The following is a 56,616-nucleotide window of genomic DNA, read 5'->3' as shown; positions in this document are numbered from 1 at the left end:
GCGTGGTCGAGGAGGTCGGCGCGAACGTCGAGAATGTTCGGACCGGCGACTTCGTGATCGCGCCGTTCCACATCTGCGACAACACCTGCATCAACTGCCGTAACGGCTGGAGCGTCCACTGCCTCCACGGCGGGTTCTGGGGCAGCGACCCCCGGACCGGGGGCTCCGCGGACGCCGGCCAGGGCGAGCGCGTACGCGTCCCACTCGCCGACGGCACGCTCGTCGTCGTCCCCGGACGGCCCGACCTCTCGATCATCCCGGGCCTGCTGACGCTGTCCGATGTCATGCCCACCGGCCACCACGCCGCCGTCTCGGGCGGCGTGAGCGAGGGCTCAACCGTCGCCGTGGTCGGCGACGGCGCGGTCGGACTCTGCGCCGTCATCGCGGCCAAACGCCTCGGGGCATCGCGCATCGTCGCCATGTCACGCCACACTGACCGGCAGGAACTCGCACGCCAATTCGGCGCGACCGACATCGTCCCCGAGCGTGGCGACGCGGGTATCGCCGAACTCAAGGAGATGTTCGACGGAATCGGTCCGGACGCCGTTCTCGAATGCGTCGGCACGAAGGAGTCGATGGACCAGGCGCTGCGCTCGGCGCGGCCCGGCGGTCAAGTCGGCTTCGTCGGCGTGCCCTACGGCGGCCCCCTGGAGGTCGGCACGATGTTCAGCTCCAACGTCGGCGTGCGCGGCGGCGTCGCGCCCGTTCGCAGCTACCTCGACGAGCTCCTGCCCGACGTCCTGGACGGCACCATCCAGCCGGGACGCGTGTTCGACGCGGAGATGCCCCTGTCCGACATCACCGCCGCTTACGCCGCGATGGACGAACGCCGCGCGATCAAGGTGCTTCTCCACCCGTAGAGCCGCGCTCGACCTGACTACTTCGCGGCTGGGCGGAGAGGGCGGAAGAACGTTGTGAGCTCCTCCTGCATCAGCGCAGGCTCCTCCAGGGCCAGGAAATGGCCACCGCGGCCGGGTTCGCTCCAGTGGCGCAGGTCGGTGCAGGCGCGTTCGGCGATCGAGCGGGGGATGCCGGACAGGACCGGTTCGTGGCTGAGGGTGATGGCTGTCGGCACCGTGATGGGCGGGCGGGGGGTGTTGTGGGCCCAGTCGTAGTACTGCCTGAACGACGTGCCGATCGAGCCGGTCGCCCAGTACAGCGTCAGGATCGTGAGCAGGGTGTCGCGGTCGAAGCGGGACTCCAGGTCGCCGTGGCAGTCGCTCCAATCCCGGTATTTGTCGACTATCCAGGCGGCGAGTCCGGCGGGTGAGTCGATCAGGGCGGCTGCGATGGTGTCGGGCCGGGTTCCCATGATGGCGCTGTAGCCGCCGTCGAGCTCGTCGTACGCCTCCTCGGCCGCCACGAACGCCTGCTCCTCCGCCGACATCGGCGGGTCGCCGAACGACGCGGGGAACGGGGGATGGATCAGGTGGATGCCGATCACCTTCTCCGGGTAAAGCGTGGCCAGCCATTGGGTGGCCGCCCCGCCGATGTCGCCGCCGAAGGCGGCGTACCGGTCGTACCCCAGGGTGTCGGTCATCAGCGTGTGCAGCATTCGCGCCATCGCGGCCCGGGTGAGCGGCTCCGACGGCAGCTCGGAGTAGAGGAAGCCCGGCATGGACGGGATGACGACGTCGAACGCGTCGGCCGGGTCGCCGCCGTGGCGGGCGGGATCGGCGAGGCGGGCCGCCAGGGGGAGCATCTCCAGGAAGCTGCTCGGCCATCCGTGGCAGAGGAGGATGGGCATGGGTGCGGGACCGACTCCGGCGATCCGGACGAAATGCAGGCCCCGCTCGCGGTGGTGCGGCAGCGCGTTGAGCTCGGCCTCCCGGGCGCGGTAGTCGAACTCCTCCGCCCAGTACGTCACCAGTTCCCGCAGGTACGTGGGGTCGGCTCCGGCCTGCCAGGCATTGGCGCCGGTGCGGTCCATGAACCTGGTCGCGCGCAGTCGAGCTCGCAGGTCGTCCAGCGCGTCGCCGGGTACCTCGATGCGGAACGGCGAAAGAGTCACGCATATCTCCGATCAGCTGAAATATCCACTGGCCTACCACCGGTCGGCGATCCGGATCAACCGGATTATCGGCTCAGTGGAGTGAGTCAGGTGAGGGCGGGTTCGTGGATGATGCCGTCGTTGATCTCCAGGACCCGGTCGGCCAGCGTGATCAAGCTGGGATCGTGGGTGGCGACCAGGGCCGTGACCCCCTCACTCCGTACGACTGCCCGCAGCAGCTCCATGATCTGCCGCCCGGTCTGCGAGTCCAGCTGCCCCGTGGGCTCGTCGGCCACCAGCAGCCGGGGCCGGTTCGCCAGGGACCTGGCGATGGCCACCCGCTGCCGCTGCCCCCCGGACAGCTCGTACGGCCGCTGGTTGGCGTGCTGCTCCAACCCCACCAACGCCAGCAGAAGACGTACGCGAGCCTCGCGCTCCTCCGTCGGTGTCCGGAGCAGCCGCATCGGCACCCCCACGTTCTCCGCCGCGGACAGCACCGGGATCAGCCCGAACGACTGGAACACGAATCCCACCACGTCGCGGCGCAGGGCCAGCAGGTCGTCCTCGGACATGGCGGTGACCTCGTGCCCGGCGACGACCACCCGTCCGGCGTCCGGTTTGTCCAGGCCGCCGATCTGGTTGAGCAGGGTCGTCTTCCCGGACCCCGACCGCCCGCGGACCGCGACGAGCTCGCCCGGGAACACCGAGAACGACACCTCCCGCAGCGCCACGACCTCCTTGGGCCCGGTCCGGTAGACCTTGCGCAGCCCTTCCACCACGACCAGGGGCGAGTCAGTCATCAGAGGGCTCCTCCCGGGCGGGCCACACGCCGATGTGGTCGGATTCGAGCTCGAGGCGCACCCGCCGCTCCATCTCGAGCGCGTTCATGAAGTCGCGCGGCAGCTGCAGCCGCCCGACCCGGTCCAGCACGGCGTACTCCTCGGCGACGATCTGCCCCTCGGCGCCCTCGCGCCGCAGCGTCTCGCTGCTGGTACGCCCGTCGCGAATGCCCACCGTACGGTCCACCTGCTCCGACACCAGCGGGTCGTGCGTCACGACGACCACGGTCACCCCCAGCTCCCTGTTGGCCTTGCGCAGCGCGTCGAACACCTGCTCAGACGTCTCGCTGTCCAGCTCGCCGGTGGGTTCGTCGGCGAGGATGAGCTGCGGGGAGTTGGCGAGCGCGACGGCGATGGCGACCCGCTGCTGCTCGCCGCCCGACATTTCGGGAATCCTGCGGTCTGCGCAGTACCCAACCCCCAGCAACTCCAGCAGCTCCAGCGCGCGGCCCCCGCGGCGACCGGCCAGCTTCATCGGCAGCTCAACGTTCTCCCTGGCGGAGAGGTACGGCAGCAGGTTCCGCGCGGTCTGCTGCCAGATGAAGCCCACCACGGACCGCCGGTACCGCAGCCGGTCGCGGGCGTTCATCGACAGCAGGTCCGTCCCCGCCACCCTGGCCACCCCGGCCGTCGGCACGTCCAGCCCGGACAGCACATTGAGCAGGGTCGACTTGCCCGACCCCGAGGCGCCCACGATGGCCACCAGCTCGCCCTTGTCGATCACCAGGTCGAGCCCCTGCAGCGCGACGACCTCCACGCCCTCGGTCTTGTAGATGCGTACGAGGTTGTCGCACACGATGTGCGCGTCGCCGCCGAACGCGGCCTTCTCCCGCGTGGCCCTGGCTTCCAGCTCGGACAGGGTCGGGTTCATGAGAGATCCCCCACTCGAAGGACGGCGCCGAGGTTGCGGCGGCGGCTGATGGCGGTGTGCGCGTACGCGCCGAGCACGGCGACGGCGGTGAGCCCGCCCGCCAGCAGCACAGGAACGAACAGGTCGAGCGAGTAGTCGCCGACCGGCAGGTCCCCGGCGTACGACGACAGGTCCACGCCGGCCCCGAGCGCGTACGGCAGACCGAGGCCCAGGCCGAGCCCGACCAGGGCGGTGATGAGGATCATGGGCAGGATCTCCAGCACGGTCAGCCGCTGCGCCTGCCGGTCCGACAGTCCGAGCGTGCGCAGGAACGACACCGCGCTGGCGCGCTCGGCGGCGCCGATGACGAGCGCCAGCACGACGGCGACGAGCGCGTACGAGCCGAGCGCCACCGTCACCACGACCAGCGTCCAGCGCACGGTGCTGGTGAGCGGGTCGTCCTGGATGGCGCTCAGCGCCCCCTCCTGCGACTCCACGGTCGCGGACGGGACCAGCCGCGCCAGCACGTCAGGGGAGACGTCGCCCTTGATCAGCAGGGTGTTCGGGGCGGGCCGAGTCAGCACGCCCAGCGGCACGACCATGAACTTCCCCGAGGTGAAGAAACTGGGCACCGACTCGACCACGCCCCGCGTGGCGAGCTTCACCCTCGACTGCCACCCGATCTCGAACGTCCCCCGTCCCCGCAGCTCCGGGGAGACCAGCGCGCCATCGGACAGCGGGGGCACGCTGATCGGGGCGCCGTCCAGGATCCGGCGCCACTGCGCCACGTCCACGGCGAGCGCCTCGGCCCGCTCCGCGCCGTACCCGACCTGCACCCGCCCGGTCTGCGCGATCAGCACCTGCTCGACCCCGGGCGTCGCCCGCACGCGGTCGATCGAGGCGGCGGGGATCTCGAAGTCCGACGTCACCTTGATCGGCGCGCCCACCTGCTGCCAGGACGCCAGCCGCTGCGTGTCCGCGATCCCGCCGGAGATCACCGCGGCGAACACCGACACGCCCAGCGCGGGCAGCAGGATCAGCACGGGCAGCACGCCGGCGGAGCGCGCCCTGGCCGCCCTGGTCAGCCCCAGGAACGGCACGGCCGCCCGCCCGCGCGCGGCCAGCCGTACGAACAGCCGCAAGGGGTATGGATAGCAGCGCAAGGTGATCAACGCCGCCGCCAGCGTCAGACCGACGGGCACCAGGAGCAGGAACGGATCCTGCGAGGCGCCACGGGCCCGCAGCAGGTACGCGCCGACCAGCGCGAGCACCACGACCAGCACCTCCAGCGTGACCCGCCGGGCGGAGGGCCGACCGGCGGACACGTCGTCGCGGCGCTCGTGCAGCGGCGTCCGATGGGCCAGGGCCAGCCGTACCCCGGCGAACCCGACGGCCGCCACGACCACGACCAAGGGCCCCAGGTGCACGATGGGCAGCGCGGGCCCGGGCACCAGGAACGACAGCCCGTACCCGGCCAGCGCGGCGGGCAGCACCGCGACGCCGGTCAGCAGCGCCCCGGTCCCGGCCACCTGCCGCAGCGACCCGCCCCGCGCCCGCGCCAGGGACAGCGTGTGATCGAGCCGGTTGCCCAGCAGCAGCACGACCAGCGCGATCACGCCGAGCGCCACCGCCAGCAGCCCGCCGAGCACCAGGTACATCACGGTCTGCGCGGTGGCCACCTCGGCGAGGAAGTCGCCGAGCAGCTTGGAGAGCCCGGTGTCCAGGTGGTACGGGCTGGCCGTCGACTGGAGCGCGGCCACCCGCCCGAACTCGGCGACCGCCGCCTGGAGGTCGGGCGCGGCCAGCGCGCTCGCGCCACGGGCGTCGATCGGCAGGACCCAGTGGTAGGACAGGTTGCGTCCCTCGCCGCTGAGCGCGGTCAGCCCCTCGTCGGGGATCAGCGTCGTGACGTGCTTCTCGAACTCGTCGCTGCCCGGCGTCTCCGTCTTGAGGACCTGCAGGAGGTCGACATTGTGGGACCAGTAGCGGTCACGGGGGTCCTTGGCCTTGAAAGCGCCGACGATCTTCAGGGCGGCGTAGTCGTTCTCGCCGACCATCTTGGTCTGGCCCACCTGGTAGCCCAGCTCGGGCAGGGCCTCCGCGACGATCCCCACCTCGAAGACCGGGATCGTCGCGCCCTCGTACCGCATGGTCGAGGGCTTGCCGGGCGCCCGTCCCTGGACCCAGTCCACGCGCCGGTCCGCGTCGGAGAGCCAGCCCAGGTTCATGTGGGTATGGCCACGGGTCCCGGTCACGGGCGTCAAGGTGGTCTTGGCGCTCATGTGGCCCGCGCCGGTCGCCAGCGGGCGCAGCGCCGGCGGCAGGATCTGGCGCCAGCGGCGGTCGCGGGCGTCGAACTGGCCGCGTTCGTGCAGGTCCTCCTCGGACGAACGCGACTCCACGGACACCGTCAGGTCGGCCTGCACCGCGGGGGCGGCGACCAGCGAGCGGCGCAGCGCCTCGTCGAACGACGCCTGCATCGCCCTGGGCAGCCCCGCGACCAGTAGGCAGGCGCTCAGCGCCAGCACGAAGAGCACGGCCATCGCGCCCAGGTGCACGCGGGCGAGCAGGGCGATCCTCACCGTTCCTCCACGAGTTGCCCGTTTTGCCCGCGCAGGCGGCGGGCCAGCCCGGCCACGATGGCGATCAGCACCGCGGCCACCAGCGCCAGCATCGCCGCGGTGGCCGCCCACGGGATGTCGAGCACCACGCCGGGGGTGACGGCCGAGGCCTGCCCGGTCAGGACGATGTGCGGCACGACCAGCGCGCCGACGACCACGGCGAGTCCGGTGCCCGCGACGAGCGACAGCCCGATGACGAAGGCCTGCTCGACCGCCAGCACCCCGAACACCTGCCGGGAGCTCACCCCGAGCGCCCGCAGGATCGCGAACTCGCCCATGCGCTCCCGGGCCGCGACGGTCGCGTTCACCAGGAAACCGAGCGTCGCGAAGACCAGCGCCGCCGCGAACCCGAGCATCAGCGCCCCCTGCAATCCGCTGGCCAGGGGGTCGTCCCGCAGCTCGGCCGCGAGCCTGCGCTGGTCGAGCGCGGTCACGTCCCATTCGGGCCGCGTCTGGAGCGCCTTCACCGCGGGCGCGGTGTCACCGGCCGCGAGCCACCATTCGGTGGCGGGCCTGGGCAACTGCGCCGCGGCCAGCTCGTACGTCTGCAGCGTCCCCCAGTCGGCGAGCACGGCCTTCTGCCCCGCGGGGGTGGTCGGCATGCTGTCCACGACGCCCACCACCTTCACCTGGAGCACCCTGCGGTCGATGCTGGCCGGCCCGACCTGGCCGACGGCCAGCTTGAGCGAGGCGGCCAGGTCGGCGGTGAGCACCACCGGCAGCGGTCCGGGCTTCGGCAGCGGCGCGAGGCCGGCGACCGCAGGCCGCGTCACCTTCATGGACACCGGCGGCGTCGCCACCTCGCGGCCGTCGGCGCTGAGGCCGGTCAGGGTCAGGTTCGCGGGGGTCTGGGGGGTGCCCGCGACGAGGCCGCGCAGCGACAGCGGGTACGTGATCTTCCCGGTACGCCCGGCCAGCGCCCGGAGGTCGACGTCGATCCGGTTCTCACCCTTGCGCAGCACACCGAGCGACACGTCGCGCCACACGCCGAGCGCGTCGGAGAGCACCAGCCGCAGCGGCAGCTCGCCGTCCGCCTCCGCCCGCAGCGTGAGCGCCGACGGCTGCCCGGGAAGGTCCAGCTTGCCCGCCAGGCCTCCCACCAGCGCCCGTGACATCTCCCCGACCGGTTGCTCGGACAGGTCGGCACGCAGGTGGAACAGTTCGCCGAGCTTGCCCGCGTCCAGGCCGAGCAGCAGCGCGCTCTCGCCGCTCACCTCGGTCTGCCCGCGAAATCCCGGCGAGTACGCCGTGACCCCGGGCAGCGCGGTGAACGCCGTCCCGCGCCCGAGCGCCCCCAGCTCCGGCCCGTCAGGGGGACCGGACAGCCGCAGGTCGGCCCCGGCCTGGTGGCGGGCCTGGTCGACCTGCGAGGCCCGCCAGGTGGACGCGGTGGCCATGGACACGATGCCGATCGAGATGGCCATGGTCAGCAGCAGCGCCGGGCCCGCGTACTTGAGCGGCCGCCTGCTCACCTGCCAGGCCCCGAGCGCCGGGGCGAGCGCCGGCCGCCTGGACGTCACCCGCTCGGCCAGCTTCGAGACGCGCGGCACCAGCCGCAGCCCCAGCATGCCGCCCGTGAGCAGGGCCAGGGCCGGCCCGGAGATGATCAGCGGGTCGATGCCGAGCCCGCCCGCGGCCGTCGCGGTCACCGGCGCGCCGTAGCGCTGGAGCTGCCAGATCGCCAGCCCGGCCACGACCAGCAGCGCCAGGTCGGCGCCCGCCCGCTCGATCAGCCCGCGCCCGCCGCCGCGCCCGCGCGCCGCCTGCTCCTCCACGTACGTGCGCCGCGCGCCCGCCAGCGCCGGCAGCACCAGCAGGACGGCCGCGGCCAGGGCCACGCCGAACGACACGAGGAACGTGCCCAGATCGGCCGAGGGCGCCAGCCGTACCCCTGAGGCCCTGATCCAGGGCAGCAGGTTGACCAGCGCGAGCAGCGGCGGGCCCAGGAACGGCGCGACCACCGCGCACGGCACCGCCACCAGCAGCGCCTCGCCGCCCGCCAGCGCGGCCAGTCGCGCCGTGCCCGCGCCGCGCGAGCGCAGCAGCGCCACCTCCATGCGGCGGTGGTCGGCGAGCAGGCGGGCGGTGAGCATCAGCGCGTACGCGGCCAGCAGCAGCAGCTGCAGCACCGGGATCAGCATCGTGGAGCGCGCCACCAGGGACGCGGTGTCGAGCTGGGTCAGGATCTCGGGCAGGCGGCTGGCGGCCGCGCAACTGCCGCAGCCGTCCGCCTTCAGCCGCTCGCCCAGCCGGTCGATCGCTCCGGCCAGCGGGCGCAGCTGGGCGGGCGTGAGCGTGCGCAGGTCGGGTACGGCGGTCCAGGTCGCGTTCACGCTGGTGGCGAAGCGGGCGACGAACGTCTCGCGCGGCACCATCAGCGGCCCGTACGTGGTGAACTCGCCGCGCTCCACACCCCGGCTGAGCAGCTGCTCACCCGCCCACCGCTCGCCGAACGGGTCGTTGAGCTGGAACACGCCCACGATGCGGACCGTGACCGGCCGCGGGTCGAGGCGGCCCTTCGTGGTGAACTCCTGCCCCGCCTTGAGCCCGGTCGCCGAGGCCGCCGACAGCGAGATCGCGGCCTCCACCCGGTCCCCGCCGGCGCGCGGCCAGGAGCCCGAAACGAGCCTGGCGTGCTGGTCGAGCCCGTCGTAACTGCCGAACCTGAGCAGCTCGGGCCGTTCCTGGGCGTCCTGGCCCGGCATGACGTAGGAGTCGGAGCGGAAGCTGGTGGTGACGGCGGGCGGGCGTGCGTAGGCCTTGGCGAACTCGGCGCGTACCGACCGGTCGAACTTCGGGAACGTCTCGGCCGTCACGGGGGCGCTGACGGTGGCGGCGGTCTGGCGGTACGAGGCCGTCTCCATCGTCCTGCGGACACCGGCGTCCGCGATGGAGGAGGCGTACATGGTCAGCGCGACCAGCGTGGTCGTGGCCAGGAGGATCGAGCCGAAGGCGGCCAGGAGGAGCAGCGGCTCGCTGAGCGCACGTTTGACGACCAACGGCCCCCGCATGTGTCCCCCTTCGCCCGTTTTAGTGCACCTTCGGGCAGGTTCGGGCAGCGGGGCAAGGCGATCTTTGGAACGGTGACGCACCCGATACGGGCGTGTGATATCGAAACTGTGACAAAAGCGTGCGAAAACGAGAACGCCGCACCCCCGGAGGGAGTGCGGCGTTTCCTGTGCCAGGCGTTCTGCCTGGCGGCCGACTTACTTGGCGGCGGCCAGCGCCGCGGCCTGCTTGGCGATCGCGGACTTGCGGTTGGCGGCCTGGTTCCTGTGGATGACGCCCTTGCTGACGGCCTTGTCGAGCTGGCGGGCGGCGGCCCGCTGCAGCACGGCGGCCTGCTCGGTGTCGCCCTGCTCGGCGGCCTCGCGGAACTTGCGGACGGCCGTCTTCAGAGAGGACTTGACCGCCTTGTTGCGCAGGCGAGCCTTCTCGTTCTGCTTGTTGCGCTTGATCTGGGATTTGATGTTCGCCACGAAGAAGCCTCGGTGAAAGTCTGAGTGATGGATGGGGCGCGCGGGCTCGAGAGAGGGCGCGCCACACGCAGTTGAACAGGATACCAATAACTCAGGTCGGCTCTCAAATCAACGCGTACTTGAGCATCGGCGTTTCGGATGCTCGGCGCTCGCTCGGCGCGGGAACCCTACGTTAGCCGATCATCCACCGTGTGGCGTACTCGTGCCAGTCCTCCTCCGTGGCGGCGAAGTCCACGTAGAGGGCCAGGCCGAAGCGCTCGCGGCGGCCGTGCTCCGACAGCGCGAGCCGGGCGCCCTCGGCGGCCATGGCGACGCTCTCGGCGTTGTCGAGCCAGGGCACGCCGTGGTCGTGGTAGGCCGGGGCGCCGATGTAGAGGGCCTTGGCGGCGGGCACCAGGTCCAGGGCCAGCCCGGCCTGGCGGGCGACGTAGCCGCCGTAGAGGGACTGCAGGGGGGTGAAGGAGTCGTACGTCATGACGGCGACCTGGTCCACGCGGTCCACGACCTGCTTGAAGTAGCCCTGGGACCAGTACTTGTCGTGCGACAGCAGGGCCCTGGCGGTCAGGCGCAGGCCAGGGTACGGCTCGATCTGCGGGGTGGAGGTGGACAGCAGGCCGGTGTGCCGGCGGGTGCGCTCCAGCAGGTCGAGGAACTCGGTGTCGCCGTCGCCGATCGGCTCGAAGTTGTAGTGGATGCCGTCGTAGCCCTGTTTCATGATGGCGGCGACGCCGGACAGGACGTTCTCGCGGGACTTGGGGTCGTCGAGGTCGAGGCCGTTCTTGACGGACTGGCCGAGCCAGGCGGAGATGCGGACCGCGGGGAGGCGCTCGCGTAACCACTTCACGAAATTTCCGGCGTTGGGGTATTTGTCTGGGCTTAAGGTGCCGTCCCAGTTGAAAGGGCCGGAGTGGACGTACACGTCCTTGATCCCCGTGGCGCGCAGCCGTACCGCCAACTGCTCGACGTCACGCTCCGTGCGGCGGCCGTCCACCCACGCGTGGCCCAGCCAGAGCGCGTCGTTGCCCGTGCTCTTCGCCCAGGCCGCCGGTGCACCGGTAAACTGGAGTCGAAGCGCGGCGGCGAGGAGGCCGACCAGCGCGACCACGATGGCCAAGGCAAGCGCGAGCAGGCGCAGGCCGCGGCGGATGACGGTTCGGGCATTCACCCGGGCATGTCACCATGAAAGACTGCTCGACCTCAACCCTGTCGAAACGGACTTCGGTGCGCACTCAGCCTGGCCAGACCGACCCCGCGTTGATCCGCAACTTCTGCATCATCGCGCACATCGACCATGGCAAGTCAACCCTTGCCGACCGGATGCTGCAGATCACCGGCGTGGTCGACGAGCGCTCCATGCGTGCCCAGTACCTCGACAGGATGGACATCGAGCGCGAACGGGGCATCACGATCAAGTCGCAGGCCGTGCGGCTTCCGTGGGACGGCCACGTGCTCAACATGATCGACACGCCTGGCCATGTCGACTTCACCTACGAGGTGTCCAGGTCGCTGCAGGCGTGCGAGGGCGCGGTCCTGCTGGTCGACGCGGCCCAGGGCATCGAGGCGCAGACGCTGGCCAACCTCTACCTGGCCATGAACGCCGACCTGCACATCATCCCCGTCCTCAACAAGATCGACCTGCCGGCGGCGCAGCCGGAGAAGTTCGCCGAGGAGCTGGCGGGGCTGATCGGCTGCGACCCGTCCGACGTGCTCCGGGTGTCCGGCAAGACCGGCGAGGGCGTCCGCGAGCTGCTCGACCACGTGGTCCGGGAGATTCCCGCCCCCGTGGGCAACGCCGACGCGGCGGCCCGGGCGCTGATCTTCGACTCCGTCTACGACACCTACCGCGGCGTCGTCACGTACGTGCGGGTCGTGGACGGCCACCTGAGCAAGCGCGAGCGCATCCTCATGATGTCCACCGCCGCCACCCACGAGACGCTCGAGATCGGCGTCATCTCGCCCGAGCCCAAGGTCTCCGAGCGGGGGCTGGGCGTCGGCGAGGTGGGCTACCTGATCACCGGCGTCAAGGACGTGCGCCAGTCGCGCGTGGGTGACACGGTCACCTCGTCGGTCAAGCCGGCCCAGGAGATGCTGGCGGGCTACGAGCACCCCAAGCCGATGGTGTTCTCGGGGCTCTATCCGATCGACGGCGACGAATACCCCGAGCTGCGCGAGGCCCTCGACAAGCTGCAGCTCAACGACGCGGCGCTGGTCTACGAGCCGGAGACGTCGGCGGCGCTCGGGTTCGGGTTCCGGGTCGGGTTCCTGGGGCTGCTGCACATGGAGATCGTGCGGGAGCGGCTGGAGCGCGAGTTCGGCCTGTCGCTGATCTCCACGGCCCCCAACGTGGTCTACCGCGTGGTCATGGAGGACGGCAAGGAGCTCACCGTCACCAACCCGTCGGAGTTCCCCACGGGTGGGAAGATCGCGCAGGTCTTCGAGCCGGTCACCAAGTCGACGATCCTGGCGCCGTCCGAGTTCATCGGGGCGATCATGGAGATCTGCCAGGGGCGGCGCGGCCAGCTCCTCGGCATGGACTACCTGTCGGAGGACCGCGTCGAGATCCGCTACACGCTGCCGCTGGGCGAGATCATCTTCGACTTCTTCGACCAGCTCAAGTCGCGCACCCGCGGCTACGCCTCGCTCGACTACGAGCCCGCCGGCGAGCAGGAGGCCGAGCTGGTCAAGGTGGACATCCTGCTGCAGGGTGAGCCGGTGGACGCGTTCAGCGCCATCGTCCACAAGGACAAGGCCTACACCTACGGCGTCGACATGGCGAAGAAGCTGCGCGAGCTGATCCCCAGGCAGCAGTTCGAGGTGCCGATCCAGGCCGCCATCGGGGCCCGGGTCATCGCCCGCGAGAACATCCGCGCCATCCGCAAGGACGTCCTGGCCAAGTGCTACGGCGGTGACATCTCCCGTAAGCGGAAGCTGCTGGAGAAGCAGAAGGAAGGCAAGAAGCGGATGAAGATGGTCGGGCGCGTGGAGGTGCCCCAGGAGGCCTTCGTCGCCGCGCTGTCCACCGAGTCGTCCACCGACAAGAAGAAGTAGGGCATTCGGGGTAGGCGACTACCCTGAAAGCATGGAAGTGGTGCAAACCGCGCGCATGGTCCTTTCGCGGGTCACGCTCGACGATCTGACCGCTGTCCATGAGCTTCACTCCGACCCCCGTACCAACGTGCACAACCCCGGGGGCCCCAGCGTTGACCTGGTGTCCAGCCGCGCCATGCTGGACCTGTGGCTCGCCGACTGGGCCGAGCGCGGCATCGGCTACTGGGCCGCGCGGGCGATCGGCGGGTCGGAGGTGATCGGGTTCGGGGGGCTGCGCCGCGCGATCGTCGGCGGGGACGAGGTGCTGAACCTTTACTACCGGTTCCGGCCGTCCGCCTGGGGCCACGGGTACGCGGGAGAGCTCGTGGAGGCGGCGCTGCGAGTCGGCAAGGGGCTCGGGACCGTCGTCGCGGTCATCCGGCCCGACAACCTGGCGTCGCTGAAGGTGGCGGAGCGGGCGGGCATGCGCAGGGACCGGACGATCCCGTACGGGGGCGTCGAGAGCGTCGTGTACGTGGCCTGAGCGCCCTACCCGCGGTTGCGGACCACGTACCCCACCAGCACCAGGGCGCCCGCGACGGCCTGAGCCGCCAGGAAGCCGCCCAGCGGGCCCGGCGGGGACAGCAGCGCGGCAACGGCGGGCAGACACCCGAGCACGGCCAGGTCCACCCCGGTGAGCGCCCAGCGCAGCGGCCCGGTCGGGATCGCGCCGCCCGGGGTGTCGATGATCGGCATGGAGTGGTCGACCGGACTCCTCCTGGCCATCCGCAGCGCGGCCGCGGCCAGCGCGGGGGCCGCCAGTGGCCCGAACAGCCACCACGCCCCCGGCAGCGCGCCGCCCGCGCTCAGGGCGGCCAGCCCCAGGGTCGCCCACGCGCCGCTCAGCAGCATGGGCAGCACCGCGCGGGCCGCGAGCGCCTGGCGGCGGTCCACGCCGAGCAGCCTGGACAGGGCCGGATTGTCGCCGTCCCTGCGCGCCCCCGACACGCTCACCGCCGCCACGGCCAGCGAACCCGCCAGCACGGCCGCCCCGAGCGTCACCGGCGCGCCGCCCGCCTGCGCCAGCACGGCGGGCAACGCGGACATCGCGAACATGACCCCCAGACGCCCCGGCCTGCGGCCCACCCGGCGCCAGTCGTGCCAGGCCAGCGCGAAAGGCGCGGGCAGCGCCGGCCACCGCCGCGAGCTGAGCTTCCTGGCCCGCCAGTGGTTGTCCTCCGCTATCCAGGTGAGCGCATCGGGGTCGAGGCCGACGGCCGCGTTCGCGACGCGTCCCGCCCGGGTCGAGGCGGTGACGAGGGTACGGGTGGGGATCCGGTCGAGTGACGTCCATGCGTGGCGTACCAGCAGGGCGGAGGAGGCCGCCGCGACGGCCGCGGTGACGGCCACCGCCGACAAGGGAGCGCTCGCGGCGACGGCGAGCACCGTGCGCAGCTGCCCGCTGACGGTCACGACGGCGGCCACCAGCAGCGCGACCGTCGCGGACGTCAGCCAGACCTGCCACGACTGGGACGCCTGACCGAGCACCGCCAGGGCCATCCCGCCCGCGGTCGCCGAGACGCCCAGCACCATGGCGCCGAGCAGGCGCCACACGAGCTGGTCGGGGGCGCCCAGCACGGCGACCAGCCCCAGCCCGAGCAGCAGCCCGGCTGCCACCGCCACCGTGAACAGCACCCGGGCGGTGCGTCCGAGCAGGTGCCGCCGGTTCAGCGGCGAGGGCAGCAGCCAGGAGGCGTCGGCGGCGGACAGCATCACGGGTCCCGCCGCGCGGGCCGCGGCCAGGAAACCGGCCAGCGCCAGCGCGAGCAGGGCCGCTCCCGCGCTCACGCGGGCGGGATCGGCGGCTCCGGCCAGCCCTTGGAGCACGGTGGTGAGCGGGTGGCCGAGCACGGCGGCGAGCATCGCCAGCCCGAACCCGGCGACGTACCGATCGAGCAGGCCACCGCGGGCCGGGCCACGCGAGCGGAGATACGCCCGCACCACCCGCACACTGCCTGCGGCCTCGCTCACGCGTCCACCCCCAAGGGGTACGTCGGCTCCGCTCATGCGTCCGCCTCCAGGAGGCGCGTCGGCTCCGCTCACGCGTCCACCCCTGACGGTGAGACCTGGCGGGCGCGCCCGGCCAGGCCGTGATCATGCGTGGCCATCACCACGGTGCCTCCCTCGCCCGCGTACTCCTCGAGCAGATCGGCCAGCCGGGCCCGGAAACCGGCGTCCAGGCCGCGTTCCGGCTCGTCGAGCAGCAGCAACGTGCTCGGCCTGAGCAGCGCGGAGGCCAGGGAGAGGCGCTGGCGCTGCCCGGTGGACAGGTTCAGCGGCGGCGCGTCCGCCCGCTCCACCAGCGCGAACACCTCCAGCGCCGCCTCCACCTCCATGCGGGCCTCGGCGTGCACGGCTCCCATGAGCTCCAGGTGCTCGCGGGCGGTGAGCCCCGGATACCAGGCGGGCTCGTCGCCGAGCATCGCCACCTGGCGCCAGAAGGCGGCGTCGTCGGCCGGCGGCTCCCCGAACACCCTGACCTCGCCGGAGGTCGCGGGCTGGAGCCCGGCCAGGCAGCGCAGGAGGGTCGACTTGCCGCTCCCGTTCGGGCCGACGACCGCCACGATCTCGCCCGGTGACACGGTCAGCTCCATGTCTCGCAGCACGGGGTTGCCGCCGAGTTCGACCGTGAGGCCGTGAACGCTGATGATCGAGTCGTACACGGATTCGAGCCTAGCCAGCCGATCGCACAGGCGATCGCGACGATTTTCTGTCGGTGCCATCGCCTACCTTCTATTCCGAACACCAGTGCGACTGGAGGGTGACGTGATTGCTTCTGAGCGATTCGAGCGTGCCGCCGTGTTGGGGGTGGCTGTGGCTGAGGAGACTCGACGGCTGCTGAGGCTCCACCTGGTTTCGGGAGAGGAGGGAGGCGACGGCACCGTGCTCGTCGACGTGCCCTATCCCGACGCGGTCGTGGTGGCGGCGCTGCTCGACGTGGCGGCGGAGTGTTTCGGCGAACGGGGTGACTCGGTCGAGGAGACCAGGCAGGCGGCGTTGGAGACGTTGTTACAACTGGCCGGGTTCGACGGCGAGTCCCAGCTCAGGCGCGCCTGATCGGCCGGCTCACTGCGGGCGCGCCACCCCGTGCCGGAAGGCGTAGGAGACGGCCTGGGCTCGGTCCCGCAGGCCCGCCTTGGCGAAGAGGTTGTTGATGTGGGTCTTGACGGTGGCCTCCGAGATGTAGAGGTGGCCGGCGATCTCGGTGTTCGAGAGGCCGTCGGCGATGAGAGCCAGCACCTCGCCCTCGCGCGGGGTCAGCCCGTCGGGGAGCCCGTCACGGACGATGCCAGGAGGAGGAGGGATGGTTCCGGTTGTGGCCGGGGTCTGCCTCGTGGGCGCCGACATGGTGTCCAGGAGGCGGCGCTGGACGGTGGGGTCGAGTTGGGCGTCGCCGCGCTTCACCGTGGCGATGGCCCTGGCGATGTCGTCGGCGTCCGCGTCCTTGGTGAGGAAGCCGCGCGCGCCCGCTCGCAGCGCCGCGAAGACGGACTCGTCGTCGGAGTACGTGGTGAGCACCACGACCTGGGTGTCCGGAAACCCGGCGCGGATGCGGCCGGTGGCCTCCACGCCGTCCATGCGCGGCATGCGCAGGTCCATGAGCACCACGTCGGGCCGCCGTTCCTCGACCAGCCGCAGCGCCGCCTCGCCGTCCCCGGCCGAGCCGACCACCTCGATGTCCGGCAGCAGCCCGAGCAGCAGCACCAGGCCCTCGCGCACCACGGCCTGGTCGTCCACCACGATGACCGTGGTCATCCGGGCGCCCCCGGTCATGCCGGCACCTTCAGGCGCACCTGGAAGCCGCCGTCGTGTTCGCCTGCCGACAGTGTCCCGCCGAGCAGTTCGGCCCGTTCGCGCATGCCCACGAGGCCGTAGCCGCCCCCGGGCGAGCCCTTCTCGGCGGAGGCCGGGTTGGTGATGCGCAGCTCGCACCAGAGCCGGTCGAAGTCGAGCTCGACCGTGGCCGGGCTGCCGGGGGCGTGGCGGCGTACGTTCGTGAGGGCTTCCTGGGCGGTGCGCACCAGGGCGAGCTCCGTCTCGGGCGACAGGCGGTGCTCGGGGCCGGAGACGCGCAGCGTGCAGGCCTGGTGGGCGGCGCCCTCGAAGTCGTCCGCCAGCGTGCGCAGCGCCACGGGGAGCGCGGGCGGGTCTTCGCGCAGCGCCTGCACCGCGCGCCTGGCCTCATCGAGCCCCGACTTGGCCAGGTCGCGGGCCCGGGTGACCCGGTCGAGCGCTTCGGCCGTGCGCTCCGCGCGCAGCAGCAACTTGGCGCCCTCCAGGTGGACGAGCTGGGCCGAGAGGGAGTGGGCGAGGATGTCGTGGATCTCCCTGGCGATCCTGGCCCGTTCCGCGAGCACGGCCTCTCGCGCCTCGGCGGCCCTGGTGGCCTTGCGCTGTCTGGCCGCGTACGAGATCAGGAAGATCAGGCAGGTGCTGAGGATGAGGGGAAGATCCCGGACCGGGTTGTCGACGATCACACCCGCCACGACCAGGCCCCCGACGGCCAGCAGGCCGATGGGCAGTGCCTGGCGCAGGGTGAAGCGGGTGACGGCCAGGCTGACGGAGATGAGCAGAGCCCCGATCGCGGCGCCGCCGTCGGTCAGGGTGCTGAGGGCGATGGAGAGGACCACGGCCAGGGCGAGGGCGATCAGCGCGACAGGCACCCCGAAAACCCGCAAGGCCCGCAAGTCCCCCAACCCTGATCTCGCGCCCAACCCCGGCCCCGCCCTCAACCCTGACCCCGCCTCCGCTTCGGCCCTCACCAGGCCACCACCCGGCATCCTCAGCCTGCTTGACCCAGGCGGGCCTGAGGGCATCGGGTCGTTGGGCGCCGGCGACCCCGACGGCATCGGGTTGTCGGGTGCTGGTGGCCTCGATGGTGGCGAACTGCCGGGTGCCGGTGACCCCGACGGTGTCGGATCGCCGGGTGCTGCCGGCCTCGATGATGGCGGGCTGCCGGGTGCTGCCGGCCCTGACGGCGTCGGGCTGCTTGACGCTGAGAGCTCAGGCTGCGGTCGGCTGCCTGGCGTCGAGGCCTCGGGCTGCCGTCGGTTGCCCAGCGCGGGTGATGCGGGCTGCGGTAGGTCGCTTGGCGCCGGGGCTTCCGGTTGTGGTCGGTTGCCCGGTGCCAGTGCTCCTGGGTCCGTCGGGCTGCCTGGCGCGGACGGATGTGGTGAGCTGCCCGGCACCGGCATCGGCGCTTCTGGCTGCGATGGGCTGGCCGGCGCTGACGGCTGCGTCGGCGAGCCTCCTGCCCGCCGGACCTCCCACTGGCCTTCGGACCGGACCTCCCGCTGGCCCTCGGGCCGCGCCTCCAGCCGGCCCTCCTGCCGGGCCGCCCGTGAGACTTCCCGCAGAGCCTCCCGGTGGGTCTCCAGCGGGACCTCCCGTCGGGCTTCCGTCAGGGCCGCCCATGAGTCTTCCTGTGGGGCCTCTTGGTGAGTGGGGTGGGGGTGGGTGTGGCGGTCGCGTAGTGACAGGAACAGGGTGGTGAGCAGCGTGAGGCCCAGTCCGGCGGTCAGGAGGGTGACTGCCAGTCCGATGCCGGTCAGGCCCGGCGCGGGGGTTGCGCCCATCTGGGCCGCGATCAGCAGCGCGATCACCCCGAGCTGCAGCGCGAGGGCGATTCCGTACGGCGCACGCATCACCCCACGACGGTATCCGGTCGCCTGTCCATGCTCGAAAGCGCACGCCCTCTACGGGCGACGACGTACGACTGGGCGCCGATGGTGAGGCCGATGAACAGCAGGATCCCGCCGCTGGAGAGGTCGAGGCCGAGGGCGCCCCCGGTGAAGTACAGGCCGACGCGGATGGCGACCGAGGCCAGCCACACCAGCATGGTCCAGGCTGTGGCCTTCGACCAGGAGACGCCGGAGTCGTCCAGCCACACCCGTACGGTTGTCCCCCGCCACACGCCCAGGACGACGGCGACGACGGCCTCCACCAGGGCCAGGCCGACGCTGAGTGCGAGCTGCCGGGGATCGATGATCCCGCCTGATGCGATGCCGACGATGACCATGAAGGCGGCGGTGTAGAGGATGCCCCGCTTGGCGGTGGGACGGGTCTGCATCTGGCGGTAGACCACGAACATCACGGCGAGGGGGACGAGGAGAGAGATCAGTATGGGTTCCACGGGTTTGACCGTAGGGATCGGCACGGCGTACCGGATCGGCCCGAGGGTTGAGTGCGCGGATCTCCACCCTGGGGTGGAGATCGAGGTGAGAGGTAATCGGGTCGCTGGGGGAGCAGGCTCTCGGTTACCGTCCAAGCATGGGCGTTATCTCCGTAAATGTGGGCCAATCGGTCGAGGCTGAGTGGGCGGGGAAGCTGGGGCGTACGGCGATCGACAAGCGGGCGGTCACGCACCGGGTGGCCGTACTGGCCAACGGGCTCGCGGGTGACGAGCGGGCCGACAAGAAGCACCACGGCTCGCCCGACCAAGCCGTCTACTCGTACGCAAGAGAGGATTACGACTGGTGGGAGGGGGAGCTCGGGCGGGAGCTGCGTAACGGGCAGTTCGGCGAGAACCTCACCATGTCCGGCCTCGACATCACGGGGGCTGTGATCGGCGAGCGGTGGCGGGTGGGTAGCGCCTTGCTGGAGGTGAGCGGGCCCCGGATTCCGTGCGTAGTGTTCCGCAACTGGATGGACGAGCCGGGGTGGGTCAAGCGGTTCACGGCGGCGGGGCGGCCCGGGGCCTACCTGCGGGTGGTCTCACTCGGGGAGCTTGGCGTCGGGGACGAGGTGGAGGTCGTCTCGCGGCCCGAGGTCGGGGTGACGGTGGGGGACTGGTTCCGGGCTCGGCACGGGGACGAGGAGGCGCTGCGCCGCATCCTGGCCGTTCCCGGGCACGACGCCGAGTGGGACCGCATGGCCGAGCGTCTTTTCAGCGGCCAACGATCTTAGACCGCCCGCCCGTCCCGCTTGTTCGTCCGGCTCGCCCGTTCGGTCCGCCCGTCCGGGCCAACCGCCCGGCCCACTCGGATGGGCAGCCGTCCGGGGCTGCCCATCCGCCTCCTAACCCGCCCATTTGGGGTGGGGGTCAGTGGAGGATTGAGTACAGGGCTGAGGTGAGGGAGGCGTGAGCGTCGTCTTGGTCGATGGACCACATCATCGAGCCGCCCAGCCCCTTGAGGCGGATGTACGCCGCCTTCTGCAGCAGCACCGCCGGATCGTCGTACGACCAGAACTCGTTCCCGTCATACAGCCACAGGGCCCCGGTCCGCAGGTCCCGGTAGCGCTTGCCGGGCTTGGTGACCAGGTCCTTGTAGTCCTCGGTCCCAGGCCCCCACTTCCCGGCGGCGGGGCCGGTGGCCGGCTTGTAGAGGCCGTCGCCGCCGCCGGTGACCCCCGTCCAGCCCTGGCCGTACGCGGGTACGCCGACCACGATCTTGCGGCCGGGCGCCCCGCGGGACAGGTAGTCGCGTACGGTCTGGTCCACGCTGTACCGCACCGGGTTCGGATCCCGCCGATCGGTGAGGAGGTTGCCGTTGTGCCCGGTCTGCGCCTCCCACGTCCCGTGCAGGTCATACCCCTGGACGGTGGCGAAGTCGAGCGCCCTGAACACCCGCCGCACCTCGAACCCGGCGTCGATCTTGGCGGCCGCGGCCGGGAGGAAGGCCGTGAGCTGCGTGTTTGAGGAGAAGGCGGTGAGCTGCGCCCGTAGTTCCTCCGCGAACAGCGTGAAGTTCCGCCTGTCCTCCGGCCGCACGACGTTCCCCTCGGCGCCGGAGGAGCCCGGCCACTCCCAGTCCAGGTCGATCCCGTCGAACACCCCGGCTCCGGCGCCCGCGGGGAGGTCCGGCAGGTTGCCGCGCAGCCACAGGTCGATGCACGAGCGGGCCAGCGCGGCGCGGGACTCGGCGGTGAGGACCGCGTCGGAGAAGTACTTGGAACCGGTCCAGCCGCCCAGCGAGATCATCACCTTGAGCCCCGGGTGCTTGGCCTTGAGCTTGCGGAGCTGGTTGAGGTTGCCGTTCAGGGCCTGGCCGGGCGCATCGGCCACGCCGTCCACGCTCTGCTCCGCGGGCACGGGCCGCTGCCAGTCCGCCCACGGGTCGGCCGAGTAGCAGGCGCCCCCGGCGTTCACGAACCCGAACGCGTAGTTCAGGTGTGTGAGCTTGGCCGCGGCACCCGTGGCGTCCACGTCCTTGACGTGGTAGTTGCGCCCGTAGACGCCCCACTGGATGAAGTACGCGACCCGTTTGAAGCCGGTGCGGGCCTCGGCGGGCGCGGAGATCGCCGTACAGCCGAGTAAGAGCGAGAGTGCGAGGAGGATCGTCTTCTTCACGGGGCGACTCCCGAGGGGTGCACTTATAGGAAACTTTCCTAAAAGTAGGGCGACGGCCCACCGCCGTCAACGATCCGCGCCACCTCCTCGGGGCTCGAGATCACCGCCCACGCGTACGCCGGGTTCGCGAACAGGCCGAGGACCAGGTCCGCCACGTCCTGCCTGCTCGTGGCCGCCAGCAGCAGGGTCACGACGTGCGCGGCCGGCGGCCGCAGGAACGCGTTGGTCCAGTCGGTGACCGGCGCCGCCGCCTCCCACATCCGCTCCGCCGTGGCGCGGCCGAAGGCGGCGTCGTACGGGCCGCCCGCCGCGATGGCTTCGGCCGCGATCCAGGCGCAGACCGAACCCAGGTTCGCGCCCTGGCCGGTCAGCGGGTCGTTGGTGATCCAGGCGTCGCCGACGGCCAGCGCGATCCGCCCGCCGGGCAGCTCGGCCACCGCCTCGCGAACGACCGGCGTGATCGCCCCTTGCAGCAGGTCGTCCTCACCCAGCAGCTCGAAGCCCCCGTCCGCCCGCTCGGCCAGTCGCGGCGCGTGCTCGGCGAGCAGCCCGGCCAGCTCCCCGGCGACGTCGGCCGCGGGCAGGTGCGAGAGCGGCTCCAGCGGCCCGCCGGGAACCGCCTCGACCAGCACGCTGGAGACCACGCCGTGCCTGGTCATCATCGGCATGCGGAGGATCTCCCCGCACCCGGGCGAGACGTTGTAGCTGAACATGGGGCCGAGGTCGAGACCGCCGTACAACCCAGCCGTCAGGACGCGCTGCGGACGGTCGAACGGCGAGCGCGCCGGGTCGCGCGGGAACAGCTCCGCCACCGAGCGCCGCCCGGCCGTCACGACCATCAGCTCGTGCTCCCGGGACCATCGATCCACCTGCGCCGCGTCCGGCGGCGCGCCGGTGACGACGACCTCGCCGCCCCGGCCGGTGAAGTCGTCCAGGTACGCGGGCAGCAGCAGCCGGAAGTCGACCGCGTGGAACGGCTCGGAGATCCTGGCCAGGAACTCCAGCGGCGGATCCCCCTTGATCGAGAGCTTGGCGGATCCCATCAGGCACGCGGGATCCCGGTAGTGCTCGCTGCCCAGCTCCCGCTCCCGCGCCAGGGTGTGCCCCATCCTGCCCACCGTGTTGGGCAGCCGTCCCGAGCGCAGGGAACCGGCGTCCCGCTCGCTGTAGAGCGTGGCCTCGATGCCGAGCTGCTGGAGGCGCAGGGCGAGGGTCAGCCCCGAGATTCCCGCGCCCACGATGCCGATACCGGCCATGTGATCAACCCCCTTCGGTTCGATAGCACCCTCGAACAACGGGCAAACTGAAGGGGTGCCATCCACCCTGCCTGACGGCGATCCCGTGCCCACCTCGGGCGAGCTGCCCGACAGCGCCCTGAGGGGCCTCGGCGAGCGTCCGTTCGGCTTCTACGTGCATGTGCCGTTCTGCGTGACCCGCTGCGGCTACTGCGACTTCAACACCTACACCGCCGCCGAGCTGGGCCCCGGCGCCTCGCACCGGGACTACGCGGACACGGTCGTCGAGGAGATCCGCCTCGCGCGCCGCGTCCTGGGCCCGGCCGAGCTGCCGGTGGAGACGGTGTTCTTCGGCGGTGGCACGCCCACGCTGCTCCCCCCGGAAGACCTGGCCAGGATCCTGGCCGCGATCGACTCGGAGTTCGGGTTGAGCGCGGGGGTCGAGGTGACCACGGAGGCCAACCCCGAGTCCGTCGACCCGGCCTACCTCGACAAGCTCCGCCAGGGCGGCTTCAACCGGATCAGCTTCGGCATGCAGAGCGTGGCCGAGCACGTGCTCCAGGTGCTCGACCGCCGGCACACCCCCGGCAGGGCGGCGGCGGCCGTCAAGGAGGCGAGGCAGGCCGGGTTCGAGCACGTCAACCTCGACCTGATCTACAGCACGCCCGGCGAGTCCGACGACGACTGGCGGGCCTCGCTGGCCGCCGCGATCGAGGCCGGGCCCGACCACGTGTCGGCGTACTCGCTGATCGTCGAGGAGGGCACCAGGCTGGCGGCCAGGATCCGGCGCGGCGAGCTGCCCATGCCCGACGACGACGTGGCCGCCGACCGCTACCTGATCGCCGACGAGCTGCTGTCCCAGGCCGGGTTCGACTGGTACGAGGTGTCCAACTGGGCCACGTCCGACCGGGCCCGCTGCCGCCACAACCTGCTCTACTGGACCGGCGGCGACTGGTGGGCCGCCGGGCCCGGCGCCCACAGCCACGTCGGCGGCACCCGCTGGTGGAACGTCAAGCACCCGGCCGCCTACGCCCAGCGGCTGGCGGCGGGCACGTCGCCCGCCCACGCGCGCGAGGTGCTCGGCGACGACGACCGGGCGGCCGAGCGGCTGATGCTGGAGCTGCGGCTTTCGTCCGGCTACCCGCTGGCCGAGGTGGCCCCGGACGCGCGCCCGGCCGTGGCGAGCGCGCTGGCGCGCGGCCTGCTGGAGCCCGGGCCGTTCAGGTCGGGCCTCATGGTGCTCACGCTCCAGGGACGGCTGCTGGCCGACGCGCTGATCAGGGATCTGCTGGTCTAGGTGATCAGGCGGACGGCGAACGGGTAGCGGTACGGCTCGCCCTTGTTGGTGGCCATGGCGGCCTGGATGTGGAAGATCAGGGACAGGATCCAGACGACCGGCAGCAGGAGCAGGCCGATGAAGATGATCGTCAGGATGCCCGAGATGACGTAGCCGATGAACATCGTGATCTGGAAGTTGAGCGCCTCCGCCGCCTGATCCCTGACGTAGGGGGACTCGTCCTTCTTCATCAGGTAGATGATCAGCGGGCCGACCCAGGAGACCAGCAGGCCGAGCAGGTGCGAGAGCATCGCCATGGTGGTGTCGTCGGTGCCCGGGCGGGGGCCGAACCTGCCGGGGACGTACGGCTCGCCGGGCGCGCCGTATCCGTAGCCGTAGCCGGGCGGCTGCGGCGCGGAGCCGTAACCGGGCGGGGGAGGGCCGTAACCCTGGGACTGCTGGCCGTAGCCGGGCTGGCCATAACCGGGTTGGCCATGACCGGGTTGTCCGTAGCCGGGCTGGCCGGGACCGGGCTGTCCGTAGCCGGGCTGGCCGGGACCGGGCTGTCCGTAGCCGGGTTGACCGTACGCCGGTTGGCCGTAGCCGGGCTGGGATCCTGGCTGCTGCCCGTACCCCGGCTGGCCGTAATGGGGCTCGGAGCCGGGCTGCTGTCCGTAAACGCCGGGCTGCGACCCGGGCTGCTGGGGGCCGGAGCCCTGGCTGGGCGGGATGCTCGACGGGGGGACGAAGCGGGTGGCGTCGTCGTCCGGCGGCGGCGGTTGCGGCGGGTCCTGGCTCATGATGCCTCCGTAACGAAGTCGATCAGTTCCTCGACCCGGCCGAGCAGTTCCGGCTCCAGGTCTGTGTACGTGGAGACGGCCCCGAGGATCCGCCGCCACGCCTCCGCGGGCTCCATCCGCCAGCCCAGGGCGGCGATGACGCCCTCTTTCCACGGCACTCCGCGCGGCACCGCGGGCCAGGCGGGAATGCGCAGCACGGACGGCTTGACCGCCTGCCAGATGTCGATGTACGGATGCCCCACGACGAGCACGTCCGGCGAGGTGATCTCGGCGGCGATCCTGCTCTCCTTGGAGCCGGGCACGAGGTGGTCCACCAGCACCCCCAGCCGGCGCTCCGGCTCCGGGCCGAACTCCGCCACGATGGCCGGCAGATGGTCCACGCCCTCCAGGTATTCGACCACGACCCCCTCGACCCGCAGGTCATGGCCCCAGATCTTCTCCACCAGGGCGGCGTCGTGCACGCCCTCCACGTAGATGCGACTCTCCCGGGCGACCCTCGCCCGCAGCCCCTCCACGGCGATCGAGCCCGACGCGCTGCGCCTGGGCCCCGCGGGGGCCGCCGACGGGCGTACCAGCGTCACGGGCTTGCCCTCCAGCAGGAACGCGGCGGGCGCGAGCGGGAACAGCCGGCGTTTGCCGAACCGGTCTTCGAGCGTGACGGCCTCCTTGTCACAGGCCACCACCGCGCCGCAGAAGCCGCTGTCTGCGTCCTCCACGACGAGGTCCAGCTCGGCCGGCACTTTCGGGATCTTGCCCTTGCCCGGCCGCCGCCAATTCCCCGCCAGCACATCGCCCTCGTACACACGGGGACCGTAGCAAATCACCCGCCGACCGCAAGGCGCTTGCGCGCGCCGCTGCGGCGGACCAGCACGATGATGGTGCCGGCGATGGCGATGAGCAGTCCCGCCCCGGGGATCAGGATGAGCGCCATCACCCCGCCGGCGATGCCGCCCGCGGCCGAGGTCAGCTCGCGGCCCACGCCGTACCGCACGTCGGCCTGCTCCTGGGTGGTGCAGGACAGCTGGTAGTCGCCCCTGGTGGGCGCATTGATCACGAGGATCTGCTCCCACTTGACGGACCCGGCCGTGACCGTCTGCGTGCCCGTGGTCTTGGCGAGCCTGGCTCCGTTGGTGATCTGGCACTCGTAGTGGACGGCGGTGTCGCTGGAGAGGTAGACGGCGGGTTTGTTCGCCGGGTCGATCGGCACCGTCACGGTTTCGCCGGACGCGAACGTCCTGGTGGGGGCTATGTTGCTGACGCTGCTGACGATGCCCGTGGCGAACAGGACGACGCCTGCGATGGTGCAGACCACGGCGATGCCCCAGACGAGCCCGATCCACCAAAGTCGCGGTTTGATGGCTTTCGAGTCGATTCGTGCGGGGAATTGGGGTTGTTGGCCGTACTGTCCGTACTGAGGAAGTGGGCCGTACTGGGGCGGCGGGCCGTACTGAGGCGGAGGCCCGTACTGCGGCGGCGGCCCGTACTGGGGCGGTGGCTGACCGTAGCCGGGCTGCGACCCGGGCTGAGGGCCATAGCCGGGCTGGGACCCGGGCTGCGGGCCGTAACCCGGCTGGGAGCCGGGCTGGGGCCCGTACGGCGGAGGCGGGGAGTTGTCGCTCATGTCGGCAAGTGTGGTACTTGCCGCTTGTAAGAAGCTAGGAGCCTGGTTGCGACCTTGTGTTATCGCACCTTGTGGATGAGAGCCGTACACTTGGCACTCAGGAACACAGAGTGCTAGATGGTTGCGTTCCTCGGATGTCAGAGGCAGGAGGTGAGCACGTGCTCGACGATCGGAAGCTGGCGGTGCTCCGCGCCATTGTCGAAGACTACGTGTCCACCAACGAACCGGTGGGCTCCAAGGCGCTCGCCGAGCGCCACAACCTGAAAGTCTCCCCGGCGACGGTCAGGAACGACATGGCCGCGCTGGAGGAGGAGGGCTACATCACCCAACCCCACACCAGCGCCGGCCGAGTGCCGACCGACAAGGGCTATCGGCTGTTCGTCGACCGGCTCTCGCAGGTCAAGCCCCTGTCCGGGGCCGAGCGCAGGGCCATCGAGACGTTCCTGGCCGGTGCGGTCGACCTCGACGACGTGGTCACCCGCACGGTCCGGCTGCTCGCGCAGCTGACCAGGCAGGTGGCGGTGGTGCAATACCCGACGCTGACGCGTTCGACGGTCAGGCACGTCGAGCTGGTGCCGCTGAACGACCGGCGGGTCATGCTCGTGCTGATCACCAACACCGGCCGCGTCGAGCAGCGCGTCATCGAGCTGCCCGAGGTGGTGGAGGACACCCGCATCGCCCACCTGCGCGCGGTCCTCAACGCCTGCCTCGACGGCTGCGGCCTGAGCAACGTGCCCGAGCTGGTCGCCGACCTGCCCGAGCGGCTCCCTCTCGAAGACCGCCCGGTGGTGGCGACGATCCTGTCGGTGCTGCTGGAGACACTGGTCGAGCGGCACGACGAGAAGATCGTGTTCGCCGGCGCGGCCAACCTCGCGGGCGCCGACTTCTCGATCGGCCTGCGCGACGTGCTCGAGGCGCTGGAGGAGCAGGTCGTGCTCATGAGGCTGCTCGGCGAGACATCCGCAGACACACCGTCCGCGCTCACCGTGCGCATCGGCTCCGAAAACCCCTATCTGCGGGGGACATCCATAGTCGCGACCGGATACGGTTCAGGCGACAACCAACTGGCCCGGCTCGGGGTGTTGGGGCCCACGAGGATGGACTACCCAGTGACGATGGGAGCCGTGCGCGCGGTGGCACGCTACGTCAGCCAGATCCTGGCTGCATCATAAGAGGTCGATAAGTGGCAAACAGCGACTATTACGCCACCCTCGGGGTGCGCCGTGACGCCAGTCAGGACGAGATCAAGAAGGCTTATCGCCGACTTGCCCGCGAGCTGCATCCCGACGTGAACCCCGATCCTGAGACCCAGGAGCGGTTCAAGGAGATCACGCAGGCCTACGAGGTGCTGTCCGACCCGAACAAGCGCCAGATGTACGACCTGGGTGGCGACCCCTTCGGCGGCGCCGGAGCAGGCGCGGGCGCCGGCGGCTTCGGAGCGGGCTTCCCCTTCAGCGACATCATGGACGCGTTCTTCGGCACCGCGGCCGGCGCCAGGGGCCCGCGCTCGCGTGCCCGCAGGGGACGCAACGCCACCATCCGGGTCGAGCTCGACCTGCGCGAGACGGCGTTCGGCACCACGCGTGAGCTGGTCGTCGACACGGCCGTGCTCTGCGAGGTCTGCCACGGGGCAGGCACGGCGCCCGGCACCCACCCCGACACCTGCGACATGTGCAACGGGCGCGGCGAGATCTCCCAGGTCACCCGCTCGTTCCTGGGCCAGGTCATGACCTCGCGGCCCTGCCCGCAGTGCGGCGGTTTCGGCACCATCATCCGTCACCCCTGCCAGGAGTGCTCCGGCGACGGCCGGGTGCGCACCCGTCGTACGATCAAGGTCCGCATCCCCGCGGGCGTCGAGGACGGCACCCACATCCAGCTCGCCGGCGAGGGCGAGGTCGGCCCCGGCGGCGGCCCGCCCGGAGACCTGTTCCTCGAGATCGTCGAGCGTGCCCACGAGATCTTCGAGCGGCGCGGCGACGACCTCCACTGCACCGTGCAGATCCCGATGACGGCGGCCGCGCTCGGCACCATCCTGGCGGTCGAGACGCTCGACGGCTCGGAGGAGGTCGATGTCCGCCCCGGCACGCAGTCGGGCCAGGTCATCACCATGTTCGGGCGGGGCGTGCAGCGGCTCAACGAGTCCGGCCGCGGCGACCTGCTGATCCACGTCAACGTCGAGACCCCGACCCGCCTCGAGCCCGCGCAGGAGGAGCTGCTGCGCGAGCTGGCCAAGCAGCGGGGCGAGGAGCGGCCGCCGGGCAAGTTCGCCCCCGGCCAGCAGGGCTTCTTCTCGCGGCTGCGCGACGCCTTCAACGGCAGGTGACGTGACCGTCCCGGTGTTCCTGTCGCAGGAGCTGGACGGGCCCGAGCTGACGCTCGGCGGCCCGGAGGGGCGCCACGCGGCCTCCGTACGGCGCCTGCGGGCCGGCGAGCGGCTCGATCTGACGGACGGCGCCGGCGCGGTCGCCGAGTGCGTCGTACGCGAGGTCCTCAAGGACGCGCTGAGGCTCGACGTGCTGCGCCGCTACGAGGTCGGGCCGCCGCGGCCGCGGCTGGTCGTCGTCCAGGGGCTGCCCAAGGGCGATCGGGGCGAGCTGGCCGTCGAGATGATGACCGAGGCGGGTGTGGACGTCATCGTGCCCTGGGCCGCCTCGCGCAGCATCACCCAGTGGAAGGGCGACAAGGTCGCCAAGGGGCTGCACAAGTGGCGCTCGACGGCTCGTGAGGCGGGCAAGCAGGCCCGCAGGTTCCACCTTCCCGAGGTGACCGAGCCCGCCACCACCGCGCAGGTCGACAAGCTGCTGGCGGGTGCGGCGCTGGGGCTGGTGCTGCACGAGGAGGCGGCCGAGCCGCTGTCCGGCGTGGCGCTGCCCGCGTCGGGCGACATCGTGGTGGTCGTGGGGCCCGAAGGGGGCGTCTCGGACGACGAACTGGCCGGGTTCCGGGCGGCAGGGGCGGTGTCCGTGCTGCTGGGGCCCACGGTGCTGCGTACGTCCACGGCAGGGGTGGCGGCGGCCTCAGTGCTGCTCACGCGTACCGGACGCTGGTAGAGCCTTTCAGGGCGTCGGCTGAGAGGCGTCCACCAACGGGCTGGTCACGTCGGTCGGACTGTCGGTGATGTCGTCGGGCGGGCACTCGTCGGCCGGGCACGTCGTGGGCTGCAGAGTCTCCTCCACCGACGACGGCGACGGGGTCGGCGAGACCGTGGGGCAGTCGGACGGCGGCTCGGCCTGCTCGGCCAGGGGCGACGGGCACTCGGTCGTCGTGGGAGTGGGGGTCGGCGAGGGCCTGCTGGTCGATTCGGCCCTCTTCGTGGGCCGGGGCGTCGGGCTCTTGGAGGGGATCTCGGGGATTCCCACCGGGTGCTGGTCGTGGCTGGTCGGCTGCCTGGGCGGCGGCTCCTGGGAGCGGGTGGTGGAGGAGTTGGACGGCACCTTGGAGGTCGTCTCGCTGTCCACCCACTTGGCGGGCTGGTCGATGATCTGCGAGCGCAGGCTGGGAACGGCCATCACGATCGTTCCCGCCACCAGGAGGGCACTGGCGGCGGCCGCGCCCGCTCGCCACCAGAACAGATTGCGGACACCGCGCCGCTCGATGCGGGTGCGGATGATCTCCAGTCCGTCCGGCGAGGGCACGACCGCGTCCGCCTCCGCGCGGAGCGCACGGCGCAGGAGATCTCCGTGCTCGTCGGGGGGCTGGATCATGACATTTTCTCCAGAACGGATCGCAAGGCGGCCATGCCACGTGCGGTGTGGCTCTTGACCGCGCCCTTGCTGATGCCCATCGCGTGGGCTATCTCAGCTTCGGACAGATCACCGTAGTACCGCAGAACCAGTGCTTCTCTCTGTCGGGTCGGCAGGGCCCGTAACGCCTCGATGACGGCGGAGCGTTCCAGCTCGCCGATCGCGCCGTTCTCGGCGCTCGGGGCGTCCGGCAGACCCTTGGGAGCGTACTTCTCGACGACCGCGCGGTGACGCAGCACGGAACGGGACCGGTTGACGACGGATTGACGGAGGTAGGCCAGTGCCTTGTCGGGGTCACGCAGCCTGCGCCAGGCGCCATGGATGGCGACGAACGCATCCTGCACGACTTCCTCGGCTGTTGCCATGTCTCGCACCAGCAACACGGCAAGACGCACCAACGACCGAAAATGCGCGCTATAGAGCGCGGTCACGGCCATGTCGGCATCCCACCCGACCGGCACCGCCCCCATCGACCTGTCGGCCAGAAGGGTTTCGGTGGTCACATCAGTGGGACGCGCGGCCTTCCCAGAGGGTTTACGCTCTTCCGGTTCTTGAGGTTTCCCCGGTTCCTTAGGGTGCATTACCCAGTCGTGTCCTCGCCAGGTGGCGCTCGCCCGACCCTGAATCGTCTCTTTTTTTGCTGAAGTGTCGCACACTTACCCTAACCGTGTGGATCTTCCTGCGCACGACACAGCTGATTACCGATTCGCAACGGGTTCCGTGCGTCGGGGGTCTCGATAAGGTGGCCGGGTGAGCGATTGCCTCTTCTGTCAAATCGTCGCCAAGGAGATTCCCGCCGAGATCGTTTACGAAACCGGCAGGACGCTGGCGTTCCGCGACGTCAACCCGCAGGCCCCGACCCACGTGCTGGTCATCCCGAAGCAGCACCACCGCGACGCCGCGGAGCTCGCCAGGGCCGACGACGGCCTGGCCGACGACGTGCTCAAGACCGCCCACGCCGTGGCCGTGCAGGAGGGCGTGGCCGACGGCGGCTACCGCGTGGTGTTCAACACCGGGCCCGGTGCCGGGCAGACGGTCTTCCACGTGCACGCCCACGTCCTGGGCGGGCGCGGCCTCACCTGGCCCCCCGGCTGATATTGGGGAGAGCAATCGGCCTGGTCCCGGATACCATGGGCTCAGACGAACAACGCAAGAGACCTGGAGGCATCAGGCCGCGGGCCTGCCCATGTCCGAACTACACGAATCCCGACGTACGGCACCTCCCTCGCGCACTCAAGCCAAGGTGCTGATTCCGGACGAATACCCGATGGTCAGCCTCCTGGGCTCCCGCGACGAGCTGCTACGCGTCATCGAGGGTGCCTTCAGGGCCGACATCCACGTACGGGGTAACGAGATCACCGTCACCGGCAGCCCCGACGAGAGCGGCACCGTGGTGCGGCTCTTCGAGGAGCTGGTCGAGGTCCTGCGCAGCGGCGGCGAGCTCACCCCCGACGCGGTCGAGCGGAGCATCGCCATGCTCCGCATGACCTCCGACCGTCCCGCCGAGGTGTTGTCGCTCGACATCCTCTCCTCGCGCGGGCGCACGATCAGGCCGAAGACGGTCAACCAGAAGCGCTACGTCGACGCGATCGACAACCACACGGTCGTGTTCGGCATCGGCCCCGCCGGCACCGGCAAGACCTATCTCGCGATGGCCAAGGCCGTGCGGGCGCTGCAGGAGAAGCGGGTCAACCGGATCATCCTGACCCGCCCGGCCGTCGAGGCCGGCGAGCGGCTGGGCTTCCTGCCCGGCACGCTGTACGAGAAGATCGACCCCTACCTGCGGCCGCTCTACGACGCCCTGCACGACATGGTCGACCCCGACTCGATCCCCAAGCTGATGGCGGCGGGCACGATCGAGGTCGCACCGCTGGCGTACATGCGCGGTCGCACGCTCAACGACGCGTTCATCATCCTCGACGAGGCGCAAAACTCCTCGGCCGAGCAGATGAAGATGTTCCTCACCCGGCTCGGGTTCAACTCCAAGATCGTGGTGACCGGTGACGTGACGCAGGTCGACCTGCCCACCGGCACGGTGAGCGGGCTGCGGATCGTCCAGGAGATCCTCGACGGCATCCCCGACATCCACTTCGTGCGCCTGTCCAGCGCCGACGTGGTCCGCCACAAGCTGGTGAGCGAGATCGTGGACGCGTACGGGCGTTACGACGCCACGCAGGCCGCGCAGGAGCCCAAGAGCATCCAGCACCGGGGGAAGCGGCGACCATGAGCATCGAGATCAACAACGAGTCCGGCGTAGAGGTCGACGAGGAGAAGCTCTCCGCCCTGGCCGCTCACGTGCTCGGCGAGATGGGCATCAACCCGCTCGCCGAGCTGTCCATCGTGGTGGTCGACGAGGACGCCATGGCCGAGCTCCACGAGAAGTGGATGGGCGAGCCGGGCCCGACCGACGTGCTGGCATTCCCGATGGACGAGCTGCGCCCCGGCGGCGGAGCGCGCGGCGACTCCGAGAGCCCGGCCGACCCGGCGCTCCTCGGCGACGTCGTGCTCTGCCCGCACGTGGCAGCCCGGCAGGCCAAGGAGGCGGGCCACAGCGCGGCCGACGAGCTGGAGCTGCTGTGCACCCACGGCATCCTCCACCTGCTCGGCTACGACCACGCCGAGCCCGAGGAGCACAAGGAGATGTTCGGCCTGCAGGCCCGGCTCCTGGAGTCGTGGCAGGAGGTGCGCAACCCGCAGTGAACGCCTGGTTGCTGTCGGCCATCGCGCTCGTGATCATCGGTGGCCTGATCGCCAGCGCGGAGACGGCACTGACGCGCATCTCAAGGGTGCGCACCGAGGAATACGTGCGTGAGGGCCGGCGGGGCGCGGTGCGCCTGCAGGCCATCGTCGACGACCCGCCCCGCTACCTCAATCTGCTCCTGCTGCTCAGGCTGAGCTGCGAGCTGGTGGCCACGGTCATCGCGACCCTGCTGTTCATCGACCTCATGCACGACCAGGGCTGGGCGTACGTCTGGGCCGCGGTCGTGATGATCGTGGTCAGCTACGTCGTGGTCGGTGTCATGCCGCGTACGCTGGGCCGCCAGCACGCCGAGCCGGTCGCGCTGGCCAGTGCCCCCATCGTCTACGGCCTGACCCGCATCTTCGGCCCGCTGCCCAAGCTGCTCATCCTGCTCGGCAACGCCCTGACCCCCGGCAAGGGGTTCCGCGACGGGCCGTTCACCTCGGAGGCCGAGCTGCGCGAGCTGGTCGACCTGGCCGAGGAGCGCCGGGTGATCGAGCCGGACGAGCGCGAGATGATCCACTCGGTCTTCGAGCTGGGTGACACGCTGGTGCGCGAGGTCATGGTGCCGCGCACCGACATGGTCCACATCGAACGCGGCAAGTCGATCAGCCAGGCCCTGTCGCTGGCGCTGCGCAGCGGGTTCTCCCGCATCCCCGTCGTGGGCGAGAACGAGGACGACGTCATCGGCATCGCCTACCTCAAGGACATCGCCCGCAAGATCCACGAGTCCGGCGAGGGCGGGGGCGAGGACACGGTCGAGTCGATCATGCGGACGGCCGCGTACGTGCCCGAGAGCAAGCCCATCGACCAGCTCATGCGGGAGATGCAGGCGCGCCAGATCCACATCGCCATCGTCATCGACGAGTACGGCGGCACCGCCGGGCTGGTCACGATCGAGGACGTGCTGGAGGAGATCGTCGGCGAGATCACCGACGAGTACGACCAGGAGGCGCCCCGCGTCGAGCCCATGTCCGACGGCGGGATGCGGGTGACGGCCCGGATGCCGGTCGACGAGCTGGGCGAGCTGTTCGACACGGAGATCGAGGTCGACGACGTGGAGACCGTGGGCGGGCTGCTCGCCCACGCTCTGGGCCGGGTGCCCATCGCCGGGTCGCAGGCCGAGGTGGCCGGGCTCATGCTCACCGCCGAGAGCTTGGCGGGCCGCCGCAACCGCATCAGCACGGTGGTGGTCCGCCGTGCCAAGCCCTCGGAGGACGACACCGAACCGGTCGGCGCCGAACACGACTGACCTGTCTCAGGGCGGGTCCGGACGAAGGCGGACGAAAGGTCGCAAGCGTTCTACAAGTCTTCTGCAAGCCGGTCCGGGCACTCTCTAACCACGACATCCAGTGCGGTGGGTGTCAGAGGGGAAAGCATCCGAACGCCGGGTGGGGTTCGCGGCGGGAGGATGTCCCTGGGGGGAACGACGGTGTCCCGGCCGGCTGCCCAGCCGGCTGGGACGCAGGTCGGCGTAAAGGGTGTTCTCGTCCGGAAAACCGGGTGAGGGCACCCTTTTTGCGCATTGGTGGAAGCTCCGGTGGATTGCCGCATTCGTCGGTGGGGGAGGCTGCGATCCAGGGGGAATCATGAAACGCGAGATCATCGCCTGTGCCCTGCTGGCCGGCGTTCTGGGGGGTTGCGTCAGCGGGGGGACGGGGAGCGCTCTCGACGCGCAGGCCACCGCGCACCTGCGCGAGGTGCTCAGCAAGGAGCCGCCGTTGCCCGACGGCTTCACGGCCCGGCCCGAGCAGGCGTGGCGGATGCCGTTCGCGCAGGCCGACAGCAACTGCAAGGCCGTGCTCGAGCCCGTCGGGGGGCTGGCGCCGAGGCAGGCGCTGACGGCCGAGGCCGCGGTCAGCTACCGCGGTGACGGGCTGGGGGAGCAGGCCGGGGTGGGGCTGGCCCGGTACGCGGACGGGGAGGCCGAGGAGCACCTCGACGCGCTGGCCGAGGCCCTGGAGTCGTGCCGGGAGGTACGTACGTCCTCCGGCACCGACCTGCGCTCGCAGGAGCTCCCGGTCGAGAACGCGGCCGACGAGACCGTGGGGGCGCGGCTGAGCGGGCGCCTGAACGGTTACCCGTACGCGATGGACGTCGTGCTGTCGCGGGTGGGCGACACGCTGGTCTCGGTCGTGCACACGGGCATGAACGACGTGGACGCGGCCCGTACCAGCGAGGTGGTCGACGCGGTCATCTCCATGACCGGGACCCACTGACAGGAAACCTGCTGTCATGCCTGGTCGAGGCTGCGGGGGCAATCCGCTTGGCGGATTTCTCGTAGCCTTGTTCCCGTGACACTCGATCCTGAAGACAGCAAGATCATCACTCTGGCCCGGGCGGCCCGAGCGCGTAACGAGTCCGCGGAAGGGGCCGCCGTACGCGACGAGACCGGCCGTACGTACTCGGCGACCGACGTGGCGCTGGACGCGCTCACGCTGTCGGCGGTGCAGGTGGCCGTGGCCATGGCGGTCTCCAGCGGCGCGCGGTCCCTGGAGGCCGTGGCGCTGGTGAGCGAGGGCGCGCCGAGCGCCGCCGACGAGGCCGTGGCCGCGGAGCTGGGCGTCAAGGCGCTGCTCGTGGCCGGTCCCGACGGGAAGCTGCGGGGCTGATCATGCCGATGTCGCCATTTTTGGCGAAATTGCGGGAGAAGGTTGGCACCGATCTGCTCATGCTGCCGTCGGCGGCGGGCTTCGTGTTCGACGACGCGGGCAGGCTCCTGGTGGCCCGCCACGGCGACGTCGGCCTCTGGGCCGCGCCCGGCGGCGGCATCGACCCTGACGAGCGGCCCGAGGACGCCATCGTCAGGGAGCTGCACGAGGAGCTCGGCATCGACATCGAGGTACGCGGCCTGATCGGCGTGTTCGGCGGCCCCGAGTTCCGCACCGTCTACCCGAACGGCCATCAGGTCGGCTACGTCATCGCCGCCTACGCCTGCGTGATCGCCCCGGGCTCCGCCGGACCGGAGCCGGACGGGGTCGAGATCAACGACTACCGATGGGTGACCGAGCAGGAGTTCTCGGAGCTGCCGACGACGCCCTGGACCCCGATCGCCGCGCCCCAGGCGTTCGCCTGGTGGCGTGCGCATGCCCGCTGATAGGCCACAATGCAGAATGTGACTTCGCCAGACAACCATCGCGCCGGATTCGCCTGTTTCGTGGGGAGGCCGAACGTCGGCAAGTCCACGCTCATGAACGCCCTGGTCGGCAGCAAGGTGGCGATCACCTCGTCCAAGCCGCAGACGACCAGGCGCACCATCAGGGGCATCGTGCACCGGCCCGACGCCCAGCTCGTCATCGTCGACACGCCGGGCCTGCACCGTCCGCGCACGCTGCTCGGCGAGCGGCTCGACAGCCTGGTGCTGTCCACGCTGACCGAGGTCGACGCGATCGGCTTCTGCGTGCCCGCCAACGAGCCGATCGGCAAGGGCGACCGGTTCATCGCCGACAAGCTCGCGGCGGTGAAGAAGACGCCGGTCGTGGCGGTCGTGACCAAGTGCGACCTGGCGTCCAAGGAGCAGATCGCGGAGCAGCTGCTGGCGGTGTCGCAGGTGGGGGAGTTCGCCGCGATCGTGCCGGTGTCGGCACAGTCGGGCGAGCAGCTCGACGTGTTGGCCGACGTGCTGATCGAGCACATGCCCGAGTCGCCGCCGCTCTATGAGGACGGCCAGCTCACCGACGAGCCCGAGCAGGTGCTGGTGGGCGAGCTGATCAGGGAGGCGGCGCTGGAGGGCGTACGCGACGAGCTGCCCCACTCGATCGCCGTGGTCGTCGACGAGATGATGCCCCGGGAGGGGCGCGACGACCTGCTGGACATCTACGCGCACCTGTTCGTGGAGCGGCCCTCGCAGAAGGCGATCGTCATCGGGCACAAGGGCGAGCGGCTGCGCGAGGTGGGCACCAAGGCCCGCAAGCAGATCGAGGCCCTGCTCGGCACCCGCGTCTACCTGGACCTGCGGATCAGCGTGGCCAAGGACTGGCAGCGCGACCCCAAGCAGCTGCGGCGCCTGGGCTTCTACGACTGATCGGCTCGGGGGCGGCGGGCCGGCACCAGGACGGCCGGCTGATCAGCTCAGGGGCGGCGGAGCAGCGCCACGACGGACAGCACGACGACCGCCACCGCGCAGCCCATGGCCGCGAACCAGCCGAACTTGATCACCGGCCCGACCGACAGCACCTGGCCCAGGTCGAAGGAGAGCCGGTCGCGGACGCCGCTCCCGTCGGTCATGAAAAGCACCAGCACCGCCACCGCCGCCGCCCCCGGGACGGCGGCCAGGGCGGCGACCCTGGGGCGGGTGAGCAGCCCGGCGATGCCGCAGCCCAGCGCCGCCAGGCCCGCCACCAGCGTGTAGACGCCGAACGTGTCGTCGATGCCGCGGATGTCGTTGGCCAGCCCGCCGCCGATCAGCTCGCTGCGCACCTCGAGCCCGGACCACGGCAGGACGGCGCAGAACACCAGCAGCGCTCCGGCCACCACGACGGCCAGGGCGTAGCCGCGGTGGGCCGCCGGTTTGGCGGGGGCGGGCTGGAGGTAATCGGCCACACGATCACTGTAAGCCGGACACGCGCCTCCCACCACCGAACGCAACGGGGTCGTCACCATCACCGCCAACCGCCGCAGCCGCTTCCGGGCGCCGTCATCGGCGGCCGGGGCTGGGCGATACGGGGGGTGCCGCTCTTGTCTTAACGGGTTCGCCAGGTCAGGGCTCCGGGGTGAGGGTGGTGCGTTCGCCCCATTCGAGGCGGGAGCGGAGCTGGACGGCGTCCGCGGCCAGGGCGGACACGAGCGTGCCCCGACCGGCCAGGGGCAGGACGGCGACGCCTTCGGCCACCACCGGCTCCTTGGCGGACGTCGTGAGGAACGTGGTGCCGACGCAGCGGGCAGAGCCGTAGACGGCCGGGGAGGTGTCCACGGCCGGGTCGCCGACGGTGAACTCCTGCCGGAGCACCGGGCGGCCGTCGCACGTCGCGTCGAAGCGGGCGTGGCAACGCCCCGAGACCTCGCCGTGGCGGCCGAAGACGATCTCCTCGCGCCACAGCACCTCGGCGTCCGCCGCCAGCTCGAGGCGTACCAGGAGCCGATGCTCGCACCCGGCGGCGAGCACCGTGGGCTCCGGGGTGAAGCGGAGTGTGGCGCCCGCCCCCACCCGGGCCGTGACCAGCATCTCGGACGTGCCGTCCCCCGGCAGGACCAGGGTGCTGGCGACCGAGCCCAGCTCCAGGGTGGTGCGCGGGGCGACGTCCAGGTCCAGGGAGAGCCGGTCGCCGCCGAGCGGGCCCGCCGCCGTGGAGATGAGATGCACGGTGTACGGCCCCGTCTGGCGCAGCGTCAGAGGGGGCGCCGAGGCCAGCCGGCGGATGAGGGTCCGGCCATCCGGGGACGAGGCCGTCGCGACGGCGGCGCTCGCCCTCATCCCGCGGCGGCCGGGCCGGGCGCTGGCGGGCATCAGGAGACGGCGGCCGCGTGGGTGTGGGACCAGGCCGTCACCTGCTCGGACACCCAGGAAGCGACCGTGGCGGCGGTGGGCTCCTGCCTGATCGAGGTGAACAGCACCGGCCTGTCACCGCGTACGGCCGCCGCGTCCCGATCCATCACGCCCAGGTCGGCGCCCACCATCGGGGCCAGGTCGGTCTTGTTGACGACCAGCAGGTCCGCCGTCGTCACCCCCGGACCGCCCTTGCGCGGCACCTTGTCGCCGCCCGACACGTCCAGGACGAAGATCTGCCTGTCCGCCAGCCCCCGGCTGAACGTGGCCGTCAGGTTGTCGCCGCCGCTCTCCACGATCACCAGGTCCAGCGGGCCGAAGCGGTGCTCCAGGGTCTCCACGGCGTCGAGGTTCGCGGCGATGTCGTCGCGGATGGCGGTGTGGGGGCAGCAACCGGTCTCGACGGCGAGGATGCGCTCGGGGTCGAGCACGCCCGCCCGGCGCAGGAAGTCGGCGTCCTCGGTGGTGTAGATGTCGTTCGTCACCACCCCGAGGGACAGCGACGGGCCCAGCGTCCTGCACAGCGCGGCCACCAGGGCCGTCTTGCCGCTCCCTACCGGGCCGCCCACCCCGAGCCGCAGCGCCCGGCCGCGGCCGTCGGGGGCGTGGTGGTGGTCGTCGTGATTGGCACCCATGTCTGGGGATCCTTCCTTAGGAGACGAACAACCTGACCTCGGCGCGCGCGTGCTGCTCGGCCAGGAGGTCAAGGGCTGGGGACGAGTACGCAGGGAGCGCCGCCGACCAGGGGAGCGGGTCCGCGGGGTCCGGGGTCTGGCTCGTGGGGCCGGGGTGGGCGGTCGAGTCGGTGTCCGTCACGGTGGGGTGGGCGGTCGAGTCGGCGTTCGTCACGTCGGGGTGAGCGGTGGAGCGGGCGTTCGTCACGGCGAGGTGGGCTTCGGTGGCGACGGCCGTGAGGTCGGGGGTGAGGTCGGCCAGGAGCCCGTGCACGGCCACCGGGTCGAGGCCCAGGAGCCGCACCGCCGCCGTGGCGGGCCCGCTGATCGCGTGGTACGCCGCCGCCATGGCCGCCTCCTCGGCCGTGGCGCCCGCCGCGTACGCCACCGCTCCGAGGGCGATCGGGTGATGGGGGCTCGGTACAGCCCCCGCCAGCTCATCGAGCACCGGTGACGGCCACACGCGGCGGGCGACCCTGAGGAGGAGCCTGCCCTGGGTCCTGGACGCGTCCCGCTGGGCGGGGGCGGCGGTCCTGGCATCGACCTCGGCGTCGAGCAGCACCCACGGCGCCCCGGCCGCGACCTGACCGACTTCGGCGTCGGCCCCCGCCCCAGTGGTGCTGCTCGCGCTGGTGGGCGGCTGAGGTGGCGGGGTGGTGGCCTGGGTGTGGGCGGCGGCTGTGAGGGTGGCGGCGAGGGCGCCGGTGGTGTGGAGGCGACCGCGGAGGAAACGCGCCAGTGAGGGCACGTCGGAGACCGCTCCCGACGTGATGGCCTGTTCGGTGCCGCCCGAGTGGGCGTGGCCGCCGGCCGGGAGGCGGGAGTCGGCGAGGAGGAGCAGCGCTGGGTTCATGGCATCAGAAGAGGAAGTAGCGCTGGGCCATGGGAAGGCGGGTGGCGGGGGCCGGTTCGACGAGGTCGCCGTCGATGCGGACCTCGAACGTGTCGGCCGCCACCTCGATCCGGGGCATGGCGTCGTTGAGCGGCATCCAGGACTTGCCGCGCCGTCGTACGTCCGCCACCGGAGCCAGGCGGCGGCGTACGGACAGCCGGTCCGCGAGGCCCGACTCCAGGGCCAGCGGCGCGACGAAGTGGAGCGAGGTGGCGGCGGCGGTCACCGGTGAGGCGCCGAACATGGGACGGGGCAGCACCGGCTGCGGCGTCGGGATGGAGGCGTTGGCGTCGCCCATCTGCGCCCAGGCCACCACGCCGCCCTTGAGGACGAGGTCGGGCTTGACCCCGAAGAACGCCGGGTCCCAGAGGACGAGGTCGGCGAGCTTGCCGCGTTCGACGGAGCCGACCTCGCCGTCCAGCCCGTGGGCGATAGCCGGACAAATCGTATATTTAGCGATGTAGCGGCGGGCTCGCAGGTTGTCCGCGGGCCCACCGAGCGACCCCCGGCGGCCCTTCATGACGTGCGCCGTCTGCCACGTACGGATGATCGTCTCCCCGATCCGCCCCATCGCCTGCGAGTCCGAGCCGATCATCGAGATCGCCCCCAGATCGTGCAGCACGTCCTCGGCGGCCATCGTCGCCGGCCTGATGCGCGACTCGGCGAACGCCAGGTCCTCCGGGATCGACGGGTTGAGATGGTGGCACACCATGAGCATGTCGAGGTGCTCGTCCAGCGTGTTGACGGTGTGCGGCCGGGTGGGGTTGGTGGAGGAGGGCAGGATGTTGGGGTAGGAGGCGACGCGGATGATGTCGGGAGCGTGCCCGCCGCCGGCCCCTTCGGTGTGGTACGCGTGGATCATCCGATCCCCGATGGCCTTCAGCGTCGACTCCACGAACCCCGCCTCGTTCAGCGTGTCCGTGTGCAGCGTCACCTGCACCCCCGAGGCGTCCGCCACGCTCAGGCAGGCGTCGATGGCGGCCGGCGTCGAGCCCCAGTCCTCGTGCAGCTTGAAGCCGGAGGCCCCGGCCTCGAGCTGCTCCGTCAGGCCGTCCGTGGAGACCGTGTTGCCCTTGCCGAGCAGCGCGAAGTTCAGCGGGTACGCGTCCAGCGACTCCAGCATCCGGCCCAGGTACCAGGCTCCGGTGACGGTCGTCGCCTTGGTGCCCTCGACGGGCCCGGTGCCGCCGCCGACGATCGTGGTGACGCCGGAGGCGATCGCCTCGTCGAGGACCTGCGGGCAGATCAGGTGGACGTGCGAATCGACGCCCCCGGCGGTGACGATCTTGCCGTTGCCCGCGAGCACCTCCGTGGACGGCCCGATGACCAGGTCGACGCCGTCCATCGTGTCGGGGTTGCCGGCCTTGCCGATGGCGTAGACGCGGCCGTCGCGGATGCCGACGTCGGCCTTGACCACGCCCCAGTGATCGAGGATCACCGCGCCGGTGATGACCAGGTCGGCCGCGCCCTGCGCCCGGGTGGTCCGCGCCTGTCCCATGGACTCGCGGATGACCTTGCCGCCGCCGAACACCGCCTCGTCGCCCGGCCCGGCGGGCCCGATCGACAGGTCCTCGGTGACCTCGATGAACAGGTCGGTGTCGGCCAGCCGGATCTGGTCGCCGACCGTGGGGCCGTAGAGCGCCGCGTACCGGGCGCGCGAGATCTCAGCCATCGAGCGGCCCCGCCCACTCCGGCCGCAGCCCGGGCACGACCCGGTTGCCCGCCAGCGGCACGAGCGTCACGTCGCGCTCGACGCCCGGCTCGAACCTGACCGCCGTCCCCGCCGGCACGTCCAGCCGCATGCCCCACGCCGCCTTCCTGTCGAACTCCAGCCCCGGGTTGGCGGCCGCGAAGTGGTAGTGCGAGCCCACCTGCACCGGCCGGTCCGCCGTGTTCACCACCCGCAGCGTGCGGCGCTCGCGCCCGGGGTTGAGGGTGTGAGCGCCCTCGGGGTGCACGTACTCGCCCGGGATCACGGGATCGGCCTGTGTACGGTGACCAGCTTCGTGCCGTCGGGGAACGTCGCCTCGATCTGCACGCTCTCCAGCATCTCCGCCACGCCTTCCATGACGTCGGCCCGGCCGAGCACCGACCGTCCGGCCTCCATCAGGTCGGCCACGGAGCGCCCGTCCCTGGCCCCCTCCATGAGGAACGACGCGATGATGGCGGTAGCCTCGGGATGGTTCAGGCGCAGGCCCCTGGCCTGCCGCTCGCGCGCCACCCCGGCGGCGACGTGAATGAGCAGCCGTTCCTGCTCGTGTGAGGTAAGCCGCATGGCCGGACCATAGGAACCGGCGGTTTCGTGGCTGTTGCCGGGGCATGTCGTGTTGGTTTCGCACTGCGACTCAACCCCCATATTTCGGATTAAGTGCATTTGTGAACACTCGGCAAACGCGTCTTAACAACCGCGATCTACTCGGGAAATCTCGCGGAGTCACCTTTCTCCCAGTAACGGTCGGCAGGAAGGAACGGCTGTGCGCATCTCCCGTCCGATTGTCTCCGCCACCTTGGTGTTGGCCCTCGCGGCCTGCGGATCGAATGCCAAGCCCGCCGACTCCAAGGAGATCAAGGTGGGCCTCCTCCACTCGCTCAGCGGCACGATGGCGATCAGCGAGGTCACCGTCCGCGACGCCGAACTCCTGGCCATAGAAGAGATCAACAAGGCCGGCGGCGTGCTCGGCAAGCAGCTCGTCCCCGTGGTGGAGGACGGCGCCTCCGACTGGCCCACGTTCGCGGAGAAGGCCACCAAGCTGATCAGGCAGGACAAGGTCGCCACCGTCTTCGGCGGCTGGACCTCGGCCAGCAGGAAGGCCATGCTGCCGGTCTTCGAGCGCCACAAGGCCCTGCTCTGGTATCCGGTGCAGTACGAGGGCCTGGAGAGCTCGCCGTACATCTTCTACACGGGCGCCACCACCAACCAGCAGATCATCCCCGGCCTCGACTACCTGAAGGAGCAGGGCAAGAAGAAGCTGTTCCTGGTGGGCAGCGACTACGTCTTCCCGCGGACCGCGAACAAGATCATCAAGGCGTACGCGGCGGCGAACGGGATGGAGATCCTCGGCGAGGAGTACACGCCGCTCGGCCACACCGAATACTCCACGCTGGTCAACAAGGTCATGCAGGCCAAGCCGGACGCCGTCTTCAACACCCTGAACGGCGACAGCAACGTGGCCTTCTTCAAGCAGCTCAAGAGCGCGGGCTCGTCCGCCGACAGCATGCCGGTGCTGTCGGTGAGCATCGCCGAGGAGGAGGTCACCGGCATCGGCGTGGACAACATCGTGGGCCAGCCGGTCGCCTGGAACTACTACCAGACCACCGACACCCCGGCCAACGACGCGTTCGTCAAGGCGTACAAGGCCAAGTACGGGCAGAACAAGGTCACCTCCGACCCCATGGAAGCCGGCTACAACGCGGTCTACCTGTGGGCCGAGGCGGTCAAGAAGGCGGGCAGCACCGAGGTCGAGGCGGTCAAGAAGGCCGCGCCCGGCATCTCGCTCGAACGCCCCGAGGGCCTGGTCACCATCGACGGCGAGAACCAGCACATGTACAAGACCGCCCGCATCGGCATCGTCCAGCCCGACGGCCTGATCAAGCAGGTGTGGGACTCCGGCAAGCCGATCAAGCCGGACCCGTACCTCAAGGGCTACTCCTGGGCCTCCGGCCTGGCGGCGGGGCAGTGATGCCGGCCTTCCTCAACCAGCTCCCCATCGGCCTGTCCATCGGGGCGGTGCTGCTGCTCATCGCGCTCGGTCTGACGTTCACGTTCGGGCAGATGGGCGTGATCAACATGGCGCACGGCGAGTTCATCATGGCGGGCGCGTACACCGCGTTCCTGCTGCAGGACCTGGTGCTCGCGCTGCCGGCGGCGTTCCTGGTGGCGGGGCTCATGGGGCTGATCCTGGAGCGGGCCGCCATCAGGCACTTCTACGGCCGCCCGCTGGACACGCTGCTGCTCACCTGGGGTGTCAGCCTGGTGCTGCAGCAGCTCGCCCGCGACCTGTTCGGCGCGCCGAACGTGCAGGTGCCCGCCCCCTCCTGGCTCGCGGGCGGGGTGGGCATCCTGCCCTACAACCGGCTGTTCATCATGGGGCTCGCGATCGCCGGCGTGGTGGCGGTCTGGCTGTACCTCAACCGCACCGGGCTCGGCCGCCGGACCCAGGCCGTCGTGCAGAACCGGCAGCTCGCCGCGACCAGCGGCATCGACACCGGCCGGGTGGACATGCTGACGTTCTTCATCGGGTCCGGGCTGGCGGGCGTGGCCGGGGTGGCGCTGACGCTGATCGGGCCCGTCGGGCCGGCGCTCGGCACGTACTACATCGTGGACGCGTTCCTCGTCGTCGTGGCGGGCGGGCTCGGGCAGCTGCGCGGCGCCGTGCTGGCCGCGATCGGGCTGGGGCTGCTGAACTCCTACGCCGAGTTCTGGTCGGACGCCTCCCTGGCGAAGGTCATCGTGTTCGCCGTGATCATCGCGTTCCTGCAGGTGCGCCCGCAGGGCATGTTCGTGCTCCGGTCGAGGGTGCTCACATGATCAAGAGAAATCTGCCTTTCGCGACAGTGGCCGTGATCGCTCTGGTGGCGGCCCCGCTGCTGCTGGAGCCGTTCCGGCTGGGGCTGCTGGCGAAATACCTCTGCTACGCGATCGTCGCGCTCGGGATCGGGCTGGCCTGGGGGCAGGGCGGCATGCTCACCCTCGGCCAGGGCGTCTTCTTCGGGCTCGGCGGCTACGCCATGGCGATGTACCTCAAGCTCACCGAGGCCGGCGGCGGGCTGCCCGACTTCATGGTGTGGAGCGGGGTGGAGCGGCTGCCCGCGCTGTGGGCGCCGTTCGCCAACCCCATATTCGCCCTCGCCATGGCCGTGCTCGGACCCGTGGCGATCGCGCTGCTGCTGGGCGCGCTGGTGTTCCGGCAGCGGGTACGGGGCGCGTACTTCGCGATCCTCACCCAGGCGCTGGCCGCCGCCCTGGTCATCCTGCTCATCGGCCAGCAGGGCCTGACCGGCGGCACCAACGGCATGACGAACTTCTTCGAGCTGTTCGGCCAGGACCTGGCCGAGGACTCCACGCAGCGGACGCTCTACCTCGTGGTGGCCGTCGTCCTCGGGGTCCTCTACCTCGCCACCCGCCAGCTCGTGAACAGCCGCTACGGCCGGCTCCTCGTCGCCGTCAGGGACGGCGAGGACCGGGTGCGCTTCCTCGGCTACGACCCGGCCCTGGTCAAGACCGTCACCTTCGCCGCCTCGGCGGGCATGGCGGGGCTGGCGGGCGCGCTGTTCGTGCCGGTGGTCGGCATCATCTCGCCCGCGCTGCTCGGCGTCGTGCCCTCGCTGGAGCTGGTCGTCGCGGTGGCGGTCGGCGGGCGGCACGCGCTGGCCGGCGCGGTGCTCGGCGCGGTCGTCATGGGCTACGCCAAGACGGCGTTCAGCGAGCAGTTCGCCGACGGCTGGCTCTACCTGCAGGGCGCGCTGTTCATCCTGGTCATGACGCTCGCACCGAAGGGGATCGTGGGCCTGGTGGGGAGGTGGCGGCGTGCTCGAACTACGTGACGTCCAGGTCGTGTTCGACGGCTTCCGGGCGCTCGACGGCGTGGACCTGACCGTGCCCGAGGGCGAGCTGCGCTTCCTGATCGGGCCCAACGGCGCGGGCAAGACCACGCTGATCGACGTGATCACCGGCCTCACCAGGCCGGCGGCGGGCAGCGTGCGGTTCGGCGAGCACGACCTGGTCGGCAGGAAGGAGCACCAGATCGTCCGCCTGGGCGTCGGCCGCACGTTCCAGACGTCGGTCGTGTTCGAGGAGCTGAGCGTGGTCGAGAACCTCGACCTCGCGGCCAGCTTCCGCAAGCCGCTCTGGTCGCTGGCCAGGCGGCGCAAGGGCGTGTCGGAGGCCGTCGAGGAGGCGCTGGCCAGGACCGGACTCGAAGATCTCGCCGAACGTTCGGCCGGTGTTCTCTCGCACGGCCAGCGCCAGTGGCTGGAGATCGGCATGCTGCTGGCGCAGCGCCCCCGGCTGCTGCTCCTGGACGAGCCGGTGGCGGGCATGTCCAGCGACGAACGGGAGCGTACGGGGGAGCTGCTCACCCAGATCGCCGCCGACCACACGGTGATCGTGGTGGAGCACGACATGGAGTTCCTTCGGCGGCACGCCTCGACGGTGACCGTGCTGCACGAGGGCAGGGTGCTCGTGGAGGGGTCGGTCGACGAGGTCAGCGCCGACCCCCGCGTCCAGGAGGTCTACCTGGGGAGGAGGGCCAGCGATGCTGTCGGTGACCGGCCTTGAGTCGGGGTACGGGAGGGCACGCGTACTGTTCGGGGTCTCTCTGGAGGTCGGGCCGGGACAGCTCGTGTGCGTCATGGGACGCAACGGCGTCGGCAAGACCACACTGCTCAACACCGTCATGGGCGTGATCCCGGCGACGGCCGGCACGGTCACGTTCGACGGCCGCGACGTCACCCGGCTGAAACCGCACGAGCGGGTCAGGCTCGGCATGGGGTACGTCCCCCAGGGCCACCAGTGCTTCCCCCAGCTCTCGGTCCTGGGCAACCTGCTGGTCACCATGGAGGCCGCCAAGGTGACCAGGGAGGCCATCGACGAGGCACTGGAGGTGTTCCCCGCGCTCAAGCCGCTGCTCAAACGGAGCGCCGGCCACCTGTCGGGCGGCCAGCAGCAGCAGCTCGCCATGGCCCGGGCCCTGGTCACCAGGCCCAGGATGCTCATACTCGACGAGCCGACCGAGGGCATCCAGCCGTCGATCATCCTGGAGATCGAGGCGGCGATCGAGCGGCTGCACGCCGCAGGGCTGGCCGTGCTGCTGGTGGAGCAGTACCTGGACATCGCGCTGCGGCTGGCCGACACGTTCGTCATCCTCGACGGCGGGCACGTCGTGCGCACCGGGGCCGCCGAGGAACTGCACCGGGAGGACGTCCGCCGCCTGCTCGCGGTCTAACCCTGGGCCAGCAGGGCGCGGGCGTTGGCGGCGCCCTGGCGGTCGCCGGTCCGCTCGAACACCTCCAGCGCCGCCCCGGCCAGTTCCCGCGCCCGCCCCGCCGCGCCCTCGGCCCGGTTCACCCTGGCCAGGGCCAGCAGGGCGTGCGCGTCCAGCAGCCGGTCGCCGAGGCGTACGGCGATGCTCCTCGCCTGCTCGGCGGCGGCCCTGGCGGCCGTTTTGGCGGCCTGCGCCAGGTGCGTCGCGGACAGGTCGAGCAGCGTGTCGGCCTGCCGGTGCCGGTCGCCCAGCTCCTCCAGGTGCTTGACGGCGGCCCGCAGGCGTTCGGCGGCCTCGTCGAGCCGCCCCGCGCGGCGCAGCACGGCCCCGAGCACGCGCTCGGCGTCGGCGGCGTCCCGCTGGTTGTCCGCGCCCTCCAGGCAGGTGCGCAGGGCCCGCTCGGCGTCCTCCAGCCGCCCCTGCTCCAAGTGGACGCGGCCGAGCCGGCGCCTGGTGTGGTTCACCTCGCGGGTCCGGCCCTGCCGCAGGAACATGCCCAGCGCCAGCCGCAGCCGCCCGTGCGCGAGCTCCCACTCCCGCTCGGCCAGGTGCAGGTCGCCCTGGTCCAGCAGGACCAGCGCCTCGCCCCGGTCGTCGCCCGAGCGCCGCGCCGCCTCCAGCGCCCGCGTGACCACCGCCCGCCAGTCGTCCAGGAACCGGTGGCGCTCCAGGTAGGGAGCCAGCAGGTGCGCCAGCCGCCAGCACCCCTCGTCGAGCCCCGCCGCGTGCAGGTCGGCGACCAGGCTCACCAGGAACGCCCGCTCGGCCGCCAGCCACTCGACCGACTCCCTGATGTCCCTGGTGGCCACGGCCGTGGCCGGATCGCCCGACACCAGTGAGAACCGCGAGGCCCGCACCCTGGCCAGCACCACCTCCGACAGCCGCCCCAGCACGCCCGGCACGGGCTGCTCGCGGGCGAAGAGCCTGGTCAGGTCGTGCAGCCGGTAGCGGACCTGGCCCGCCACGTCCACGCCGTGCGTCTCCAGCAGGCCCGCGTCCACCAGCGCCTCGGCCTGCCCGCCGAGCTGCTCGGTCACCCAGTCGGCGAAGTCGGGGGCCGACAGCGCGCCGAGCCCCCGCAGCGTCAGCCGGGCGGACTCGGGCAGCCCGTCGAAGCCGATCGCGAACACACTGCGCACCGCCTGGTCACCCGCGTGCAGCCGGTCGAGCCGCTCGTGCTCGTCCTCCAGCAGGCCCACCAGGTAGTCGACGGTCCACTCCGGCCGGGCCGCCAGCCGGGAGCCGGCGATGCGCAGCGCGATCGGCAGGCCGCCGCAGAAGCGGGCCAGCCGGGTCATGGCGTCGTCGGCCGGCCGGCCCGAGCCGCTCACCAGCAGGTCGATGGCCTCGCCGGCGCCGAGCACGCCCACCGACAGCCGCCGCGCGCCCGTCAGGCCGCCGAGCGAGGACCGGCTGGTCACGATCGTCGAGCACGAGGTCAGCAGCGGCCGCACCTGCGCCTCGCCCGAGGCGTTGTCGAGCAGCACCAGCAGCTTGCGGTTGGCCGTGTAGGTGCGGAAGAGCCTTTCCCGCTGCTCCGGCGACGCCGGGATCGCCTGGGCCGGGCAGCCCAGCCAGCGCAGGAAGTCCTCCAGCACGGCCGACGGGGTGGTCGTCTCGCGCAGGTCGGCGTACAGGATGCCGTCGGGGAAGCTCTCCCGCTCCCGCCAGGCCGCGTGCACGGCCAGCGCCGACTTGCCCGCGCCCGCCTGCCCGTGCACCACGACGTGGCCGCCCACCACCTCGTCGAGCAGCTCGCCCCGGCCGGTGAAGCCGGTCACGTCGGGCGGCAGCAGCACCGGCGGGCCGGCCGAGACGTGCAGCGACACGTCGTCGTGCAGCATGCGGTGGTAGAGCAGCTGCAACTCGGAGTCGGGCTCGATCGCGAGCCCGCCGTCGAGCTGGTCACGCAGCACCGCGTACGCGGCCAGCGCGTCCACCCGGCGGCCGCTGCGGTAGAGGGCCAGCATGTACTGGCCGCGGAAGCGCTGCCACATCGGATGCTGCCTGGTCAGCCGGCGCAACTCGCCGAGCAGCTCGCGGTGCCGGCCGGCGTCCAGGTCGGCCTGCACCCGGCGCTCCAGCGCCAGTAATCGCAGCTCCTCCAGCTCCTCGCGCAGCCGGCGCGTCTCGACCCACCGCTCGCCCTCGGGGTCGACGTCCTCCAGGACCTCGCCCCGCCACAGGCTCAGCGCCTCCTCATAGGCCCCCTTGTCCACCAGCAGCCGGAACCGGTCGACGTCGAGCTGCCCGTCGCCCAGCGCCAGCACGTACGAGCCCGCCACGGTCGTGATCACGTCTTTCCCGACGAGCTGGCGGAGCTGGCCGACGTAGCCGCGCACCAGCGAGTCGGAGCGGTCGCCGTCCTCGCGCGGCCACAGCAGCCTGCGCAGCCGCTCGACCTTGAGCGGGCGCCCGGCGTTCAGCAGGAACATCGCCAGCAGATCGCGGTGCTTCGGCACGGTGGGGGTGCGGTCCTGGCCGTCGCCGTCGAGCACTTCGAGCGGCCCCATGATGCGAAATTCCACGCGACCTTCCTTGGAGGAGGAGACGTCGATCAGAATGGCACAACTGATGGCTGCTCTCACTCCCACCGATCCCCACCGGCTGGGCCGCTACTGGCTGGCCGGGCGGCTCGGCGCCGGCGGCCAGGGTGTGGTGTACGAGGCGTACGGGCAGGACGGCGAGCGGGTCGCGGTCAAGGTGCCCAGGTTCGACAGCGCCGACGCCAGGGCCAGGCTGGCCAAGGAGGCGGCGGCGGCCCGGCGGGTGGCCTCGTTCTGCACGGCCAGGGTGATCGAGGCGCAGGTGGACGTGCCCGCCCCGTACATCGTGAGCGAGTTCGTCCCCGGGCCCAGCCTTCGGCAGGTGGTCGCGGAGTCGGGGCCGTACGGGGGTGACCGGCTGCGCCGGCTGGCCGTCGGGGTGGCGACCGCGCTGACGGCCATCCACCAGGCCGGGATCGTGCACCGGGACCTGAAGCCGGACAACATCATCCTCGGCCCCGACGGGCCACGCGTGATCGACTTCGGGGTGGCCCGCGAGGTCGGGCCGACCACCTCCGGTCCCATCATGGGGACGCCGCAGTACATGTCGCCCGAGGTGTTCCAGGGGCGCGCGGCGACGGCGGCGGCGGACCTGTGGGCGTGGGGGATGGTGGTGCTGTTCGCGGCTCGGGGGAGTGACGCCGTGGAGGCGGGCGATCCGGTGGCGGTCGTCACGCGGGTGCTGAGCTTCAGCCCGGACGCGGGCGGGCTGCCCGAACCGCTCGGGTCGCTCGTCTCGGCGGCCCTCTCCCAGGCGCCCGCCGACCGGCCGCCGGCGAAGACGGTGCTCCTGCGGCTGCTGGGCGAGCCGGACGGGGACGCGCTGGCCGCGGGCGGAGCGCTGGCGGGGGAGCTCAGGAGCGCCGTCGCGGAGCCCGATCTCGGGGCCGTCGCCGAGGAGCTCTACGCCGAGCTGACCGAGGCCGAGCGGGCGAGCGTTCCCGAGGTCCTGCTGCGGATGATCGACGGCGACGAGCTGCGGCCGGTCGGCCGTGACGAGCTCCCGGACAGCGGGGCCGTGGACGCCCTGCTCGACGTCTTCGCCGCCGCGGGCCTCCTCACCCGGAGCGGCACCACGTTCGAGCTGGCCCGGCCGGGGCTCATCCAGGCCTGGCCCCGGCTGCGCGACTGGGTGGCCGCCAACCGCGAGGGCCTGCCCGTGCACCGCCGCCTCGCCGACGCGGCCGCCCAGTGGGACGGCCACGGCAGGAAGCCCGCCGACCTGCTGCACGGCTCCAACCTCGACAGGGCACTGCGGTGGGCGGCCTCCGAGCGCAGGGATCTCACGCTGGCCAGGCGGGAGAGCGAGTTCCTCGACGCGGGGGCCAGGCAGACCAGGCGGCAGTCCAGGAGGCGGGGCCTGCTGGCGGCGGCCCTGGCCGTGCTGCTGGCGGTCGCGCTCGGCGGGCTTGGGCTGGCCGAATATCTGCGCAGGCAGACCGTGCGCCAGCGCGACGACGCCCTGGCCAGGGAGCTCGCCCTGCGGGCCGCCGACCTGCGGCAGTCTGAGCCGCCGCTGGCGCGGCTGCTCACCGTGGCGGCCTGGCGGCTGAGCCCGTCGCTGCCGGAGACGCGCGGGGCGCTCTACGACTCGCTCTCCCAGCCCGTGACCGACGTCTTCACCGATCCGTACCGCGGCTCCGGCTCCGTGTACGGGCTCGGCCAGGACGGGCGCGCGCTCGTCGCCGTACAGGCCGGTCTGGCCAGGATCTGGGACGTGCCGGCGCACCGGCTGCTCCGGGAGATCACCGGGGTGGGCACCGGCGTGCGCAAGGCGGCGATCGACCCCGGCGGGCGCACCCTCGCCCTCCAGGACGACCGGGGAGTACGGCTCTGGGACGCCGCCACCGGCCGTCCGCTCGGCGACCGGTTCGGGGTGCCCGCGGGGGAGGTGGGCGAGCTGGAGTTCGACGCGACGGGACGGCTGCTGTCCGTGCCCGTGGGACCGGCCGCCGTCGAGCGCTGGTGGGACATCGGCACCCGCAGGCCCCTCACCACCCCCGGAGGAGCAGGACTGGACGCGGTGAGCCCGGACGGCCGCCTCGGCGTCGTCGCCAGCAGCGTCACCGGCCGCGCCCAGCTCTGGGACCTGCGCGCCGGCAGGCGCCTGGCCGCCCCTCGGCTGCCGCTCCGGTCCGATCTCCTGGAGGCGGAGTTCAGCGCGGACAGCCGGGTCCTGGCGGTCACCGCGAACCGGGCGCCCGGCGAGTCCGGCATCACGATCTACGGCCTCCCCGGGGGCGAGGTGCGGCTGAGCGACGTGTCGGGGGACGCGGTCGAGTTCGCGTTCGGCGACCGGTTCGTCGCCACCTGGGCGTGGGGCAAGGAGCTGGTGATCCGCCGGTGGCCCGGCGGGGACGTCGTGCTGCGGCGGCAGCCGCCCGCCCCCATCCTCGACCTGCGCTTCGACGGCGACCGGCAGGCGCTGCGGCTGCTGAGCGACGGCGGGGCAGTCTTCACGATGGACGTCTCCATGCTGTTCGACCGGTCGATCGGCGGCGGCGACGACCAGGGCCAGATCCTGCTCGACCCGTCGTCCCGGATCCTGGCGGCCAAGGGGCACGGCGCCCTCACCCTGTGGGACGCGGCGACGGGACGCCCGCTGGCGGCCCCGATCAGGTGGCGGGGCACGGGCGCGGCCATGGCGTTCAGCCGCGACGGCCGCCGCCTGGCCTTCGTCGAGGACGACACCGTGCACGTCATCCAGGTGCCGCCGGGGGCCGCGGCCCAGGAGTTCCGGATCGCGACCAAGGGCGCGAACGGGGTCGACGCGGTCGCCTTCAGCCCGGACGGCCGCACGCTCGCGCTCTCACCCTGGGGCGCCGGCGGCGGCCTGCCGGTGGAGCTGCACGACCTCGAACGCGGGACCTCCAGGACCGCGACGGTCCCGGGAGCGGGGCGGCTGGCCTTCCGCCCGGACGGGCGCCTGCTGCTCGCGGGCCTGACACCGCGGCTCATCGACCCCCGGACGGCCGCCGGACGGCCGCCCGCCCCCGGCGCCGGGCAACTCGAGGGCACCTTCGCCTTCAGCCCCGACGGCAGGCGGGTGGCGTTCTCCGGCCCCGACCGGATCACCGTCTGGGACGGGGACGTCACCACCCGGCTGGCGAGCTTCCCCGCCGTGCCGGACAGCGACGTCGCGCAGCTCGCCTGGTCGCCCGACGGGCGCACGCTGGCCGCGTACGAGAGGGGCGACCGCGTCCGCCTGTGGGACGTGCCGCACAACCACCCGCTGGGCATGATCTTCGACGGTCTCCAGTCGTTCCAGGCGGCCGGGAGCGGCCGGCTGGCGTTCTCACCGGACGGCAGGAGGGTCTACAGCGTCACGCCGGACGGCACGCTGCGCACCCACGAACTCGACGGGGACCGGGTGGCCGGCGCCGTCTGCCGGTGCGCCGGACGTACCCTCACCGCCCAGGAGTGGGCCCGCCACCTGCCCGGCGTCGAGCCCTTCACCCTCTGCCGCTAGGCGGTCCAGGCGCGGGCCGACCTGATGATCTCCTCCAGGTGGTCGCTGTGCGCGCCGCGCCAGTAGACCTGGCCGCACTCGCCGCACCGCCCGTACGCGTCGTAGTTGCGCTCCGTGCCCGCCTCCAGCAGCGGCGCGATCTCCTGCTTGGCGACCGGCCGCAGCTCGCCGTTGCACGCCGTGCACCGCGTCCACGGGCGCAGCGGCGGGGTGAAGCGTTCGAGCAGGTCGCGGAGCTGGTCGGCGGGGCGGGAGCCGCGTACGTACGCGCCCAGCCACAGCGCGCGGCGGCGCAGCAGGCCGCGGTCCTGCGTGAGCAGCACCCGGTGCTCCTCGTTGGCCTGCACCACCAGCGAGGGGTCGTCCATGTCGTTGTGGTAGGCCGTGTCGATGCCGAGCAGCCGCAGCCGCCGAGCCAGCGTGCCCAGGTGCACGTCCAGCAGGAACCGCGGCTCCTCCGGCAGCGGCTGCGGGCGGGGCACCGGGTGGACCTCCACCACGTCACCGGCCACGAGCTGGTACGACGGCGGCACCCCGCGGCCGTCGGCGACCATCGGCCCCACCTCGGTCAGCGGGATGCCGAGCGACTCGACGTGGTGACCCAGCGTCGAGGTGCCGTCCGGCGTCACCCGCTGCCACTCCTGGCGCCGGCTCACCGGCAGGAACATCGTCAGCTCTGAGGCGATGAGTAGGCGTGCGTCCCGTTCGCTCACATGTCCATTCTGGTGGACCGGATAACGTAATTTCATGCCGATATCTCGCCGCGCCTTCCTGGGGCTCGCCGCGCTGGCGACCGGGTGCTCGGCCGCCGACGGCAGGCGGACCGAGTTGCGGCTGGCGACGGGTGTGACGGGCGGGATCTACGAGCAACTCGGCGACGGGCTCGCGCGAGAGCTGCGGCAGGACGGGCTCACGGTGCGGGTGATGAAGACCGCGGCCAGTGTGCAGAACCTGACGATGATGACCGACGGGCGGGCCGACGTGGCGTTCGCGCTGGCCGACAGCGCCGACGACGCCGTCAGGGTGCGCCACCAGCCGGTCTCCGCGCTGGCCAGGGTGTACATGAACTACGTCCACCTGGTGGTGCGGCGGGGCTCCGGCATCGCGGCGGTCAAGGACCTGGCGGGTCGGCCGGTCTCCATCGGGCTGGAGGGCTCGGGCACCGCGGTGACCGCCACCCGCGTGCTGGCGGTGGCCGACCTGGCCGAGCCCGCCGAGGTCAGCAGGCTGGGCCTGGACGAGTCGGTCCAGGCGTTGCGCGACGGCGGGATCGAGGCGTTCTTCTGGTCGGGCGGGGTGCCCACGCCGGTCCTGGCCGCGCTGAAGGACATCGAGCTCGTGCCGCTGGAGCCGCTGGTGACGGTCCTGCGCCGCCGGTTCGGCCCGCTCTACGAGCACGGGCTGGTGCCCGCCGGCGTGTACGGCGTCGGCCGGCCGGTGCCGACCATCGGCACCCCCAGCTACCTGATGTGCCGGGCCACGCTCCCGGACGATCTCGCGTACTCGATCACCGAGACCCTCTTCGGCGCCCGCGACCGCCTCCAGGCCCCGTCGGCGCCCGGCGGGCGGCTCGACATGCGCTACGCCATCGGCACCGGCGTCGTCCCGCTCCACCCGGGCGCCGCCCGCTACTACCGCTCCGCCTACGGCTGAGCCCTCAGGCGCAGCTCCACGACCAGACCCTGCGGTACGGCGGGCAGCAGCACCAGCGTGGCCCCGCACGCCCTGGCCAGTTCGGCGGCGATGGCCAGGCCCAGGCCGCTGCCCACCACGTTCGCGTGGGCCCCGGACCGCCAGAACCGTCCCAGCGCCTCCGCCCGCTCCTCCTCGCCGAGCCCGGGCCCGTCGTCCGCGATCCGCAGCACCCCGTCCTCCAGGGTGACCGTGACGGTGCCGCCCTCGGGCACGAACTTCTGGGCGTTGTCGAGCGCGATGTCCGCGACCCTGGCCGCCGCCTCGGGAACCACCGCCATTTCCGAAATTTCGGTTATGAGGTGGACGCCCTTGGCCGCGTACACCTCCCGCCAGGTCCCCAGCCGGGGCGCCAGCGGGATCTCCTTGCCCTCGACGCCCGCGCCCGCCTCCACCTTCGCCAGCGCCAGCAGGTCCTCCACCAGCAGCGCCAGCCGGTCCAGCTCCGCCATCGCCTCCTCGAACTCGGCCGTGCCCTCACCCCGCAGATGCGGCTCCAGGTTCTCCAGCCGCAGCCCCAGCACCGTGAGCGGGGTGCGCAGCTCGTGGGAGGCGTCCGCCACGAACGCCCGCTGCCGCTCCATCGCGTTGGAGACCGCGTCGGCCATGGCGTTGAAGCGTTCCTCCAGCCGCCGCAGCTCGGAGGGCCCGGCGCCGGGATGCGCCCGCGCGTCGAGCCTGCCCTGCGCGATGGCCTGCGTGGTGCGGTCGAGCTCGGTGACGGGCCGCAGGATCCAGCGGGCCAGCCGCCTGGCCACCAGCGCCGAGTAGCCCAGCGCCACCAGCGCGCCGACCAGCAGCGCGCCCCACACCAGCGACACGTCCTGCCTGGCCCGGTCGGTGGGGGCCTCCAGCAGCACCACGCCGGACAGCTGCGCGTCCCGGCCCGCGGGCTCGGCCAGCAGCACCGTGGCCGGTCCGAACGGGCTGATCGTGGGCAGCTCCTCCGTCGTGCGGCCGGACAGCGCCAGGCGGGTGGCCTCCCGGTCGTCGGCGTCGAAGCGGCCCGCGGTGGCCAGGATGGAGCCGTCGCGGTCGCGTACGCGTACCGCCGCCCCGTAGAGCTCGGCGTAGCGGTCGATCTCGGCGATCAGCCCCGAGCGGTCGTCCTCCCTGGCCGCCTGGTCGGCCAGCTCCGCGAAGCGGGTGGCGTCGGCGCGGCGGTCGAGGAGCAGGCGGTTCGTCCGGTGGGAGGCGTAGGCGAGGCCCAGCGGCACGGCCAGCGCCGCGATCAGGAAGACGATCAGCGTGGTGAACGTGACCACCAGGCGGGAGTTCACGCCGTCGAGCCCAGCCGGTAGCCGGTGCCTCGCAGCGTCTCCACCAGCCCCGGGCGGCCGGTCTTGGAACGCAGGTTGGCCACGTGCACGTCGAGCGAGCGGGACGCCGACAGCAGCGGGTCGCCCCAGACCTCGTCGAGGATCTCCTCCCGGCCGCGCACCACGCCCGGCTCGCGCGCCAGCATCGCCAGCACGTCGAACTCCCGCCGCGTCAGCGTCACCGGCTCGCCGGCCACCGTGACCTGCCTGGACTCCAGGTCGATGCGGACGTCGCCGACGCTCACCACGTCGTCGCGGGCCGGCATCGGCCTGGTGCCGCGCCGCACCACCGCCTCCATGCGGGCCATCAGCTCCACCGTGCGGAACGGCTTGACCAGGTAGTCGTCGGCCCCGGACCGCAGCCCGCGCAGCACCTCGCGCTCCTCCGTGCGGGCCGTGACCACGATGAGCGGCACCGCCGACACCCGGCGCAGGCGGCGCAGCACGTCGAGGCCGTCCATGTCGGGCAGGCCCAGGTCGAGCAGGACGAAATCGACGCCCCCCGCCAGGCGGAGGGCGTCGACGGCCAGCCCGGCACGGGTGACCTGATGGCCGTGCCGGGCGAGGGCCGTGGTGAGCGCGGACGCGAGCCGATCGTCGTCCTCGACCAGGAGAACTCGCATACGGTCAGGTTAGACGCGGGCCGCGACCACATCCTCCGAAGTCTGCTCGGCGCGGGAGAGGGCGGCGTCCCTGGTCTCGCGCATGGTGAGGTAGACCACGAGCGACACGGCGGCGCAGGCGGAGACGTACCAGAAGTAGCCGGACTCGATCTTGTTGTTCTTGAACCACAGCGCCACGTACTCGGCGGTGCCGCCGAACAGGGCGTTCGCGATGGCGTAGGGGAGGGCGACGCCGAGCGCGCGGATGTTCGTCGGGAACAGCTCGGCCTTCACCACCGCGTTGATCGAGGTGTAGCCGGTGACGATGATCAGGCCGATCAGCGAGAGCGTGAGCCCGCCGGCGAACCCCGTGACCCCGCCGA

At 71.8% G+C, this 56,616-nt stretch carries 55 protein-coding genes (2 of these 55 only partly in view); 24 read left to right on the top strand and 31 right to left on the bottom strand.

Features of this window, described 5'->3' with window-relative positions:
* A protein-coding gene (locus tag ACWDRB_RS18210; RefSeq protein ID WP_449895165.1) for a zinc-dependent alcohol dehydrogenase family protein crosses the window boundary here: on the top strand, positions 1–860 show its 3' portion. The gene continues 202 nt to the left of window position 1, outside the view; the window shows 860 of its 1,062 coding nt (coding positions 203–1,062); the start codon falls outside the window, past its left edge; it ends in the stop codon at positions 858–860.
* Positions 861–877: 17 nt separating this feature from the next.
* On the opposite strand, the gene ACWDRB_RS18205 is transcribed toward ACWDRB_RS18210, so the two are convergent.
* The 7 genes from ACWDRB_RS18205 to ACWDRB_RS18175 form a co-directional block, all read right to left on the bottom strand.
* Positions 878–2,011, bottom strand: a complete 1,134-nt coding sequence (locus ACWDRB_RS18205; RefSeq protein ID WP_449895162.1) for an epoxide hydrolase family protein — start codon at positions 2,009–2,011, stop codon at positions 878–880.
* 86 nt (positions 2,012–2,097) lie between these two features.
* Positions 2,098–2,790, bottom strand: coding sequence for an ABC transporter ATP-binding protein (locus ACWDRB_RS18200; RefSeq protein WP_350724889.1), 693 nt, complete (start codon positions 2,788–2,790; stop codon positions 2,098–2,100).
* On the bottom strand, positions 2,783–3,700 hold the full coding sequence (locus ACWDRB_RS18195) for an ABC transporter ATP-binding protein (RefSeq protein ID WP_449895160.1): 918 nt from the start codon (positions 3,698–3,700) through the stop codon (positions 2,783–2,785). The genes ACWDRB_RS18200 and ACWDRB_RS18195 overlap by 8 nt, the downstream gene beginning before the upstream one ends.
* The gene (locus tag ACWDRB_RS18190) at positions 3,697–6,261 is read right to left on the bottom strand and encodes an FtsX-like permease family protein (protein ID WP_449895158.1); all 2,565 of its coding nucleotides are present in this window, start codon (positions 6,259–6,261) and stop codon (positions 3,697–3,699) included. The genes ACWDRB_RS18195 and ACWDRB_RS18190 overlap by 4 nt, the downstream gene beginning before the upstream one ends.
* Positions 6,258–9,311, bottom strand: a complete 3,054-nt coding sequence (locus ACWDRB_RS18185; RefSeq protein ID WP_449895156.1) for an FtsX-like permease family protein — start codon at positions 9,309–9,311, stop codon at positions 6,258–6,260. Before ACWDRB_RS18185 ends, ACWDRB_RS18190 begins: the two co-directional genes overlap by 4 nt.
* A gap of 195 nt (positions 9,312–9,506) precedes the next feature.
* Positions 9,507–9,779, bottom strand: coding sequence for a 30S ribosomal protein S20 (gene rpsT, locus ACWDRB_RS18180; RefSeq protein ID WP_364240069.1), 273 nt, complete (start codon positions 9,777–9,779; stop codon positions 9,507–9,509).
* Between the two features lie 172 nt (positions 9,780–9,951).
* On the bottom strand, positions 9,952–10,944 hold the full coding sequence (locus ACWDRB_RS18175) for a hypothetical protein (RefSeq protein WP_449895153.1): 993 nt from the start codon (positions 10,942–10,944) through the stop codon (positions 9,952–9,954).
* A 14-nt stretch (positions 10,945–10,958) separates the two neighbouring features.
* On the opposite strand from ACWDRB_RS18175, the gene lepA reads away from it, so the two are divergent.
* Both lepA and ACWDRB_RS18165 read left to right on the top strand, forming a co-directional pair.
* Positions 10,959–12,827 (top strand): translation elongation factor 4, encoded by a 1,869-nt coding sequence (lepA, locus tag ACWDRB_RS18170; protein WP_449895151.1) that lies wholly within the window; start codon positions 10,959–10,961, stop codon positions 12,825–12,827.
* Positions 12,828–12,858: 31 nt separating this feature from the next.
* Positions 12,859–13,350: a GNAT family N-acetyltransferase gene (locus tag ACWDRB_RS18165; protein WP_449895148.1), complete on the top strand. Its 492-nt coding sequence runs from the start codon at positions 12,859–12,861 to the stop codon at positions 13,348–13,350.
* Between the two features lie 5 nt (positions 13,351–13,355).
* Here the strand turns inward: ACWDRB_RS18165 and ACWDRB_RS18160 are convergent, their stop codons facing one another.
* Both ACWDRB_RS18160 and ccmA read right to left on the bottom strand, forming a co-directional pair.
* Positions 13,356–14,837, bottom strand: coding sequence for a DUF6297 family protein (locus ACWDRB_RS18160; RefSeq protein WP_449895146.1), 1,482 nt, complete (start codon positions 14,835–14,837; stop codon positions 13,356–13,358).
* Between the two features lie 68 nt (positions 14,838–14,905).
* A complete protein-coding gene (ccmA, locus tag ACWDRB_RS18155; RefSeq protein WP_449895143.1) occupies positions 14,906–15,529 on the bottom strand; it encodes a heme ABC exporter ATP-binding protein CcmA in 624 nt (207 codons plus the stop codon).
* Between the two features lie 151 nt (positions 15,530–15,680).
* On the opposite strand from ccmA, the gene ACWDRB_RS18150 reads away from it, so the two are divergent.
* On the top strand, positions 15,681–15,923 hold the full coding sequence (locus ACWDRB_RS18150) for a hypothetical protein (RefSeq protein ID WP_449895141.1): 243 nt from the start codon (positions 15,681–15,683) through the stop codon (positions 15,921–15,923).
* A 9-nt stretch (positions 15,924–15,932) separates the two neighbouring features.
* Here ACWDRB_RS18150 and ACWDRB_RS18145 read toward each other — a convergent pair whose 3' ends face one another.
* From ACWDRB_RS18145 to ACWDRB_RS18135, 3 genes are all read right to left on the bottom strand, one after another.
* Positions 15,933–16,640 carry a response regulator gene (locus tag ACWDRB_RS18145; protein WP_449895138.1) on the bottom strand — a complete coding sequence of 236 codons (708 nt, stop codon included), beginning with the start codon at positions 16,638–16,640 and terminating at the stop codon, positions 15,933–15,935.
* Entirely contained in the window at positions 16,637–17,530 is an 894-nt protein-coding gene (locus tag ACWDRB_RS18140) for a sensor histidine kinase (RefSeq protein WP_449895135.1), read from the bottom strand. Before ACWDRB_RS18140 ends, ACWDRB_RS18145 begins: the two co-directional genes overlap by 4 nt.
* A gap of 980 nt (positions 17,531–18,510) precedes the next feature.
* A complete protein-coding gene (locus ACWDRB_RS18135) occupies positions 18,511–18,999 on the bottom strand; it encodes a hypothetical protein (protein WP_449895132.1) in 489 nt (162 codons plus the stop codon).
* A gap of 137 nt (positions 19,000–19,136) precedes the next feature.
* On the opposite strand from ACWDRB_RS18135, the gene ACWDRB_RS18130 reads away from it, so the two are divergent.
* Positions 19,137–19,772: an MOSC domain-containing protein gene (locus ACWDRB_RS18130; RefSeq protein ID WP_449895130.1), complete on the top strand. Its 636-nt coding sequence runs from the start codon at positions 19,137–19,139 to the stop codon at positions 19,770–19,772.
* 136 nt (positions 19,773–19,908) lie between these two features.
* Here the strand turns inward: ACWDRB_RS18130 and ACWDRB_RS18125 are convergent, their stop codons facing one another.
* Both ACWDRB_RS18125 and ACWDRB_RS18120 read right to left on the bottom strand, forming a co-directional pair.
* On the bottom strand, positions 19,909–21,156 hold the full coding sequence (locus ACWDRB_RS18125; RefSeq protein WP_449895128.1) for a glycoside hydrolase family 18 protein: 1,248 nt from the start codon (positions 21,154–21,156) through the stop codon (positions 19,909–19,911).
* A 38-nt stretch (positions 21,157–21,194) separates the two neighbouring features.
* Positions 21,195–22,412: a styrene monooxygenase/indole monooxygenase family protein gene (locus tag ACWDRB_RS18120; protein WP_449895126.1), complete on the bottom strand. Its 1,218-nt coding sequence runs from the start codon at positions 22,410–22,412 to the stop codon at positions 21,195–21,197.
* Positions 22,413–22,467: 55 nt separating this feature from the next.
* On the opposite strand from ACWDRB_RS18120, the gene hemW reads away from it, so the two are divergent.
* Positions 22,468–23,688, top strand: a complete 1,221-nt coding sequence (gene hemW, locus ACWDRB_RS18115) for a radical SAM family heme chaperone HemW (RefSeq protein WP_449895123.1) — start codon at positions 22,468–22,470, stop codon at positions 23,686–23,688.
* Here the strand turns inward: hemW and ACWDRB_RS18110 are convergent.
* The 3 genes from ACWDRB_RS18110 to ACWDRB_RS18100 are packed head-to-tail and all read right to left on the bottom strand — an operon-like array spanning position 23,685 to position 26,088.
* Positions 23,685–24,467 carry a DUF4870 domain-containing protein gene (locus ACWDRB_RS18110; protein WP_449895121.1) on the bottom strand — a complete coding sequence of 261 codons (783 nt, stop codon included), beginning with the start codon at positions 24,465–24,467 and terminating at the stop codon, positions 23,685–23,687. The two genes, hemW and ACWDRB_RS18110, sit on opposite strands and share 4 nt — an antisense overlap.
* The gene (locus ACWDRB_RS18105) at positions 24,464–25,270 is read right to left on the bottom strand and encodes a DUF3097 domain-containing protein (RefSeq protein ID WP_350724923.1); all 807 of its coding nucleotides are present in this window, start codon (positions 25,268–25,270) and stop codon (positions 24,464–24,466) included. Before ACWDRB_RS18105 ends, ACWDRB_RS18110 begins: the two co-directional genes overlap by 4 nt.
* A 17-nt stretch (positions 25,271–25,287) precedes the next feature.
* Complete coding sequence (locus ACWDRB_RS18100) at positions 25,288–26,088, bottom strand: hypothetical protein (RefSeq protein WP_449895118.1); 801 nt, start codon at positions 26,086–26,088, stop codon at positions 25,288–25,290.
* Positions 26,089–26,246: 158 nt separating this feature from the next.
* Here ACWDRB_RS18100 and hrcA point away from each other — a divergent pair, with 158 nt between their 5' ends.
* From hrcA to ACWDRB_RS18085, 3 genes are read left to right on the top strand one after another with little or no spacing between them, the layout of a single operon-like run.
* Positions 26,247–27,260, top strand: coding sequence for a heat-inducible transcriptional repressor HrcA (gene hrcA / locus ACWDRB_RS18095; RefSeq protein WP_350724927.1), 1,014 nt, complete (start codon positions 26,247–26,249; stop codon positions 27,258–27,260).
* Between the two features lie 11 nt (positions 27,261–27,271).
* Positions 27,272–28,411 (top strand): molecular chaperone DnaJ, encoded by a 1,140-nt coding sequence (gene dnaJ, locus ACWDRB_RS18090; protein ID WP_350724929.1) that lies wholly within the window; start codon positions 27,272–27,274, stop codon positions 28,409–28,411.
* A gap of 1 nt (position 28,412) precedes the next feature.
* Entirely contained in the window at positions 28,413–29,138 is a 726-nt protein-coding gene (locus ACWDRB_RS18085; RefSeq protein ID WP_449895115.1) for a 16S rRNA (uracil(1498)-N(3))-methyltransferase, read from the top strand.
* Positions 29,139–29,144: 6 nt separating this feature from the next.
* Here the strand turns inward: ACWDRB_RS18085 and ACWDRB_RS18080 are convergent, their stop codons facing one another.
* Positions 29,145–29,792 (bottom strand): hypothetical protein, encoded by a 648-nt coding sequence (locus ACWDRB_RS18080; RefSeq protein WP_449895112.1) that lies wholly within the window; start codon positions 29,790–29,792, stop codon positions 29,145–29,147.
* Positions 29,789–30,301, bottom strand: a complete 513-nt coding sequence (locus ACWDRB_RS18075; protein WP_049573205.1) for a SigE family RNA polymerase sigma factor — start codon at positions 30,299–30,301, stop codon at positions 29,789–29,791. The genes ACWDRB_RS18080 and ACWDRB_RS18075 overlap by 4 nt, the downstream gene beginning before the upstream one ends.
* Before the next feature lie 280 nt (positions 30,302–30,581).
* On the opposite strand from ACWDRB_RS18075, the gene ACWDRB_RS18070 reads away from it, so the two are divergent.
* From ACWDRB_RS18070 to era, 8 genes are all read left to right on the top strand, one after another.
* Positions 30,582–30,926: a histidine triad nucleotide-binding protein gene (locus tag ACWDRB_RS18070; protein ID WP_363967462.1), complete on the top strand. Its 345-nt coding sequence runs from the start codon at positions 30,582–30,584 to the stop codon at positions 30,924–30,926.
* A gap of 91 nt (positions 30,927–31,017) precedes the next feature.
* A complete protein-coding gene (locus ACWDRB_RS18065) occupies positions 31,018–32,058 on the top strand; it encodes a PhoH family protein (RefSeq protein ID WP_449895110.1) in 1,041 nt (346 codons plus the stop codon).
* Entirely contained in the window at positions 32,055–32,531 is a 477-nt protein-coding gene (ybeY, locus tag ACWDRB_RS18060) for an rRNA maturation RNase YbeY (protein ID WP_350724937.1), read from the top strand. Before ACWDRB_RS18065 ends, ybeY begins: the two co-directional genes overlap by 4 nt.
* Positions 32,528–33,823 (top strand): hemolysin family protein, encoded by a 1,296-nt coding sequence (locus tag ACWDRB_RS18055; protein ID WP_449895107.1) that lies wholly within the window; start codon positions 32,528–32,530, stop codon positions 33,821–33,823. The genes ybeY and ACWDRB_RS18055 overlap by 4 nt, the downstream gene beginning before the upstream one ends.
* A 337-nt stretch (positions 33,824–34,160) precedes the next feature.
* Positions 34,161–34,790, top strand: a complete 630-nt coding sequence (locus tag ACWDRB_RS18050; protein ID WP_350724941.1) for a hypothetical protein — start codon at positions 34,161–34,163, stop codon at positions 34,788–34,790.
* Between the two features lie 75 nt (positions 34,791–34,865).
* Complete coding sequence (locus ACWDRB_RS18045) at positions 34,866–35,183, top strand: cytidine/deoxycytidylate deaminase family protein (RefSeq protein ID WP_192791110.1); 318 nt, start codon at positions 34,866–34,868, stop codon at positions 35,181–35,183.
* Positions 35,184–35,212: 29 nt separating this feature from the next.
* Complete coding sequence (locus ACWDRB_RS18040) at positions 35,213–35,668, top strand: NUDIX domain-containing protein (RefSeq protein WP_449895104.1); 456 nt, start codon at positions 35,213–35,215, stop codon at positions 35,666–35,668.
* 18 nt (positions 35,669–35,686) lie between these two features.
* Positions 35,687–36,595, top strand: coding sequence for a GTPase Era (era, locus tag ACWDRB_RS18035; RefSeq protein ID WP_397367033.1), 909 nt, complete (start codon positions 35,687–35,689; stop codon positions 36,593–36,595).
* Between the two features lie 47 nt (positions 36,596–36,642).
* On the opposite strand, the gene ACWDRB_RS18030 is transcribed toward era, so the two are convergent.
* The 7 genes from ACWDRB_RS18030 to ACWDRB_RS18000 all read right to left on the bottom strand — a co-directional run bounded on the left by ACWDRB_RS18030 (position 36,643) and on the right by ACWDRB_RS18000 (position 41,897).
* Entirely contained in the window at positions 36,643–37,113 is a 471-nt protein-coding gene (locus ACWDRB_RS18030) for a hypothetical protein (RefSeq protein WP_449895101.1), read from the bottom strand.
* 157 nt (positions 37,114–37,270) lie between these two features.
* On the bottom strand, positions 37,271–38,017 hold the full coding sequence (locus ACWDRB_RS18025; protein WP_449895098.1) for an urease accessory protein UreD: 747 nt from the start codon (positions 38,015–38,017) through the stop codon (positions 37,271–37,273).
* A complete protein-coding gene (ureG, locus tag ACWDRB_RS18020; protein ID WP_363967450.1) occupies positions 38,017–38,691 on the bottom strand; it encodes an urease accessory protein UreG in 675 nt (224 codons plus the stop codon). Before ureG ends, ACWDRB_RS18025 begins: the two co-directional genes overlap by 1 nt.
* Before the next feature lie 16 nt (positions 38,692–38,707).
* Positions 38,708–39,583, bottom strand: a complete 876-nt coding sequence (locus ACWDRB_RS18015) for an urease accessory protein UreF (RefSeq protein ID WP_449895096.1) — start codon at positions 39,581–39,583, stop codon at positions 38,708–38,710.
* A 4-nt stretch (positions 39,584–39,587) separates the two neighbouring features.
* The gene (locus ACWDRB_RS18010) at positions 39,588–41,294 is read right to left on the bottom strand and encodes an urease subunit alpha (RefSeq protein ID WP_449895093.1); all 1,707 of its coding nucleotides are present in this window, start codon (positions 41,292–41,294) and stop codon (positions 39,588–39,590) included.
* Positions 41,287–41,598 (bottom strand): urease subunit beta, encoded by a 312-nt coding sequence (locus tag ACWDRB_RS18005; protein WP_350724958.1) that lies wholly within the window; start codon positions 41,596–41,598, stop codon positions 41,287–41,289. Before ACWDRB_RS18005 ends, ACWDRB_RS18010 begins: the two co-directional genes overlap by 8 nt.
* On the bottom strand, positions 41,595–41,897 hold the full coding sequence (locus ACWDRB_RS18000; protein WP_449895090.1) for an urease subunit gamma: 303 nt from the start codon (positions 41,895–41,897) through the stop codon (positions 41,595–41,597). The genes ACWDRB_RS18005 and ACWDRB_RS18000 overlap by 4 nt, the downstream gene beginning before the upstream one ends.
* A 199-nt stretch (positions 41,898–42,096) precedes the next feature.
* Between ACWDRB_RS18000 and urtA the strand changes: the two genes are divergently transcribed.
* The 5 genes from urtA to urtE are packed head-to-tail and all read left to right on the top strand — an operon-like array spanning position 42,097 to position 46,566.
* Positions 42,097–43,302 carry an urea ABC transporter substrate-binding protein gene (gene urtA / locus ACWDRB_RS17995; RefSeq protein ID WP_435054225.1) on the top strand — a complete coding sequence of 402 codons (1,206 nt, stop codon included), beginning with the start codon at positions 42,097–42,099 and terminating at the stop codon, positions 43,300–43,302.
* Entirely contained in the window at positions 43,302–44,150 is an 849-nt protein-coding gene (gene urtB, locus ACWDRB_RS17990; RefSeq protein ID WP_319713349.1) for an urea ABC transporter permease subunit UrtB, read from the top strand. Before urtA ends, urtB begins: the two co-directional genes overlap by 1 nt.
* Positions 44,147–45,166, top strand: a complete 1,020-nt coding sequence (urtC, locus tag ACWDRB_RS17985) for an urea ABC transporter permease subunit UrtC (protein WP_449895086.1) — start codon at positions 44,147–44,149, stop codon at positions 45,164–45,166. Before urtB ends, urtC begins: the two co-directional genes overlap by 4 nt.
* Positions 45,150–45,899, top strand: a complete 750-nt coding sequence (gene urtD, locus ACWDRB_RS17980; protein WP_350724963.1) for an urea ABC transporter ATP-binding protein UrtD — start codon at positions 45,150–45,152, stop codon at positions 45,897–45,899. Before urtC ends, urtD begins: the two co-directional genes overlap by 17 nt.
* Entirely contained in the window at positions 45,877–46,566 is a 690-nt protein-coding gene (gene urtE, locus ACWDRB_RS17975) for an urea ABC transporter ATP-binding subunit UrtE (protein ID WP_350724964.1), read from the top strand. Before urtD ends, urtE begins: the two co-directional genes overlap by 23 nt.
* Here the strand turns inward: urtE and ACWDRB_RS17970 are convergent.
* Positions 46,563–49,133: a BTAD domain-containing putative transcriptional regulator gene (locus ACWDRB_RS17970; protein WP_449895083.1), complete on the bottom strand. Its 2,571-nt coding sequence runs from the start codon at positions 49,131–49,133 to the stop codon at positions 46,563–46,565. The genes urtE and ACWDRB_RS17970 overlap by 4 nt on opposite strands.
* Positions 49,134–49,179: 46 nt before the next feature.
* On the opposite strand from ACWDRB_RS17970, the gene ACWDRB_RS17965 reads away from it, so the two are divergent.
* On the top strand, positions 49,180–52,620 hold the full coding sequence (locus ACWDRB_RS17965; RefSeq protein ID WP_449895080.1) for a serine/threonine-protein kinase: 3,441 nt from the start codon (positions 49,180–49,182) through the stop codon (positions 52,618–52,620).
* Here the strand turns inward: ACWDRB_RS17965 and ACWDRB_RS17960 are convergent.
* Positions 52,617–53,369, bottom strand: coding sequence for a Mut7-C RNAse domain-containing protein (locus tag ACWDRB_RS17960; protein WP_397367043.1), 753 nt, complete (start codon positions 53,367–53,369; stop codon positions 52,617–52,619). The genes ACWDRB_RS17965 and ACWDRB_RS17960 overlap by 4 nt on opposite strands.
* Here ACWDRB_RS17960 and ACWDRB_RS17955 point away from each other — a divergent pair.
* Positions 53,368–54,273: a TAXI family TRAP transporter solute-binding subunit gene (locus ACWDRB_RS17955; protein ID WP_449895078.1), complete on the top strand. Its 906-nt coding sequence runs from the start codon at positions 53,368–53,370 to the stop codon at positions 54,271–54,273. The genes ACWDRB_RS17960 and ACWDRB_RS17955 overlap by 2 nt on opposite strands.
* Here the strand turns inward: ACWDRB_RS17955 and ACWDRB_RS17950 are convergent.
* The 3 genes in view from ACWDRB_RS17950 to ACWDRB_RS17940 are tightly spaced (at most 9 nt apart) and all read right to left on the bottom strand, a layout consistent with a single transcriptional unit that may run on beyond the window.
* A complete protein-coding gene (locus tag ACWDRB_RS17950) occupies positions 54,264–55,592 on the bottom strand; it encodes an ATP-binding protein (protein ID WP_449895075.1) in 1,329 nt (442 codons plus the stop codon). The two genes, ACWDRB_RS17955 and ACWDRB_RS17950, sit on opposite strands and share 10 nt — an antisense overlap.
* Positions 55,589–56,254 (bottom strand): response regulator transcription factor, encoded by a 666-nt coding sequence (locus ACWDRB_RS17945; RefSeq protein ID WP_192791128.1) that lies wholly within the window; start codon positions 56,252–56,254, stop codon positions 55,589–55,591. Before ACWDRB_RS17945 ends, ACWDRB_RS17950 begins: the two co-directional genes overlap by 4 nt.
* A 9-nt stretch (positions 56,255–56,263) precedes the next feature.
* On the bottom strand, positions 56,264–56,616 hold the 3' portion of the coding sequence (locus ACWDRB_RS17940) for an MFS transporter (protein ID WP_449895072.1). The gene runs 961 nt beyond the window's last position; only the last 353 of its 1,314 coding nucleotides appear in the window; its start codon lies beyond the right edge, outside the window — the gene reads right to left on this strand; the stop codon is at positions 56,264–56,266.

This window comes from Nonomuraea sp. NPDC003707, assembly GCF_053587055.1.
This window is presented reverse-complemented; position numbering and strand designations above follow the sequence as displayed.

Bases quoted from the DNA above. Each gene is read 5' to 3' on its own strand.
- urtE (WP_350724964.1), top strand. From the start codon at position 45,877: ATGCTGTCGGTGACCGGCCTTGAGTCGGGGTACGGGAGGGCACGCGTA.
- urtB (WP_319713349.1), top strand. From the start codon at position 43,302: ATGCCGGCCTTCCTCAACCAGCTCCCCATCGGCCTGTCCATCGGGGCG.
- ACWDRB_RS18050 (WP_350724941.1), top strand. From the start codon at position 34,161: ATGAAACGCGAGATCATCGCCTGTGCCCTGCTGGCCGGCGTTCTGGGG.
- ACWDRB_RS18075 (WP_049573205.1), bottom strand. From the start codon at position 30,301: ATGGGGGCGGTGCCGGTCGGGTGGGATGCCGACATGGCCGTGACCGCG.
- ACWDRB_RS17960 (WP_397367043.1), bottom strand. From the start codon at position 53,369: ATGAAATTACGTTATCCGGTCCACCAGAATGGACATGTGAGCGAACGG.
- ACWDRB_RS18065 (WP_449895110.1), top strand. From the start codon at position 31,018: ATGTCCGAACTACACGAATCCCGACGTACGGCACCTCCCTCGCGCACT.
- urtC (WP_449895086.1), top strand. From the start codon at position 44,147: ATGATCAAGAGAAATCTGCCTTTCGCGACAGTGGCCGTGATCGCTCTG.
- ACWDRB_RS18080 (WP_449895112.1), bottom strand. From the start codon at position 29,792: ATGATCCAGCCCCCCGACGAGCACGGAGATCTCCTGCGCCGTGCGCTC.
- ACWDRB_RS18025 (WP_449895098.1), bottom strand. From the start codon at position 38,017: ATGCCCGCCAGCGCCCGGCCCGGCCGCCGCGGGATGAGGGCGAGCGCC.
- ACWDRB_RS18185 (WP_449895156.1), bottom strand. From the start codon at position 9,311: ATGCGGGGGCCGTTGGTCGTCAAACGTGCGCTCAGCGAGCCGCTGCTC.
- ACWDRB_RS18200 (WP_350724889.1), bottom strand. From the start codon at position 2,790: ATGACTGACTCGCCCCTGGTCGTGGTGGAAGGGCTGCGCAAGGTCTAC.
- ybeY (WP_350724937.1), top strand. From the start codon at position 32,055: ATGAGCATCGAGATCAACAACGAGTCCGGCGTAGAGGTCGACGAGGAG.
- ACWDRB_RS18110 (WP_449895121.1), bottom strand. From the start codon at position 24,467: ATGAGCCAGGACCCGCCGCAACCGCCGCCGCCGGACGACGACGCCACC.
- ACWDRB_RS17955 (WP_449895078.1), top strand. From the start codon at position 53,368: ATGCCGATATCTCGCCGCGCCTTCCTGGGGCTCGCCGCGCTGGCGACC.
- ACWDRB_RS18100 (WP_449895118.1), bottom strand. From the start codon at position 26,088: ATGAGCGACAACTCCCCGCCTCCGCCGTACGGGCCCCAGCCCGGCTCC.
- lepA (WP_449895151.1), top strand. From the start codon at position 10,959: ATGAAAGACTGCTCGACCTCAACCCTGTCGAAACGGACTTCGGTGCGC.
- ACWDRB_RS17945 (WP_192791128.1), bottom strand. From the start codon at position 56,254: ATGCGAGTTCTCCTGGTCGAGGACGACGATCGGCTCGCGTCCGCGCTC.
- ACWDRB_RS18000 (WP_449895090.1), bottom strand. From the start codon at position 41,897: ATGCGGCTTACCTCACACGAGCAGGAACGGCTGCTCATTCACGTCGCC.
- ACWDRB_RS18015 (WP_449895096.1), bottom strand. From the start codon at position 39,583: ATGAACCCAGCGCTGCTCCTCCTCGCCGACTCCCGCCTCCCGGCCGGC.
- ACWDRB_RS18120 (WP_449895126.1), bottom strand. From the start codon at position 22,412: ATGGCCGGTATCGGCATCGTGGGCGCGGGAATCTCGGGGCTGACCCTC.
- ACWDRB_RS18010 (WP_449895093.1), bottom strand. From the start codon at position 41,294: ATGGCTGAGATCTCGCGCGCCCGGTACGCGGCGCTCTACGGCCCCACG.
- ACWDRB_RS18165 (WP_449895148.1), top strand. From the start codon at position 12,859: ATGGAAGTGGTGCAAACCGCGCGCATGGTCCTTTCGCGGGTCACGCTC.
- ACWDRB_RS18130 (WP_449895130.1), top strand. From the start codon at position 19,137: ATGGGCGTTATCTCCGTAAATGTGGGCCAATCGGTCGAGGCTGAGTGG.
- ACWDRB_RS18145 (WP_449895138.1), bottom strand. From the start codon at position 16,640: ATGACCGGGGGCGCCCGGATGACCACGGTCATCGTGGTGGACGACCAG.
- ureG (WP_363967450.1), bottom strand. From the start codon at position 38,691: ATGGGTGCCAATCACGACGACCACCACCACGCCCCCGACGGCCGCGGC.
- ACWDRB_RS18195 (WP_449895160.1), bottom strand. From the start codon at position 3,700: ATGAACCCGACCCTGTCCGAGCTGGAAGCCAGGGCCACGCGGGAGAAG.
- ACWDRB_RS17965 (WP_449895080.1), top strand. From the start codon at position 49,180: ATGGCTGCTCTCACTCCCACCGATCCCCACCGGCTGGGCCGCTACTGG.